Genomic DNA, 57,504 nt, shown 5'->3' with positions numbered 1-57,504 from the left:
TTGGGCGCCACCGGCAGGTCCGAGCCGGTCTGCACGTAGGTGTCGGAGACGTAGTGCCCCGGGCCGATCCGGTTCCAGATGTTGCTGGTGCCGAACTTGCCGGTGACGGTCTCGCCCTCGACGTAGCACTCGATGTTGACCTTCGCGTAGTTCGCCGCGAGGCCCTTGATCGCCGCGGTGGTGCTGGCCGAAGCCCGGACGTTCATCGGGTCGCCCGCGGTGCTGATGACGCCGGTCGGGCCGGAGCCGGTCCACAGGTAGGAGACGTTGACCCAGCCGTTGTCCGTCATCTTCAGGCCGTCCCAGAAGGTGCCGTCCGCGAGGTCGATCCCCGCCGGGTTGGCCACCTTGCGGCCGAACTCGTCCTTGCCGCCGTTGTAGCCGTCCTGGTACGCCGCCTGCGCCTCGGGCTTGCCCTGCGGCAGGTTCTTCCACATCTGGCGGGTGGCCGACGGGTTCCAGTAGTCGTCCTTGGTGTTCCACGGGCCGACGTCCCACACCGGCGCGTACTCGCAGCGGCTGTTGTCGGTGCGGCAGATCCGGACGGTGTAGTTGCCGGTGTTCTTCGGCGCCAGGCCACGGCCAGAGGGGAGGGCGACGAAGTGGTCGCGGGACTTGATCACGTGGCCGTTGGCGGTGGTGCCGCCGACGAGGCCCTCGCGGGTGCCGTAGACCCGGTACGTCAGCGGGGCCGCGGCCGCGCCGATCGCGTTGACCTGCGGGCCGAGCTCACCCTGAAGGGTGACGTCGCTGACCTTCGCGGTCACGCCGTCGGTCACCGTGCGCAGTCCGATGCGGACCTGGACGGTGGAGACGGAGGCGGACAGGTGGGCGGCGCCGCCCTCGGTGGGCGTCCACTCCGTCCAGTCCTGGGAGTTGAGCTGGCCTCGGACGTCGACCTCGACCTCGGTGCCCTTCGGCGCGTCGGCGGTCACCTGGGCGGTGACGCGGTTCACGGGCTTCCCGAGCTTCTGCTCGGCGAGCAACAGGTAACCCTGGCTGCCGACGGAGTCGGGTTTTCTGTGCCAGGCGGCGTTTTCCAGGCTGAGCACGCCGCCGTCGCTGCGCACGTTGACGTCGTCGCCGTCCACAGTGGACAAGTCGGCGCGCCAGCTTCCCTCGGGCGCCGCGTTCGCGGGGCTGGCGGCCAAGGCGGTGACCGCCCCCACGGCCAGCACGGCCGCCATCACCCGGCGGGCCTTAACGGTCCGGACCATTCCGGTCTCCCTTCGAGCACTCTCGGTTGCTACGAAGGGAGCTTCGCCGGGGCGTGTACACGATCGATACAAAAGCAAGTCGGCACCTGATCGCGGTGGGTGAACCCGCAATCAGGTGCCGAAGTGCGAAAAGGTCAGGCGCTCGCGGAGTCGTTGTAGGAGGCTTCGGCCGCTTCCTGCAGGCGCGAAGCGAGTGCGGATTCCTGTGGCCGCGCGGAGAGTTCCCGCCACAACGCCAGCGCGCGCTCCGAGTAGGTCCGCGACCGCTCGGGCTGGCTCAGCGCCTCGTGCAGTTCCCCGAGGAGCTGGGATACCTCGGCCTCGGACCGGCGGTCCCCGTTGCGCCGGTGCACGCTCAGCGAATTGACCAGCAGCAGCTGCGCGTGGGCCAGATCGCCGCTGTGCAGATACAACTCGCCGAGGTTCTGGTTCGCGTAGCCGACGCAGTGGTCGTCGCCGAGTTCGTTGAAGATCGCGATGGCACGGTCGACCCACTCCCGCGCGCCCGCGAGGTTGCCCTGGTGCTGGCGCAGCATGGCGAGCCGTTTCAACGCGTGCGCCTCCCGGTGCCGATCGCCGATCCGGGCGGACTGGTCGAGCGCCTCGGTGAACCAGCGTTCCGCGTCGGCGTACCGGCGCCGCGCCAGCCACACCGCGCCGATCGCGATGCGCGCGACGGCCTCGCCGTGTGGATCGCCTGCCGCCGAGAACTGGTCGAGCGCCGCGTGACAGTGCTCCAGCGCGACGGTGTCCTCGCCCTTGATCCGCAGCACGGTGCCGAGCCCGGCCAGCGCGATCGCCGCGCCTCGCGCGTCGCCGATCTTGTCGAACAGCAGCTGCGACTGCTCGAACGCGATCAGGGCCTCGGCGTAGCTGTCCTGGTACAGCTGGATCTGCCCGAGGTTGCGCTGGATGATCGCCTCGCCGCGGACCTCGCCGGAGCGGCGCGCGGCGGCCAGCGCGACGGCATGGGTGTGCATCCAGTCGTCCTGGTGACCGCGCTGGTCGAAGTACGGGGCCAGCGCGGCGGCGAGACGCCAGGCCAGCGAGTCGAAACCCAGGTCGGCGGCCAGCGAGACGGCGGCGACACAGGTGTGCCGCTCGGCGGCGAACCACGCGGCCGGGTCCTCGATCAGATGCGCGGTACCCGGTGGCAGCGCGGGCTGGACGGCCGTGTCGTCCCGGTAGAGCCCGAAGAAATGGATCGGCATCCGATCCGCGGCCTCGACCGCGAGCGCGAGATAGCCCTCCAGCACCCGTTTCGTGGCGTCGCGCGCCTTCGCCGGGACGTCCTGCGCCCGGAGTTCGAGGGCGTAACACCGCAACAGGTCGTGCAGGCGGTAGCGGGGCTCGCCGGTGGCGTCCGAGCCGCTGAGCTCGACCAGATGAGCGTCCACCAGTACATCGAGGACGTCCTCACCGTGCGTGCGGCCGAGCAGGGCCGCGACCACCCAGCCGGGGAACTGGATCGAGCCGAGCCCGCCGAGGCCGCGGAACGCGGTCGCCGCCGACATCGGCAGGAGGTCGTAGCTGAGGGTGACACTGGCCCGCACGGCGAGATCTCCGACGCGGAGTTCGTCCAATCTTCGTCTTTCGTCGCGCAGCCGGTCGGCCAGCACGCGCAACGTCCAGCCCGGCCGGTGGGTCAGCTTCGCCCCGGCGACCCGGATCGCCAGTGGAAGATATCCGCAGTGGCGGAGGATCGCGGTCGCGCAGTCCGGCTCCGCGGCGACCCTTTCCGCGCCGACGATGCCTTCGAGCAGCTTCGCGGCCTCGGCCTCGGGCAGCAGGTCGACGTCGACCGGGGTGGCCCCGGCCAGATCCGGCATCCGGACCCGGCTGGTGATCAGCACCGCGCAGGAACCGGCGCCGGGCAGCAGCGGGCGGACCTGCGCCGCGCTGCCGGCGTCGTCGAGGACGACGCACATCCGCAGGGTCGCGAGCCGGGAACGCAGCAACGCCGCGCGCTCCGGGAGATCACGCGGCAGTCCCGCGTCGGGGACGCCCAGCGCGCGGAGCAGCTCGGCGAGCACGGTCATCGGAGGGCGGGACGAGGACGACGTCCCGGCGAGGTCGACGTGCAGCTGACCGTCCGGGAAGTCGTCACGGACCGCGTGCGCCACCCGGATCGCGACGGAGGACTTGCCGATCCCCGGCGCCCCCGACAGCACCGCGATCGCGGGTTTTCCCTGCTCCCGGCGGTCGTGGAAGAGACCGACGAGTGCGCTGACCACCTCGTCGCGGCCGGTGAAGTCCGGCAGGTCCAGCGGCAGCTGGCAGACCGGCGTCACCGGCACGGTGAGGGCGGCGGTCACCGCGTCCTGGGTCGCGGACGGTGTGAGGACCAGCGAAGCCCGCAGTTCCCGCAGCCGCGGCCCCGGTTCGGTGCCGAGTTCCTCCGCGAGCACCTTCTCGGCCGTTTCGTAGGCCTCGATCGCGTCGGCCGTGCGGCCGTCGGCCCGCAGCGCGACGATCAGCTGCTGCCAGAGCTCCTCGCGCAGGGGATGTTCGGTGACCAGGCCGCGCAGTTCGGCGACGGCTTCGGCGGTCCGGCCGAGTTCGATCCTCGCGCGCAGGCGCTGTTCCTGGACCGCGAGCCGCAATTCCGTCAGCCGGGCGACGGTCGCGCCCCAGCCGTGGTCGTGGGGGAGACCTTCGAGGACCTCGCCGCGCCACAGCGCTTCGGCTTGATCCAGCAGGCCCAGCGCGGATTCGGCTTCCCCGTGGCCGAGCGCGTCCTGCGCGCGGGCGGCCAATTCGCCGAAGCGGACGTGGTCGATCTCGTCGGGGGTGGCTTTGAGGATGTATCCGGATGCCCGGCTTCCGATGCGCTCCCCGAGCTCGGGGTCGTGGTCGGCGAGGCGTTTGCGGAGTGAATGGACGTAGGTACGGATGTTCGCCGCCGCCGACCGGGGAGCGGACGAAGGCCACAGGACCTCGATCAGCAGTTCGGTGGAGACGACGACGTTGGGCTGGAGCAGGAGAGCGGCCATCAGCAGCCGGGGTTTGGGCCCGCCGAGCGGCACCACCTGCCCGTCCACCGCCACTTCGAGCGGACCGAGAACGCGAAACCCGAGAATAGTCACCTAAACCGCCAATACGGCAGGAGCCCCATATCCGCCGATAATATTGCCGTCCCGCCATGGTTGGCTAGATCCATTCGCATGCATGTGCAGACAGCCGGTCGGCGTTTGTACGTGATGTGTACGACGCCGGTCGACGCTGAAGTCATGAAGCGTTCAAGTGTCCGGCGGCTCGCCGGTTTCTTTCTCGTGCTGGTGACGGCGGGCGCCTTGGGCCTCGCCGGAGCCACTCCCGCACTGGCCGCGGCCACCGGGACCGTGAAGACGGCGGGTGATCCGCTGAACGTCCGCCGCGCCCCGAGCACCTCCTCGACCGCGGTGCGCACGGTGGCCAACGGCGCCACGGTGACCATCGACTGCCAGACGGTCGGGACCTCGGTCACCGGTCCGCTGGGTACCACGACGTTGTGGGACTACGTCCCCGCGCTCGGTGGTTACATCTCGGACGGCTACGTCTACACCGGCTCGGACCAGCGGGTCGCACCCGACTGCGGAGTCGGCTCCGGCAGCGCCGAATGCTCCACCGGCGTCTGCGCGGGTGAGGGGCGGTTCCGCTCGTCGGACGCGCATTTCCTCGTCTACGACAGGAACGCCGACGGCAAGTCCGCCGTGGTCGCGTACTGGCTGAAGGGTGGCGCCGGCCCGTTCTACGTCTGGGCATCCGGCGGTAACGGCACCCACGTCGACAAGGCCGTGCCGGTCGCGAAGGGATCGTGGGTCTATTACAAGGTCTGCGTCGCCGACGCCGCCGCGAATCCGACGCTCGAGGCCTGTAGTGGCGGCATCACCGATTACGCCGCGTGAAATCCCTCCCCGTTCTTTCCCCACTTCGAAAGGTTGAATTTTCATGGGCCAGGTGAATCGGCGTGCGGTACTCCTCGGTGGGGCCGCGGCGGTTTCGGCGGCGGCGTTGTCGTCGACGGTGCCTTCGTGGGCGAACGCGAGAACACTGGCGGCGGCGCCCGCCATCCACGACCCGTTCCAGCTCGGTGTCGCGTCGGGTGACCCGCTGCCGGACAGTGTCGTGCTGTGGACGCGGCTCGCTCCCGCCCCGCTGAACCCCGACGGTTTCGGCGGCATGCCGGACGCTTCATACACAGTGGACTGGGAACTCGCCAACGACCAGGCGTTCTCCTCGGTCGTGCAGAAGGGCACCGTGACCGCGGCGCGTTCCTCCGGACACAGCGTTCACATCGAACCGGTGGGCCTCGAGCCGGGACGGGAATACTTTTACCGGTTCAAGACCAGCGGCCACATTTCGCCCGTCGGCCGGACGCGGACCGCCCCCGCCGCCGGTGCGGCGGTGAACCAGCTGAAGTACTGTTTCTCCTCCTGCCAGCATTGGGAGGAAGGCTGGTACCACTCGTACAAGGGCATGCTCGCGGACAACCCGGATCTGGTGCTGTTCCTCGGCGACTACATGTACGAGCGGAAATCCGGCCGTGCCGCCGCCGACCGGAATCCGCGCAAACTGGCGTTCACCGAGGACGTGAAGACGCTCGCCCAATACCGCGCCCGGCACGCCCAGCACAAGACCGACGCCGACCTCCAGAACGCGCACGCGATGGCGCCGTGGATCGTGGTCTTCGACGACCACGAGGTGATGAACAACTGGAACGGCACCACCAGCCCGGCGACGGACGCGCGCAAGGCCGCCGGTTTCCAGGCGTTCTACGAGAACATGCCGATCCGGTCCACCGCGAAGCCGAGCGGCGCGTCGATCCGCCTGTACCGGCAGTTCGGCTGGGGGAACCTCGCCCGGTTCCACATGCTCGACACCCGCCAGTACCGCAGCGCGCAGGTGCCGGACCCGTCCGGTTCGGCGGGCCCGTCGTGCACCGACATGCGGTCGACGTCGCGCAGCATCCTGGGCACGGCGCAGGAGGCGTGGCTGCTGAAGGCGCTGGAGACGCATCCGGCGAAGTGGGACTTCCTCGGCCAGCAGGTCTTCTTCGCCACCCGTGATGGTGACGGGAACAAGGCGACCTGTGAGAGCCCCGATTCCTGGCAGGGTTACGAGGCTTCCCGCGACCGGATCGCGAAGGGCATCGTGGACCGCAAGGTGCCGAACCCGATCGTGCTGACCGGCGACGTCCACCGGCACTGGGCGGCCGACCTGCGCCGCGACTACTTCAACCACAGCGACCCGGTGTTCGGTTCGGAACTGGTGACGACCTCGGTCACGAGCAACAGCGACACCGCGACCGATCCGTCTTCGACGTGGCTGTCGAACAACCCGCATGTCAAGTACTGCCGGGGAAAGCGGGGTTACGTGCGGGTGACGGCGTCGCAAACGCAGATGCGGGCGGACTTCATGACGGTTTCGGACACCACCGAGTACGACTTCTCGAAGGTCGTCCTGGCCGCGGACCGCAGTTACGTCGTCGAGGCGGGGAAGCCGGGACTCCAGCGGGTGTAGCGGCCTCGTGAGTGGTAAGGACGGTTCTAACCGTCCTTACCACTCACGAGTCAGGAGAGCAGGTCCACCAGCGCGTCACCGCGCGGCGTCCGGACCACGAGCACCACCTGACCCTCGCGATGCCGCTGGATCAACCCAGCCGAGACGAGCTGTTCGCAGTGGTAGGTCGCGGTGCTCGCGGCACAGGACAGCAGATTCGCGATCTCGCCCATCCGGGCGGGCTTTCCCAAGTGCCGCAACAGTTTCGCGCGGTGGGCGCCGACGACAAGGTCGAGTCCGTCGACACCGGGGGCCGGTTCGGGCTTGCCGCCGTCGAGCAGGCCGTCGAGTCCCGGCAGCGGGTAGCCGATCCAGATGGCGTCCTCTTCGTCGAGGTTGGACACCACCGAGCGGCTGCCCGCGAGCATCGGGACGAGGATCAGTTTGCGGCCACGGACGGTGTACTTCGCCGGCTCGGCGTCGGGCAGCAGCAGACAGCCGTTGCTGAACCGGAAATGGGGCCGCAGCAGGCCGAACACCGCGTCGGTCCCGCCGCGGACCGAGGCGACGCCGATCCGCTCGATTTCGCGGTCGAGCAGGGGACGGGCCCTGCTCCAGAGGCTTTCGGTCGCCAGCCTGGTCGCGGTGAAGGCGTCCGCGAGCGAGGCGGCCCAGCGTCTCGGATGGTCGGCGGCCTGCCGCCACTGCGCGGGCACCCGATCGCCGAAGACCTCTTCCAGGCCTTTCAGGACGTCGGATTCCGTCAGCTCGCGCAGCATTTCCGCCTGGGCCGCGGCGGAACAGTCCTCGCCGGGACTGATCGGGACGATGAAGTCCGGCTGCACCGAGGTGCCGCGGCGGGCGAGTGAGCTCGCCGCACGGTATCCCTGCTCGGGGATCGCCGAACCCACCTGGCGGCGCCAGGCGGCGGGCAGGCCGCGGTCGTACCCGCCGACGACCTCGACGAGCATCGAAACCAGCGAGATGTGCGGGGAAACCGTCACACCGACCGGGATCGTGCTGGTGTCACCGAGTTCGAGCCGGGTATAAGAAGCCGGGGGCGGCGTCTCGCGCATCCGGTCGTCCCTCCTGGGAGTGGGCGTCGCAGCACGCGATGTTAGCGCCTCCGGTCAATACCCGGAATCCGGCCGGAAAACGACCGAAGGGCGCTTTCCCCAGGTCGGAAGCGGGGAAAGCGCCCTTCGGCCGGTGCGGCGACTCAGCGGGCGAGTTGCTCATTCATGATGAGGAACGCGCCGAGACCGTGGAAATCGTTGGTGTTGCGTTTACGCGCGTAGTAATACGCCGTGTCGCCGACGTTGGTGCCTTCGGAGATGTTCGAGATATCGGTCAATCCGTCGGATCCGGTCGAAACCTGGGACAAAACCCCGCGGTAGCCCTTCGCGGCCACGGGCCGGTACTCGGCGCCGATGTAGCCGCGTTCCACCGCGCGGGAGAGCAGGAAGGTGTACATCGCCGAAGCCGAGGTCTCCAGCCAGTTGTCCTTGTCGCCGCCCCGGTCGACGACCTGGAACCAGCGGCCCGAAGCCCGGTCCTGCCAGCGGGTGTACCCCGCGGCGAGGAATTTCACGACGTCGACGAGACGACGGCGCCGCGGATGGTCGCGGGGGAGGATTTCGAGGAGGTCGATCGCCGTCATGCCGAGCCAGCCGATCGCGCGGCCCCAGTGGAATTTCGAATGCCGTCCGGGACCCGACGCCCACGGTTCCGAGCCGTCTTCGTCGTAGGCGTGGTACAGCAGGCCCTTCGCGGGCTCCTTGAGCCGGTCGAAGTAGACGCTGACGTTCTTGGCGGCCTCTTCGTAGCAGTAGGCGGCATCGCCGAAGGTCTTGCCGTACAGGGCGAGGAACGGCTGCGCCATGTACACGCCGTCCGCCCACAGCTGCCCGACCCTGCTCGTGGCGTGGAACATCCCGCCGTCGGACGTCCGGGGATAGGACGGGAACCGGGCGCGCAACTGATCCGCCGCGGTCTTGTACTTCGCCTGCCCGGTTTCGGTGTACAGCAAGGGGAACATCTGCCCGGAGCGCATCGCGTCCAGATTGGTGAAAGAATTGGAGATCCCGCTCTCGGTGACGAACCGGTCGTACCAGGCGAGGATGTAGCCGAGGTAGGACTTCTCGCCGGTGCGCCGGTACACCAGGTACTGGCCGTAGAGGTAGAGGCCGCGGGTGTAGCCCCAGCCGCCGAGGGTGGCCGGGGTGTGACGCTTCATGGTCGAGTCGACGACGGCGCGCGACCAATCCACCGGAGCCGCGGAGGCCACGCCAGGCAGGGCGAGCGCGCCGAGGGCGCCCGCGGTTCCCGCCAGCACCGTGCGCCGGGAAAGCCGTGCCACGCGAAGAGGATATGGGGACATTCGAAGCCCTTCCTGCGCCGGGGCAACCGGGGGAGTGAGTGGCCGGGATGCCGATCCGCCGTCCGCCGGCATCCCGACCAGCCTTGGGGCGGAACTTCCTTGTGGGACAACGTGTACCCGGGTGTTCGATGGCGAGTCAAGAGAGATCCGATCTCTTGCGTCATATATCAGATATGCCACTCGAATGGGCGCTCCCGGTCGCCGGGACGGTCCCGGTGGGCGGTACTCACCGGGCGGGCGTCCGCTCGCCTACGATCGGTGCGTGAACGAGCTGACCTTCCGTGGGCGCCGCGTCGCCCGGGACCGCGCCCTGGTCATGGCGATCGTCAACCGTACCCCCGACTCCTTCTACGACAAGGGGGCGACCTTCTCGGATCCGGACGCGCTCGCCGCCGTCGCCAGGGCGGTGGCCGACGGCGCGGACATCGTCGACATCGGCGGAGTCAAGGCCGGCCCCGGCGCGGAGGTCGGCGTCGAGGAAGAGATCCGACGGGTGGTCCCGTTCGTCGAGCGGATCCGCGAACTGCACCCCGGCCTGGTGATCAGCGTCGACACGTGGCGTCACGAAGTGGGCAGGCGCGCGGCCGAGGCGGGCGCGGACTTGATCAACGACACGTGGGCGGGAGCCGATCCGAAACTGGCCGAGGTCGCCGCCGAGTTCGGCACCGGCTACGTCTGCTCGCACACCGGGAACGCCGTCCCGCGGACCCGTCCGTTCCGGGTGCACTACCCGGACGTCGTCGCGGACGTCGTCGCGGAGACCACGGCGCACGCCGAAGCCGTGGTCGCGCTCGGTGTCCCGCGTGAAGGGGTGCTGATCGATCCGACGCACGACTTCGGCAAGAACACGTGGCACAGCCTGGCGCTGCTGCGGCACGCGCGGGAACTGGCGGACACCGGCTGGCCGGTGCTGATGGCACTGTCCAATAAGGACTTCGTCGGCGAGACGCTCGGCGTGGAACTCGCGGAGCGGGTCGACGGCACGCTCGCCGCGACGGCCTGGGCGGTGGCTGAGGGAGCCAAGGTGTTCCGGGTCCATGAGGTACGGCGCACTCGTCAGGTGCTGGAGATGGTCGCGTCGATCCAGGGGACGCGCCCGCCCGCGCGCGCCATCCGAGGGCTGGCCTAGCCGTCCAAGGGGATGACGGCCGAAACCGTGGTGCCCGTGCCGGGTTCGCTCGCGACGGTCAGTTCGCCGCCGAGCGCGCGGACCCGGTCACGGAGGCCGTGCAGCCCGGAGCCGCCGCCGATGTCGGCCGTGCCGGTGCCGTCGTCGTGGACGTCCACCCGCAGGCCGTCGTCCTCGACGCGGATGCACACGCGGACTTCCCCCGCCCGCGCGTGTTTCAAGGCATTGGTGACGGCCTCCGAGACGACGAAATACGCCGTCGCCTCGACGGCACCGCTGAGCCGTGGCACGTCCGCGTCCGCGAGGTCGACGGCGAGCGGGACGCGGTCCAGCAGCGACCGGACCGCGGGGATCAGCCCGGCCTCGGTGAGGATCGCGGGGCGGAGCCCGCGCGCGAGTTCGCGCAGTTCGGTGACGGTGGCCTGCAGTTCGTCGATGGTGCTTCGCAGCAGTGTCGCGACGGCGGGGGTGAGCTCACTCCCGAGCCGGCGCTCCGCCATCCGCAGCAGCAGGACGACGCTGACCAGGCGTTGCTGCGCGCCGTCGTGCAGATCCCGCTCGACCCGTCTCCGCTCGTCGTCGGCGGCGGCCACGATGCGGGCACGGGAGGCCTGGACCTCGACGAGGCGTTCCTCCAGTTCCGCGGCGAGCCGCTGGTTGTCCAGCACCAGCCCGGCGGCCGCGTTGAGCGCGTCGATCGACCGGCTGTCCTTCCACACTTCGTCGTCCTGCACGAGCGCGGCCAGCCCGGTGCCGTCGCGTTCCAGCAGGAGCCGGATCATCTCCGCGTTGCCGACCCGCGCCCGCAGAACCCCGATCAGGAACGTCAGCGGCCACAGGCAGAACGAGATCCGGTAGACGTCCAGCAGCGGTTCGGAGAACGGGTGCCCGGAGCCGAGCGCGCTGCCGACCGTAGTGCTCAACGCGCCGACCACGGCGATCGCGAGGACAGGGGAGAGCAGTCGCCGCTGCGGAAGCCGTCCGGTGAGCCAGCGGTAGAGCAGCACCACCACGACCCCACCGCCGATCAGCGCACCGACGAGCTCCAGCAGCCGTTTGACCAGCTGTTCGGCCTCCGGCGAAGCGGCGACCGCGGCGAGGTTCTTCGGATCGTCGTTGACCAGCAGACCGAGGACGGCCGAGCCGAATACCACGGCGTACGCGGAGAAGGCGAGTACTCGTTCGGACTGTGACCGGAGCTTCCCGTGCGGGAAGGCGAGCACGAGATGCGCGATCACCGGGCTGGACGCCGCGGACAGCGCCAAACCCACCGTGTGCACCAGCGGTTGGTCGGCGAATTGCAGGTCCTCGGCGAACAACGCGAGCCCGGCCAGCGCGATGAGCAGGCCGATGGGGTTCGAGGCGCGGCGTACGTGCGCGATGGCGCCGGCGAGGAGGAAGAGGAACCCCGTCGTCGTGGACAGGGTGGTGTCGAGCACGGTGTGCGTACCGTCGGCGATCTTGAGCGTCGACGCGACGACTCCCATCCCGATCCCGGCGGTCAGTACGCCCGCCATCGCGACGGTACGAGGGTGCGTCACCACTAAGCGTGATTCGCCCGTTCGGCTCGAACCGTTACACCGTTCCTGAAATGTGGAACAGGAGTTCCGTCTGGTGTCAAGGATTCTCAGCATCTTTCCCGTCATTCGGATGGCGATGCAGGCACGTGGGTGAACATGCGACTCTCGCGCCACCACCCGAGCCAAGTCGTACTCTCCGAAAGGCGACCCTTCCGTGCGCACCCACCACAGAACCCGCTTACTGGCCGCGGCCTTCGCCGCCTTGACCTTGGCCAGTGGGATCGCCGGGTGTTCGCGTGCCGATCGGGGCACCGAAGTGGAGCAGAAGAGCCAGGGGGCCGCGGCCGAGGTGCGCGTCGGGTACTTCCCCAACGTGACGCACGCGCCCGCGCTGATCGGGACCAAGAACGGCTTCTTCGCCAAGGAACTCGGCTCGACGAAACTCACCACCCAGACGTTCAACGCCGGCCCCGAAGAGGTCAACGCGCTGCTCGGCGACTCGCTCGACATCGCGTTCATCGGCTCCGGCCCGGCCATCAACGCCTTCACCAAGTCCAAGGGCGCCATCCAGCTGGTCTCCGGCGCGGTCACCGGCGGCGCCCAGCTGGTGGTGAAGCCGGAGATCACCGCGCCGGAGCAGCTCACCGGGAAGAACATCGCGACGCCGTCGCTGGCGAACACCCAGGACGTCGCGCTCAAGAAGTTCGTCGCCGAGAAGAAGCTGCCCGACGTCAAGGTCACGAACCTCGACAACCCGAAGACGTTCGACGCCTTCAAGAAGGGCGAGCTCGACGGCGGCTGGCTGCCGGAGCCGTGGTCCTCGCGGCTCGTGCTCGACGCGGGCGCGAAGGTCCTGCTGGACGAGAAGACGCTGTGGCCGGAAGGCAAGTTCCCGACCACTGTCGTGATCGTCCGCAGGGAGTTCCTTCAGCAGCACCCGGAGACCGTCACCGCCATCCTCAAGGGTGAACTCGCCGCCATCGAGTGGGCGAAGACCAACCCTGCCGAGGCGAAGAAGGTCGTCAACGGCGAGCTCAAGGCGCTCGCGGGCAGCACCCTGAGCGAGACCGTTCTCGATCGCGCGTTCTCCGGCATCGAACTCGGCATCGATCCGGTGGCGTCGACCTTCAGCCAGCTCGCGCAGGACTCGGTGACCGCGGGTGTGGTGAAGTCCGCGGTGGACCTCAAGGGGTTCGCCGATTTCGGCCCGCTCAACGCCGTGCTCTCCGAGCAGGGCGAGCCCGGCGTGAACGCGCCCGGGCTGACGAAGTGACCGGAGGGGATCAGCGATGACGACCACCTTGGAGCCCGGCCTGTCCACCGGTGTCGCCGTGCGCCTCGACGGGGTGCGGAAGGCTTTCGGGCCGACCGGCCGCGCCGTCGTGGCCCTCGACGGGATGGACCTGACGGTCGCCCCCGGCGAGTTCGTCTGCCTCCTCGGCGCCTCCGGCTGCGGCAAGAGCACCCTGCTGAACCTGGTCGCCGGTCTCGACCGGCCGACGTCGGGCTCGATCACCCTGGAGACCTCCCGGCCCGCGGTCATGTTCCAGGAGGCCGCGCTGATGCCGTGGCTGACCGCGGCCCGCAACGTCGAACTGCCGCTGCGGCTCGCCGGTTTCGGCCGGGCCGAGCGCCGGGAAAAGGCGGCCGAACTGCTCGAACTCGTCCGCCTCGGTGGCGCGGGTGACAAGCGGCCGCACGAGCTGTCCGGCGGGATGCGGCAGCGCGTCGCGCTCGCCAGGGCGCTGGCCGCCACCCTGCGTGTCGGCGGTGACCCGGAGCAGTCGCTGCTGCTGATGGACGAGCCGTTCGCCGCGCTCGACGCCATCACCCGCGACGTCCTGCAGGGTGAACTGCTGCGCGTCTACCGCAGCACCGGCACCTCGGTGCTGTTCGTGACCCACGACGTCCGCGAGGCCGTCCGGCTCGGCCAGCGGGTCGTGCTGCTTTCGTCGCGGCCCGGCCGGGTCGTGCGGGAATGGCGCGACGTCCAGGCCTCCGACGCCGAGGAGCTGACGCTGGAGATCACCGGTCACCTCCGGGAGGTGATCAGTACCCATGCCGCGGCTTGACCGCCCCGAAACCGCGGCGGAAGACGCCGACGAGGCCGTCGGCGCGGGGCTCGACTCGCTCGACACCCCCACCGGGGAGCGCCGGGAAAGCCGGGGAAAGCGATTCCTGCGCGGTTTCGTGCCGCCGGTGGTCTTCCTGATCCTGGTGATCGCGCTGTGGCAGGCGCTGTGGGCCGCCGCGTTCTGGCCGGAGGCCATGCTGCCCGCGCCGCTCGCGGTGTGGGACGAACTCGTCGGCATCACCGTCGACGGTGAGATCTTCGAGTTCGTCTGGACGTCGGTGCACCGCGCCGCGCTGGGCTTCCTGATCGGCGTGGTCATCGGGACACCGCTCGGGCTGCTGGTGGCGAAGGTGCGGGTCGTCCGGGCCGCGGTCGGGCCGTTCCTGACCGGGCTGCAGAGCCTTCCGTCGGTGGCCTGGGTGCCGGCGGCGATCCTGTGGTTCGGGCTGAACGACGCGTCGATCTACTTCGTGGTCCTGCTGGGTTCGGTTCCTTCGATCGCCAACGGGCTGGTCGCAGGCATCGACCAGATCCCGCCGATCCTGCCGCGGGTGGGCCAGGTGATGGGCGCGAGCAGGCTGTCGTCCGCGCGGCACATCCTGCTGCCCGCCGCGCTGCCCGGATTCCTCGCCGGGCTCAAGCAGGGCTGGGCGTTCTCGTGGCGTTCGCTGATGGCCGCCGAGCTGATCGCGCTGTCCCCGGCGCTCGGCAAGGGACTCGGCGCGTACCTGCACGAAGGCTCGTCGTTCAACAGCATGGAGGCCGTGATGTCGGCCATCTTCCTGATCCTGCTGGTCGGGGTCGGTATCGAGCTGGTGGTGTTCCGTCCGCTGGAACGCTCGGTCCTGCGTGCGCGTGGTCTCACCGCGTCCCTTTAGGACTTTGGGCAGGCTAGCCTTACCCGCATGTCCGTTACCGGGGTGCGGGTCAAGGCGACCTTGACCGCGCTGATGATGTCGTTGCTGGCAGCCGGTTGTGGTTCTTCGCAATCGGTCGACGAGACCCTGGTGCCGCCGGAGGCCAGGGGCACCTTTCCGGTGACCGTCGAACACAAATACGGGTCGGCGACGGTCGGGAAACAGCCGTCGCGGATCGTCACGCTCGGCCTTTCCGACCACGACGCCGTGCTGGCGCTCGGGATCCGGCCGGTCGGCGCCGTCGACTGGTTCAAGGAGCGGCCGTACGGGAAGTGGCCGTGGACCCAGGCCCTCTGGGGCGACAAGCAGCCGGAGATCGTCGGAGAACGGGACGACTACAACTTCGAGAAGATCGCCGCGCTGAAGCCGGACCTGATCCTCGCCCAGTACAGCGGGATGAAGAAGGAGCAGTACGAGAAGCTCTCGCAGCTCGCTCCGGTCGTCGCGCAGCCGCCGAAGTTCGAGGACTACGCGGCGCCCTGGCAGGAGACGACCCGGATGGTGGGCCGCGCACTGGGCCTTGAGCGAAAGGCCGAGGACCTGATCGCAGGGATCGACCGGCGGTTCGCGCAGGCGCGGGCCCAGCATCCCGGGTTCGCGAAGCTGTCGATGGTCGTCGCCGACACCTTCGAGGCGGGCAAGTTCTCCGCGTTCACCACGACCGACCCGAAGATGATCTTCATGACCGAGCTGGGCTTCCGGCCCTTCGAACCGGTCAAGGCGCTGAGCAAGCCGGAGAACAACGTCGTCGAGGTCTCCTCGGAACGGTTCGATCTGTTCGACGCGGATCGCCTGGTGTGGCTGAACTCCGACGTCGGCGCGGAGGCCAGGATCCGGGCCGATCCGGTGTACCGGAAGCTGAAGGTGTCGGCGGACAAGCGGGATCTGTTCATCACCTACGAGAAACCGCCGGTCGGGGCCGCGATCTCGTTCAACACCGTGCTGAGCATTCCGTACGCGATCGAGCAGCTGGTGCCGAAGCTGGCGGCCGTCGCCGGCTCCTGACAGTTCAAGGTCGACCTCGCGTCTATGAAGGAATTGGGACATTCAACGTCCCAGTTCCTTCATGGACGGCCCCGGTGTGGCGCCTGGCCCGGCCACTCGCCAGACGTTGCGAAGGCCACAGTGATGCCTGACGTCCTGTGGCTTTCGCGACACCCTGTCGCCGGCTCCTGAGCGTTCACCTTCCGGAGGTGGCAAACCTACGACACCGTAAGTTACGGTGTCGTAGGTAGGCGTTTTCCGTACCCTGGAAGGACGAAACGCATGGCGGTCCCCGAAACCACCCGGCTGATGCTCGAACTCGAAGGGACGGTCGAGGAGAACCTCAACCGGCATCTCTCGGTCGCCAAGGAATGGATGCCGCACGAGTTCGTGCCGTGGGACGAGGGCCGCAACTTCGCCGACCTCGGCGGCGAAGCGTGGGATCCCGAGCAGTCGCGGGTGTCGCCGATCGCGCGGACGTCGTTGGAGGTCAACCTCCTCACCGAGGACAACCTGCCGAGCTATCACCGCGAGATCGAGCGCGCCTTCGGCCGCGACGGCGCGTGGGGTACGTGGGTGCATCGCTGGACCGCCGAAGAGGGCCGCCACGGGATCTGCATCCGCGACTACCTGCTGGTGACGCGCGCGGTGGACCCGGTCGAGCTGGAGCGGTCGCGGATGCAGACCATGCAGGCCGGGTACGACAGCGGCGACAAAGAGCTGCTGAACGTCTTCGCGTACGTATCCTTCCAGGAGCTCGCGACGCGGATTTCGCATCGCAACACCGGGAAGTACACGCAGGATCCCTTGTGCGAGAAGCTGCTCGCGCGGGTCGCGATGGACGAGAACCTGCACATGCTCTTCTACCGGAACCTGGTGCAGGCGTCGCTGGAGCTTTCACCCGACGCGATGATGCGCGCCATCACCGACGAGGTCGTCCAGTTCCAGATGCCGGGCGCGGTGATCCCGAGCTTCGTGCGGAAGGCCGCGCTGATCGCGAAGGCGGGGATCTACGACCTGCGCATCCACCACGACGAGGTGATCTGGCCGTTGCTGCGGCAGTGGAAGATCTTCGAGCTCGAAGGGCTCGGCGAGGTGGGGGAGAAGGCGCGGGACGAACTCGACCAGTTCCTGAAGGCCCTCGACACGCAGGCTTCACGCTTCGAGGAGCGCCGCGCGGCCGCTGAAGCCCGCGCCGCCGCCCGACACGCGTGACCCGGCCCCAGTCACGTGAGTTCCGCCTCCAAGCACGCGAGATCCGGCGGCCGTCACGCGTGTCCCGCCGGACGGCTCGCGTGATCAGATGGACGACACGCGTGATCAGATGGCCAACTTGTGTGTCGTCCCTCTGATCACGTGAGCCGGCCGCCGGATCACGTGTGATCGCGGGCGGAACTCGCGTGACGGAAGCCGGATCTCGCGTGTTTGAAGACGGAACTCGCGTGACGGCCGTCGGGGAGGACTAGCGCGAGCGGCGCGAGCCGGCGCGGGTCCCCGAGGAGAACGCGGCGGCACCACCGCGACGGGCCGGAGCGCCGCCGGACTGGTTCCGCGAGGACTGGGACTTCGTGGCACCGGAGCCGCGGCGCGGCTGCGACTCGGCGGCACCGTGACGCCCCTGACGACCCTGGCCGCCGCCCTTGGGCGCGCCTTCGCGACGTCCGGTGCTCTCGGCCGCGCGACGGCCTTGGCCGGCGGGAGCGCCGCGGCGGTCGCCCTCGGTACGGGGCTGACGCGAACGGCCGTCGGAAGAGCCGCCGCGACGGCCGCCACCGGAAGCTCCACGGCCACCGGCGGAAGGACCTCGGCCACGGCCACCGCGGCCGCCACGTCCACCGCTTGCCGGACGGTCTTCGTCGTCGCCCTTGCCCGGGATGGCTTCACCGCTGGCGCTGACGCGCTTCGGCCGCGTGTCCACGATCGGCCGTCGCGGCGAAGCGGTGAACGAACGCTCACCGGGCGCCAGTTCCGACAGCAGCGGGTGGCCGGGGCCGAGCTGCGTCGTGGTCGGCTTGATGCCTGCCTTGCGGGTGAGGTCGCGGACGTCGCCGACCTGCGCGTCGGTCATCAGCGTGACGACGGTGCCGGACGCGCCGGCCCGCGCCGTCCGGCCGGAGCGGTGCAGGTACGCCTTGTGCTCGACGGGCGGGTCCGCGTGGATGACCAGCGTGACGTCGTCGACGTGGATCCCGCGCGCGGCGATGTCGGTCGCGACCAGCGTCTTCGCCGCGCCGGAGGCGAACGCCTCCAGGTTGCGGGTCCGCGCCGTCTGGCCGAGGTTGCCGTGCAGCTCGACCGCCGGCACGCCGGAGGCCATGAGCTTGCGCGTCAGCTGCTTGGCGCGGTGCTTCGTCCGGGTGAACACCAGCGTGCGGCCCGGGGCGGCGGTGAGGTCGATCAGCACCGGCAGCCGGTGGGTCTCCTCCAGGTGCAGCACGTGGTGTTGCATCGTCGAGACCGGCGACTGGGCCGAGTCGACGCTGTGCGTGACCGGGTCGTGCATGAAGCGCTTGACCAGCACGTCGACGCCCGCGTCGAGGGTCGCGGAGAACAGCAGGCGCTGCCCGCGCTCCGGGGTCTCGGCCATGATGCGCCGGACGTCGGGCAGGAAGCCGAGGTCGGCCATATGGTCGGCCTCGTCCAGCACGGTGATCTCGACGTGGTCGAGCTTCGCCTCGCCGGAGCGCATGTGGTCGGCGAGCCTGCCGGGGCACGCGACGACGATGTCGACGCCGTCACGCAGCCTGGTGATCTGCGGGTTGGGGCTGACGCCGCCGAAGATCGTGGTGACCTTGAGACCGAGCGGTTTGGCCAGCGGCAGGAACGAAGCCTCGATCTGGGTCGCCAGTTCGCGCGTCGGCGCCAGGACCAGGGCACGCGGGCGGCCGGGGCGGCGGCGGGTCGGGCCTTCGGCGAGCCGGGCGAGGACGGGCAGCACGAAGCCGTACGTCTTGCCGGAGCCGGTGCGGCCGCGGCCGAGGACGTCCCGGCCCGCCAGCGAATGCGGCAGCGTGGCGGCCTGGATCGGGAACGGGCTGGTGACGCCTTGTTCGGCGAGCGAGTCCACGAGGGGCTTGGGCAGGCCGAGTTCGGTGAAAGTAGGTGTGCTCATAAGCGTGTGGGCGCGAAGCGCGCCCTGGTATCTCCGTAAGGATAGAAACGGTTGTCCTGCCCGGCGCAGACCTCGGGGGCCGCGGCGCGTGGTCTTCGACAACGAAACGCGGCCCGAGGCAGAACTGAGCGGACCGCGTCGTCCAGTGTACTGGGTCGTGATCTCCCGGGCTACGTGATATCGCCCGCACCGGTCCGGTGATGTTCGTCGGTTCGGACGAGCCGGGCGCGGCGTCGCGGTGAAACGCTGACGTGACCGGACGAAAGGGGACACGGGTGTCGAACGTTCAGGATCTGCAAGGGGTGCTCGACGAGGAGGCGCGTCGCGCGAGCGTCCCCGGAGCGGTGGTGGGGGTGACGCACCGCGGTGAGGAGTCGGTGTTCGCCACCGGAGTGTCCAGTGTGGACACCGGGCTTCCGGTCGATCCCGGCACGTTGTTCATGATCGGCTCCACCAGCAAGACCTTCGCCGCGGCCGCCGTGCTGGCCCTGGTCGAAGACGGTGTGCTGGACCTGGACAGGCCGGTCGTCGAGTACCTTCCCGATCTCCCCTTGGCGGATCCGGTGGCGCGGAAGACGGTGACCTCGCGTCATCTGCTCACGCATTCGGCCGGTTTCCTCGGCGACGTCGACTTCACCACCGGGTGGGGTGACGACGCGCTGGCCCTCGCGATCGCGAAGTTCGGCGACCTGCCGCAGAACTTCCCGCCCGGCGAGGTCTTCTCCTACTGCAACGCCGGATTCCAGCTGGCCGGCCGGGTCGTCGAGGTGGTGGCGGGCGAACCCTTCGAGGACGTGGTCCGCGCCCGGCTGCTCGACCCACTCGGTATGACCGAGTCGTATTACCTGCCGTGGGAGGTGCTCACCCGCCGTCACGCCGTCGGACACGTGCTGCGCGACGGTGAAGCGGCGGTCGAGCACACCGTGGGCCTCACCCGTGCGGACAGCGCGAGCGGCGGGCTGTGGTCGACCGCGGGCGACCAGCTGAAATGGGCCCGGTTCTTCCTGACCGGTGAGGCCGAGGGCGAGCCTCCGATCAGCGAAGCCACCCGCGACCTCATGCGCGCGCCGCAGCGCAGGGCCGCGCTGCGGTTCGAAGAGGTCGGGCTCAGCTGGCTGCACACGACCCACGGCGCTGCCCGGCTGGTCCGGCACGGCGGCAACGTGAGCAACCTGCAGCTGTCGGAGTTCGTGACCGTGCCGGAGGAGGAATTCGCCGTCACGGTGCTGACCAATAGCGCGGGCGGGTCCGCACTGGGCGCGAAGGTCGTCGACTGGTGCCTGGAGCACGTGGTCGGGCTGCCTCCGCTCACGAGCCCGCCGCCGGTGCCGCAGCCGGACATCGCCGAGTACCTGGGCCGCTATCAGACCGGTGACCTGGCGTTCGTGGTCAAGGACCGGGACGGCGCCCTCTGGGCCCAGCTGGTCGCCGACGTCGAGGGCTTTCCCTCGCCACCGCCGTTCGAGGCCGTTTTCGTGGGCGGCGACGCGATCGCCCCGGCCGCGGACACCCGCAAGCCCACCGCCCGGTTCCTGCGCGACGAGCGTGGACGGGTGACTTCGGTCGAGTTCGGTGGCCGGACAGCGAAGCGAGGCGCTACGGTTACCGGGTAGTAACTTCGGCTGACCAGGAGTGACCATGAGCGAAAAGGCGACCGCGTTGTTGCTGAACCCGGGTGGGTACGACCCACGGCAGTTCGACCCGGAGACGCGTCGCCTGCTGCGTGCCACCATCGAGTGGTTCGAACAGCGTGGCAAGCGCAAGCTCGTCGAGGACTACCACGACCGGACCTTCTACGCGGACTTCATCGAGTTCGCGGGCAAGGAAGGCCTGTTCTCCACGTTCCTCACTCCTGGCGCCAACGCCGAGGGGAATCCCGACAAACGGTGGGACACCGCGCGGGTCGCGGCCCTGTCGGAAATCCTCGGCTTTTATGGCTTGAACTACTGGTATCCGTGGCAGGTCACCATCCTCGGCCTGGGCCCGGTGTGGCAGAGCGCGAACGAGGCCGCCCGCAAACGCGCGGCGGACTCGCTCGCGGCCGGCGGCGTCGCCGCGTTCGGACTGTCCGAAAAGGAGCATGGGGCCGACATCTACTCGTCGGACCTCGTGCTCACCCCGGACGGCAAGGGCGGCTACCGCGCGAACGGGTCGAAGTACTACATCGGCAACGGCAACTGCGCCCGAACCGTGTCCGTGTTCGGCCGCATCGACGGTGTCGAGGGCCCGGACCAGTACGTGTTCTTCTACGCGGACTCGGAACACCCGAACTACCGCGTGGTGAAGAACGTCGTGCCGTCGCAGATGTACGTCGCCGAGTTCGAGCTGAACGACTACCCGGTGTCCGAAGAGGACATTCTGCACGTCGGCGCCGACGCGTTCTCCGCGGCGCTGAACACGGTCAACATCGGCAAGTTCAACCTGTGCTTCGGCGGCATCGGGATGTCGACGCATTCGCTGTACGAGGCGATCACGCACGCGCACAACCGGGTGCTCTACGGCAAGAAGGTCACCGAATTCCCGCACGTGCGCCGGGAATTCGTCGAGGCGTACGCGCGGCTCGTCGCGATGAAGCTGTTCTCCGACCGTGCCGTGGACTACTTCCGCAGCGCGAACGCGGACGACCGCCGGTACCTGCTGTTCAACCCGATCACCAAGATGAAGGTGACCACCGAGGCGCAGAAGGTCATCGGCCTGGTCGCGGATGTGGTGGCGGCCAAGGGATTCGAGGCCGACACCTACCTCGCGATGGCCAAGAACGACATCGACGGCCTGCCGAAGCTGGAAGGCACGGTGGCGGTGAACCTCGCGCTGATCGCGAAGTTCGTGCCCGCGTACCTGTTCGCGCCGCAGGCCTACGAGCCGGTGCCGACCCGTTCCGACGCGGCCGACGACGAGTTCCTGTTCCGCCAAGGCCCCGCGCGCGGCCTGTCGAAGGTGCGGTTCCACGACTGGCGTGAGGCGTACGCCAAGGCGTCCGCGATCCCGAACGTCGCGCGGTTCACCGAGCAGGCCGACGCGCTGGTGAAGCTGTTCACCGAAGCCGCGCCGGACGAGGCGCAGCAGCAGGACATCGACTTCGGTCTCGCGCTGACCGAGCTGTTCACGCTGGTCGTCTACGGGCAGCTGGTGCTGGAGCAGGCCGAGATCACCGGGATCGAGACCGAGGTCGTCGACCAGATCTTCGCCATCCTGGTACAGGACTTCAGCCTCACCGCGATCGATCTGCACGGGAAGTCGTCCTCGACCGACGCGCAGCAGGCCCTCGCGCTGGCCTCGATCCGGAAGCCGGTCGTCGACGCGGCGCGCTTCGATCACGTGTGGTCGCTGGTGCGGGACCTCTCCGGTGCTTACGCCATGAACCCGTAAAGATCCGTGAAGGCCTCCTTCCCTACTCTCAGGGTAAGGAAGGAGGCCTTCACGGACTTCTGAGCCCTACTTGCCGAAGCCGGCCTTCCGGAGCGCGTCCGCCATGGCGCCGCCGCCACCGGAGTTGCCGCCGCGGTCCCGGCCGCCACCGCGTCCGCCCTGACCGCCACGCTGACCGCCGCCTTGGCGCTGACCGCCCTGGCCGCGGTCACGACCACCGCCACCGCCCTGCTCGCGGGCGGGACGGCCGGGCTCGTCGTCCAGCCGCAGGGTCAGCGAGATCCGCTTGCGCGGCACGTCGACCTCCAGGACCTTCACCTTGACGATGTCGCCGGGCTTGACGACCTCACGCGGGTCCTTGACGAAGTTCTTCGACAGCGCGGAGACGTGCGCGAGCCCGTCCTGGTGCACGCCGACGTCGATGAACGCGCCGAACGCGGCCACGTTCGTCACGACGCCTTCCAGCCGCATGCCCGGCTTGAGGTCGCCGATCTTCTCGACGCCGTCGGCGAAGGTCGCGGTCTTGAACGCCGGTCGCGGGTCGCGGCCCGGCTTTTCGAGTTCGGCGAGGATGTCGGTCACCGTCGGCAGACCGAAGGTGTCGTCGACGAACTCCGTGGGCTTCAGCGCCTGCAGTGTCCGCGAGTTGCCGATGAGCGAGCGGATGTCCGTGCCGGTCGAGGACAGGATCCGCCGCACCACCGGGTAGGCCTCCGGGTGCACCGAGGACGAGTCGAGCGGGTCGTCGCCGTCCGGGATCCGGAGGAAGCCCGCGCACTGCTCGAAGGCCTTGGGGCCGAGCCGTGCGACCTCCTTGAGCCCGCTCCGCGTCTTGAACGGACCGTTCTCGTCGCGGTGCGCGACGATGTTCTCCGCCAGGGTCGTCGTGATGCCCGAGACGCGGGTCAGCAGCGGGGCGGACGCGGTGTTGACGTCGACACCGACGGCGTTCACACAGTCTTCGACCACCGCGTCGAGTGAACGCGACAGCGAGATCTCCGACAGGTCGTGCTGGTACTGCCCGACGCCGATCGACTTCGGGTCGATCTTCACCAGTTCCGCCAGCGGGTCCTGAAGCCGCCGCGCGATGGAGACCGCGCCGCGCAGCGAGACGTCCATGCCCGGCAGTTCCTGTGAAGCGAACGCCGACGCCGAGTAGACCGACGCGCCCGCCTCGGAGACGACGGCCTTCGTCAGCTTCAGTTCCGGGTGCTTCTTGATCAGCTCGCCCGCCAGTTTGTCGGTCTCGCGAGACGCGGTGCCGTTGCCGATCGAGATCAGGTCCACCTTGTGCCGGGCGCACAGCGCGGCGAGTTCGGCGATCGACTGGTCCCATTTGTTCGCGGGCTGGTGCGGGTAGATCACGTGGGTGTCGACGACCTTGCCGGTCGCGTCGACGACGGCGACCTTGACGCCGGTGCGGAAGCCCGGGTCGAGGCCCATCGTGGCGCGCGTGCCCGCCGGGGCGGCGAGCAGCAGGTCCCGCAGGTTCGCGGCGAACACGCGGACGGCGTCGTCCTCGGCCGACTGGCGCAGCCGCATCCGCAGGTCGATGCCCAGGTGCAGCAGGATCTTCGTCCGCCACGCCCAGCGGACGGTGTCGCCGAGCCACTTGTCGGCCGGCCGTCCTTCGTTCGAGATGCCGAACTTGTGGGCGATGCGGTTCTCGTACTCGGTCGGCCCGGTACGCGGTTCCTCGGAGGGCTCCTCCGACTCCATGGTGAGGTCGAGGATCTCCTCCTTCTCACCGCGGAACATCGCGAGGATCCGGTGCGAAGGAAGCTTCGTGTAGGGCTCGGAGAACTCGAAGTAGTCGGAGAACTTCGCGCCCTCTTCGGCCTTGCCGTCACGGACCTTCGAGGCCAGACGGCCTTCCGCCCACATCTTCTCCCGCAGTTCGCCGATCAGGTCGGCGTCCTCGGCGAAGCGTTCGACGAGGATCGCGCGGGCGCCGTCCAGTGCGGCCTGCGCGTCCGCGACACCCTTGTCGGCGTCGACGAACACCGCGGCGGCGGCCTGCGGATCGGTGTTCGGGTCGCTCAGCAGCCCGTCGGCGAGCGGCTCCAGGCCGGCCTCGCGGGCGATCATCGCCTTCGTCCGCCGCTTGGGCTTGTACGGCAGGTAGATGTCCTCGAGGCGGGACTTGGTGTCCGCCGCCATGATCGACGCTTCCAGCGCCTCGTCCAGCTTGCCCTGGCTGCGGATCGACTCCAGCACCGCGACCTTGCGCTCGCCGAGTTCCCGCAGGTAGCGGAGGCGTTCTTCGAGGGTGCGGAGCTGGGTGTCGTCCAGCATCCCGGTGACCTCTTTGCGGTACCGGGCGATGAACGGCACGGTCGATCCGCCGTCCAGCAGGTCGACGGCCGCCTTGACCTGCCCTTCGCGCACACCGAGTTCTTCGGCGATCTTCTGCTCGACTGTCTGCAGGCCCTGCACGCTCACTCCCACGCTCCTGATTCCGCCCTCGGGTGCTCTCGGACCCTGCATTCTGCCGCTCGTGCCGAGCCGACTTTCGTATGGCCTCCTCTAACCGAACCCTTGACAGTTGTATTGGTCTGTACCATTTTGATGTGGCCGACATCACCCGTTCGTGGAGGCCAGTCGTGAAAGTGAAGCCGAAACACGCGTTCCTCGCCCTGCTGTCGTCACTGGCCGTGTGCCTGGGGGTGACTTTCGCGGTCTCGGGCAGCGCCTCGGCCGCCAACATCCTGACCAATCCGGGCTTCGAACTAGGCACCACGAGCGGCTGGACCTGCACCGGCGCGAACGCGGTGGTCACCACGCCGGTCCACTCGGGCACTCGCGCGCTCAGCGCCACCCCGGCGGGGCAGGACAACGCCCGCTGCTCGCAGAGCGTGGCGGTGAAGGCCAACACCGAGTACACGCTTTCGGCGTGGGTGCAGGGCAGCTACACCTACCTGGGTGTCACCGGCACCGGGACGGGTGACAAGAACACCTGGACCCCGGGTGGCGGCAGCTGGTCGCAGCTCTCGCTGAGCTTCACCACCGGCGCGTCCACCACGAGCGTCGAGATCTACCTGCACGGCTGGTACGGCCAGCCCGCGTACTTCGCCGACGACGTGAACCTCGACGGCCCCGGCGGCTCGCCGACGACGACCCCCACCACGCCGACCACGCCCACGACCCCGACGACCACCACGTCGAACCCGCCGACGACCACGACGAGCACCCCGCCGACCGGGAACCTGCCGAAGCACGTGATCACCGGCTACTGGCAGAACTTCTACAACGGCGCGAAGGCGCTCAAGCTCGCCGACGTCCCGACGAAGTACAACATCATCGCGGTGTCCTTCGCCGACGCGACGGCCACGCCGGGCGCGGTCAGCTTCACCCTCGACTCCGGGCTGTCGAGCCAGCTGGGTGGCTACACCGACGCGCAGTTCAAGGCCGACATCAAGACGGCGCAGGCGCGCGGGCAGAAGGTCATCCTGTCCGTCGGCGGCGAGAAGGGCACGATTCGCGTCGATTCCGCGGCCGCGGCCACGAACTTCTCCAACAGCATGAAGTCGCTCATCGCGACCTACGGCTTCGACGGCGTCGACATCGACCTGGAGAACGGCGTCAACGCGACCTACATGGCGCAGGCGCTGCGCAGCATCCACGCGGCGGGCGGCTCGATCATCACCATGGCGCCGCAGACGATCGACATGCAGAGCCCGGCGGCGGAGTACTTCAAGCTGGCGCTGAACGTCAAGGACATCCTGACGATCGTCAACATGCAGTACTACAACAGCGGCACGATGCTCGGCTGCGACCAGAAGGTCTACTCGCAGGGCACGGTCGACTTCCTCACCGCACTGGCCTGCATCCAGCTGCAGAGCGGTCTGCGCGCCGACCAGGTCGGGCTCGGCCTGCCCGCCTCCGGCTCGGCCGCGGGCGGCGGCTACCAGGCGCCCGGCAACACGGTCAACGCGCTGAACTGCCTGGCGAAGGGCACGAACTGCGGTTCGTTCAAGCCTTCGACGACGTACCCGGCGATCCGGGGCGCGATGACCTGGTCGATCAACTGGGACGCCTCGCAGGGCTACGCGTGGTCGAACACGGTGAGCGCGGGCCTGGCAGGCCTCCCGTGACGATCCGCTAGACCGGGGCGGGTGCCGACGTCGCGCGGGCGGCGGCACCCGCCCTTTCCACTTCTTCCCCCTTACGCGTTTAGTCCTCTGGATGCGGTAGTTCGCCCTGCGAACTACCGCATCCAGAGGACTAAACGCGTGAGGTCAGAGCGGGGTGAGGGGGAGCCGGAGGGCGGCCGGGGCCTCCGGAGGGACGACGGGCTTCAGCGGGGCGACAGGGGACAGGCGCCGGTAGGGGGAGCCGAGCGGCGGCCGCGGGTCGGCCTCGCCTTTGTTGGGCCACAACGACATCGCGCGCTCCGCCTGCGCGGTGATGGTGAGCGACGGGTTCACCCCGAGATTCGCCGAGATCGCCGAACCGTCCGCGATATGCAGCCCGGGATGACCGTGCACGCGCTGGTACGGGTCGACGACGCCGGTCTCGGCGCTGTCGCCGATCGCGCAGCCGCCGATGAAATGCCCCGTGATCGGGATGTTCGCCAGATCCGTCCACGCGCCCTGCGCCAGCCCGCCGATCTTGTCCGCCACCCGCCGCGTGACCTCGTGCCCGGCCGGGATCCACTCCGGGTTCGGCTCGCCGATGCCCTGTTTCGTGGTCATCCGGCGGCCGAAGAGCCCGCTTTTCGTATACGTGGTAACGGAATTGTTCAGCGTCTGCATCACCAGCAGCCCGACCATCCGCTCCGACCACCGTCGCGGGTTGTGCAGCCGCAGCAGCTGCCGCCGGTTCCGCCACAGTTCCCGCGCGCCCAGCACCCACCTGCGTTTTCCCGGCTCGGCGTCGACGAGCACCGTCGTCAGCAGGCCCATGAAGTTGCTGCCCTTGCCGTAGCGCACCGGCTCGACGTGCGTGACGGCGTCGGGATGGATCGACGACGTGATCGCGACGCCGCGGGTGAAGTCCGTGTCCTTGCGCAAGGAACGCGCGGCGAGCACGGCCTCGGAGTTCGTCCTGGCGAGCAAGCCGAGACGCGGTGACAGGTTCGGCAGCGTGCCCGAGTCCTTCAGCGAATGCAGAAGTCGTTGCGTGCCCAGGGAAGCGGCGGCGAACACGACTTCGGAGGCGGTGAAGGTCCGCTTGCGCTTGCGTACCCAACGTCCTGTCCGGACGGTGTCGACCGCGTATCCGCCATCGATCGGCCGGACCGACACGGCGGTGGTCAGCGGATGGACCTCCGCGCCCGCCTTCTCCGCCAGGTACAGGTAGTTCTTGACGGTCGTGTTCTTCGCGCCCACCCGGCAGCCGGTCATGCACTCGCCGCAGTGCGTGCACGGCTTTCGCGGCGGGCCCTCACCGCCGAAGAACGGGTCGACGTCGCGCTTGCCGAAATGGACGCCGACCGGCGTCGGCCGGTAGGTGTCCGCGATGCCCATGTCTTCGGCGACCTCGCGCAGCACGCGGTCGGCCGGCGTGACCAGCGGGTTCTCCACCACGCCCAGCATCCGTTTCGCCTGGTCGTAATGCGGGGCGAGCTCGGCCTTCCAGTCGGTGATGTGCGCCCACTGCGGGTCTTCGTAGAAGGTGTCCGGGGGTTCGTAGAGCGTGTTCGCGTAGACGAGCGACCCACCGCCGACGCCCGCGCCGCTCAGTACGAAGGTGTTCTTCAGCAGTGTGAGCCGCTGGATGCCGTAGCAGCCCAGTTTCGGGGCCCACAGGTACTTCCGCAGCCGCCACGAGGTTTTCGCGAACTCGTCGTCGGCGAACCGGCGGCCGGTTTCCAGCACGCCGACGCGGTATCCCTTCTCGGTGAGCCGCAACGCGGTCACGCTGCCGCCGAAACCGGAGCCGATCACCAGCACGTCATAGTTCATCGCGCGCCCGCCGTCCGGTAGTCGCCGAGGTCGAGCTTCCTCGTCCGCCGGTCGTACTCGGTCACCAGACCCGGCCAGTTCGTGCTCACGCGGCCGTTCTCCTGGCGGTACCAGCTGGCGCAGGCCGTCCAGACACTGCGCCCGAGGCGTCGCTGGATCTCCTCGTCGTACTTCCGCTCGACCTCCGGTATGACGTCCATATACGACACTTCCGGTTTGGCGAGGTGCTCGACGGCTTGCCGGATGTAGCGGGCCTGCCGTTCGATCATGTAGATGATGGAGCCCGCGCCGAGGTTCGTGTTGGGCCCGTAGACGCAGAACAGGTTCGGGAACCCGGGCACGGTCATGCCGAGGTACGCCCGCGCCCCGCCTTTCCACGCGTCGGACAGCGCCCGTCCGCCGAGGCCCTCCACCTTCAGTTCGCCGAGGAAGTCGGTCGCCGCGAAACCGGTCCCGTAGACGATGACGTCGGCTTCGTGTTCGACTCCGTCTTCCGTGAGCACGCCGGACGGTGTGATCGCGCTGATCCGCCGTGTCTCGACGGCGACGTTGTGCTGCGCCAGCGCGGGCAGGTACTCGTTGGTGAACAGGATCCGCTTGCAGCCCAGGGGATAGTCCGGGGTGAGTTTCTCGCGCAGCGCCCTGTCCTTGATGTGACGGCGCCGCAGCTGGGCCGTCCGGAGTTCGAAGACCTTGGCCAGCAACGGATATTTGGTCATCGCATAGGTCGCGTACTCGGCGAGGAGGAAGATCCGGAGCCTGCCGAGCAGCTGGGTGGCAGGCAGATGCCGGAACAGCCGCTGCTGCCAGCGCCGGTAGCGGGTGTCCCGTTTGGCCATGATGTAGGGCGCGGTCCGCTGGAACACCGTCAGCTCGCCCGCCTGGCGCTGGACTTCGGGCACGAACTGGATGGCGCTCGCGCCGGTGCCGATCACCGCGACCTTCTTGCCGCGCAGGTCGACGTCGTGATCCCAGTGCGCGGAGTGGAAGCTGGCGCCCTCGAAGGTTCCTTGGCCGGGGATGTCCGGTTGGACGGGCCGCGAGAGCTGGCCGACGGCGGGGACGAAGACGTTCGCTTCGAACGTCTCGCCGCCCGCGGTCTCGACCCGCCAGAGCCCGCGCTCCTCGTCGAAGGCCGCGGCGGTGACGCGAGTGCCGAACCGGATGTGCGGTTCGAGCCCGTAGCGGCGCACCACGCGCTTGAGGTATTCGTGGATGTCCGGTTGCAGCGAGAACCGTTTCGGCCAGTCGGGGTTGGGCTCGTAGGAGAACGAATACAGCGGCGACGGGATGTCACAGCCGGCGCCGGGGTACGTGTTCTCCCGCCAGACGCCGCCGGGTTCGCCGGCGCTTTCCAGGATGGTGAAGTCGTCGAATCCGGCGCGTTTGAGCTCGATCGCCGTCCCGACCCCGCCGAAGCCCGTCCCTACGATCAGCACGCTCGTATCGCCCATGCCGATCGAAGTTACCCAGCGGTCACCCCGCTAGGAAGTACACGACCGGCCACTCAATCGAGATTTCCGGCCACCCCCTGCCCGCGTTTCGTCCTCTGAATGCGGTAGTTGGTAGTGCGAACTAGCGCATTCAGAGGACGAAACGCACCGAGTGGGACTCGGCCTTCGGGTGCGCCCAAGCCAGGAGGCGGTGGGCGGAGCTTTCGAGGGCGTCCAGATCGCGCTTCGGGACTCGCTCGAAGGGCGTGATCACCACCGAAGCCGCCTTCTTCACCGTCTTGATCTCCCAGAAGCCCTTCACGAGCCCGCCGACCAGAATGGTGCCCTTGACCAGGCCGTTCTGCGAGATGACGACCTTGCGGTACTCGTCGCTGATCACCCGCGTGCGGTCGGCGTAGGAGAGGACGGTCTGGTCGAACGGACCCAGCAGCCGGGCGGGCGCGGGGGTGTCCGGGTCCGGGCGGGGTGCGTCTTCGAGGTCGAAGAGTTCGCGGCCGTTCTCGTCGCGGAACGTCCGCAGTTCCGTCCGCAGCCGCTCGGCGACGTCGCCGAGCTTCGTGATCCCGGCCCACGCCTGCGCGTCCTGCACACTGGCCGGCCCGAACGCGGCCAGATAACGCCGGAACATCGCTTCCGGGGACGGCGCCGAGTCCGGCTCGGCGCCCAGCCAGTCCCCGGTGGTCTGATACGTCGGCTGCCCGGACTTGCCCCAGACGCCGCGCGGCGGGATCTGCACCAGCGGCAGCAACGCCCGCGCGACGTGCACCAGCGACGACGGCGCCACGCCCTCCCAATGCTTCGCCAGTTCCGCGCCGAGGGCTGCCGACGAAAGCGGCCGCTCGCCGAGCAGTTTGCGGGCGGTGCGGGCGATCTCCTGGTGGTCGAGGTCCTTGATGTCAGGGCCGAACTGGGTGTTGCCGGTCACCGAACGGTCGTAGAGGGGCTGCACGATCGGCCGCCAGGCCAGCGCGTCCGCCGGTTTCACCAGGTGCACCGTGCCGCGCATGAGCGCGATCCGCACGACGCTCTTGGTCAGCAAGAGGTTCGCCAGCTCTTCCTGGCGGAACCCGTGCAGCCGGGTCCACAGCGCGAAGTACGGCGGGTTCGGGGCCTGCGCCTGCAACCCGGCCAGATGCTCGACCGCTTCGAGCGCGGTCATCTTCGAACGCCGGAGCAGCAGCTGCCGGTCCAGCATGGCGCGGTTCAGCGCGCGCCTGCTCAACGTGTCGGACATGCCGCTCACCCTAATCGGGATCAAGGACAGTTACGGTCCTCAATGCGCCGAGCGTTGCCGGGATCCATAATCCCGGCCATGGAACTACCGCCGCCGGTGATCCGGGACTGGGACTACCCGCGCGGCACGGCGAGCATCGTGCTCATGGCCCGCTTCGCCGCCGAGAACGGTGTCACGGGGCTGGAGTCCTACGAGCAGGCCCCCGTGGACGGCCAGGTCGACGCGCGACAGGAGCTCGCGGTGGTCCGGGCCCTGGTCCGCGGGCTCGGCGCCGGGGACGACGTCGCGCTGCGGCTGAGCAGGCGGTACCGCGTCAGCGCGTTCGGCATCTTCGGCTTCGCGTGCATCAGCAGCCCGACGCTGGGGGACGCGATGCGCTTCGCCCTGCGCTACCTCGACCTGAGTTTCACCTTCTGCATCCCGCATGTGACCGTCGAGGCCGGACGGCTCGCGCTGGCCATGGACGACAGCCGCGTGCCGGGCGATGTCGCCCGGTTCCTGGTGCTGCGCGACCTCGGCGCCATCCACACCGTCATGCGCGACATCCTGCCGGACATCTCCCTGCGCTCCTTGGCCTTCCGGCACGAGCGTCCGTCCACAGTGTACGAGTACGTGCGGACGTTCGGCCTGGCGCCGTCGTTCTCCGCCCCGGCGCATCTCGCCACCCTGGATCCGCTCTTCCTCGACAAGCCGTTGCCGCAGGCCAACGACCAGACGGTCGCGGTCTGCGCCGCGCAATGCGATCTGCTGGTCTCCCGGAGACGGGAACGCTCCGGGATCGCGCAGCAGGTCCGGGAACGGCTGGTGCGACTCGGTGGCGTCGACGCGGGGATGGACGAGGTTGCGCGGCAGCTCGCGCTCAGCCCGCGCACGCTGCGAAGACGGCTGTTCGAAGCCGGGACCGGCTACCGCACGCTGCTCGACGAGGTCCGTCAGGCCTTGGCGGAGGAAATGCTCGACACCGGCGCGCTCAGCGTGGAGGACGTCGCGCTGCGGCTGGGCTACGCCGAAGCGTCGAGTTTCATCTACGCCTTCAAACGCTGGAAGGGGATGACGCCGGCGGCTTATGCCCGGCGGAACGCGTTGCGAGCACGGCCGGGTAGGTGACCCGAAGCAGGTGCAGGATCGAGTCGGTGAGGAAGACCCGCAGCTCGTCGCGGCCGAGCGTGCCACGGATCAGCCATTCGCGTGACGCCGCGCGCAGCATCCCGCCGTACGAACGGATCATCGCGCGGAGTTCTTCGCGACCTTCGGTGACGTCGCTCATCAACGCGGCCGCGAGCACACGATCGGCGGCGATCTCGTCGGCCTCCAGCATGATCCGCTCGATCTCCGGGTCGCGGCCCACCGCCTCCGGGCCGATCGCCGTCAGCCACGCCTGCTCGTTGCGCTCGACGACCTCGATCCAGTGCTGGACGCTGATCGCGAGCCGCTCTTCGGCGCTCGTGTCGGGCAGGTTCTCGATCACCGGCGCCGGGACGATCATCATCTGCCGGACGACTTCCAGATACAGCTCCCGTTTGCCGCCGAAGTAGTGGTTGATCAGCGGCCGGGCCACCCCGGCGGCCTTCGCGATGTCCGAGGTCGAAACCGAGGCGTACGTGCCCGCGCCGAACAGCCGCCGGGCCGCGGTCAGGATCTCGGCGCGCCGGGCGGCCGGCTCGAGGCGGCGCCGCCGGATCTCCGGATCGGTGCTCATGGGCCGAGCGTAACCCGTTTCACGCGACCGCCTGTCGTTACTCATTCGGAACAACCCGCCGGTAACCCCCGGGGCCTTCGAGGCGACGTTCGGGGCGGGGGGACCGGGCGTCATGAGTAGGGACGAATGGCCAGTGCCGAACGCGAGCCGGTTCGCCGTACCGGACGGTGGGTCAGTGTGCGGCTGCAGCATCGTGACGTCCGGATCCAAGGTGACATCGGGGAGGAATCCGTCTCCTACGCGGGGATCGTGATCACCAGTTTCGAGAACGGTGCCGAGGTCGGCGAACGCTGGATCCCGCTCGGGGTCGATCCGTCGGAGGCCGACGACGAACAGCTCATCCAGCAGTTGCGCGACGCGCTGATCTGGCAGGCGCGCCGGCCGCCCAAGGCCGCGGGGGAGTAGCCGAAGGCGGAACACGCGAGTTACGCCTACTGGGTCCGGAGGCCGTCGAAGGCGATCTTGCACACCGCGTCCGCCAGTTCGGTCCCGGCCGAACCCCGTCGCGGCCGGTACCACTCGATCAACGAGTTCACCATGCCGTACAGCAGCCGCGCGGTGACCGCGGGATCGATGTCGGGCCGCACGTCGCCCTCGGTCTCGGCCTGTTTCACCAGTTCCGTGACGAGCCGGTCGAATTCCCGCCGCCGCGCCAGCGCCGCCCGTTCGATCTTGGTGTTGCCGCGCACCCGCAGCAGCAGCGTCACGAACGGCAGCTGCTCGACCAGTACGAGGACACTGCCCCGCACGAGGTGCTCCAGCTTCTCGATCGCCTTGCCCTCGAAGGATTCCGTCTCGGCGGCGACGGCGAACAGGCCGTTCAGCGCGCGGTCGACGGCGAGCCGCAGTAGCTCCTCCTTGCTCGGCACGTGGTGGTAGATCGCGGATTTCGTGATGCCGAGTTTGCGGGAGAGGTCCTCCATGCTGGTGCCGTCGTAGCCGCGTTCGTTGAACAGTTTGACCGCGACCTGCAGCAGCGACTCGAGGTCGTAGCCGGGACGTCCCCGGCGGGCGGGGGTGCTCAACCGCGGTCCCGTTCGTCGAGGACGCGGCGCATCTTGCCCAGCGACCGTTCCAGCGTGTCCGGGTCGACGACCTCGACGCCGACGCTCACGCCGACCCCGTCCTTGACGCCGGCGATCAGCCGGGCGGCGGCGTCGGCGCGCTGCTCGGCCGTCGCGTCCGGGCGCGCTTCGACGCGCACCGTCAGGTGGTCCATCCGGCCCTTCGTCGATCGGACCAGCTGGAAATGCGGCGCGAGCGCGGGGGTCACCAGCACGACTTCCTCGATCTGCGTGGGGAAGACGTTGACGCCACGCAGGATGATCATGTCATCGCTGCGCCCGGTCACCTTCTCCATCCGCCGGTATGCCGGCCGCGCGGTGCCCGGCAGCAGCCTGGTCAGGTCGCGCGTGCGGTACCGGATGATCGGCAATGCCTGCTTGGTGAGCGAGGTGAACAGCAGTTCGCCCTCGGCGTCGGTCGGTTTCTCGGTGAACGGGTCGATCACCTCGGGGAAGAAGTGATCCTCCCAGATGTGCAGTCCGTCCTTGGTTTCGACGCATTCCTGCGCGACACCGGGGCCCATCACCTCGGACAGGCCGTAGATGTCGACCGCGTCGATGCCGACGCGGTCCTCGATCTCTGTGCGCATCTGCTCGGTCCACGGCTCGGCGCCGAAGATGCCGACCTTGAGCGAACTCGTCTGCGGGTCGATGCCCTGCCGCTCGAACTCGTCGAGCAGCGTCAGCATGTACGACGGGGTGACCATGATGATCTCGGGTTTGAAGTCGGTGATGATCTGCACCTGCCGCGCGGTCATGCCGCCCGACGCCGGGATCACCGTGCAGCCGAGCTTTTCGGCGCCGTAGTGCGCGCCGAGGCCGCCGGTGAACAGGCCGTATCCGTAGGCCACGTGGACCTTGTCGCCTGGACGCCCGCCCGCCGCGCGGATCGAGCGTGCCATCACCGTCGCCCAGGTGTCGATGTCTTCGGCGGTGTAGCCGACGACGGTCGGTTTCCCGGTGGTCCCGCTGGACGCGTGGATGCGGCTGACCTGCGCTTCCGGCACGGCGAACATGCCGAACGGATAGTTGTCGCGCAGATCCTGTTTGGTGGTGAAGGGGAACTTCGCCAGGTCTTCCAGCGCCTTGCAGTCGTCCGGGTGAACGCCCGCCTCGTCGAACTTCCTGGTGTAGAACGGCACGTTGTCGTAGGCGTGCCGCAGCGTCCACCGGAGACGCTTCAGTTGCAGCGCCTGGAGTTCGTCGATGGTCAGGTTCTCGGCGTCGTCGCTGAAAGTCATCGTTGGGGTGCCTTCTCGATGGTGCGGCTGCGGCCGCGGAATTCGGCGACGACCTCCGGCCCGTCGGGGGTCTCCCGGTGCACGGTGACGTCGTAGATGCCGTTGCGGCCGTAGCGGGTCCGCTCCGTGGCGGTGGCGATGAGGTGGTCGCCGAGTTTGCCGGCGGTGACGAAGGAGATCTCCGCGCCGGAAGCGACGGTCACCGGGCCGTGGCTGTTGCAGGCGCAGGCGAAGGTCGTGTCGGCCAGCAGGAAGACGTAGCCGCCATGGGCGATGTCGTGGCCGTTGACCATCGCTTCGGTGATCCGCATGGTGGCGACGGCGCGCCCTTCGGCGGCCTCGACCAGCTCGATGCCCAGCGCGTTCGACGCCTGGTCGTCGGCGAACATCGTGTGCGCGGCGTTGCCAGTCATGCGAGACCACCTGGTTACTGACCGAATGGACGGTTGTTAAAGGGTGCCGCAAGTAAAGGCGCGCCTTCCCGCGGATGTCAAGGGTCCACCGCCATCGGGGGGTTTGCAAGACCCCGGTCACGAGCTAGAGTGAATTACTGAACGGACGGTCTGTAAATCCCACCATGGTGAAGGGTCGACTCATGGCATTGCTGCGCAGCTACGTCTCCGGCGGGTGGCACACGGCGGAAGGTGACGGAGTACCGCTGCACGACGCCTCGACCGGCGAAGAGGTCGCCCGGGTTTCGTCCGAGGGCATCGACTTCGCCGCCGCACTGGAGTACGGACGCCGCGTCGGCGGCCCCGCGCTGCGCGAGCTGACCTTCCACCAGCGTGCCGCGCTGCTGAAGGCACTGGCCTCTCATCTGCGCGAGCACCGCGAGGAGCTGTACGCGCTCTCGGCGCGGACGGGCGCGACCAAGGGCGACTCGATGGTCGACATCGACGGCGGCATCGGCGTGCTGTTCGCCTACTCCAGCAAGGGCAAGCGCGAACTGCCGAACGACACCGTCCACGTCGACGGCAACGTCGAGCCGTTGAGCAAGGGCGGCACCTTCGTCGCCCAGCACATCGCCGTCCCGCTGCGCGGTGTCGCCGTCCAGATCAACGCGTTCAACTTCCCCGTCTGGGGCCCGCTGGAGAAGTTCGCGCCCGCGTTCCTCGCCGGGGTGCCGAGCCTGATCAAGCCCGCCAGCCAGACCGCGTACCTCACCGCGCGGCTGGTCGAGATCATCATCGAGTCCGGCATCCTGCCCGAGGGCACGCTGCAGTTCGTCGCGGGCAGCGTCGGCGACCTGCTCGACCACGTCACCGCGCAGGACCTCGTCTCCTTCACCGGCTCCGCGTCGACGGCGCAGAAGCTGCGCGCGCATCCGGCGATCGTGCGCAACTCCGTCCGCTTCAACGCCGAGGCCGACTCGCTGAACCTGTCGATCCTCGGCCCGGACGCCAAACCCGGCACCACCGAGTTCGATCTCTTCGTCAAGCAGCTGACCACCGAGATGACGGTCAAGGCGGGCCAGAAGTGCACCGCCATCCGCCGCGCGTTCGTTCCCGCGGACCTGGTGGACGACGTCGCCGAGGCCGCGAGCGCGCGGCTGGCGAAGGTCACCATCGGCAACCCCGCCACCGAAGGTGTGCGGATGGGTGCCCTGGCCAGTCTGGAGCAGCGCGAGGAGGTCCGGCGGTCGCTCAAGGCGCTGCTGGACGTCGGCACGGTCGTCTTCGGTGACCCGGATCAGGTCGAGGTCGTCGGCGCGGACGCCGAACGCGGAGCGTTCATCTCGCCGGTGCTGCTGAAGGCCGACCCGGAGCGCTCCGAGCCGCACGAGGTCGAGGCGTTCGGCCCGGTGTCGACGCTGCTGCCCTACACGTCCACCGAACAGGTCATCGAGCTCGCCGCACGCGGTGGCGGCAGCCTCGTGGGTTCCGTCGTCTCCGCGGACCAGGAGTTCGTGCGCGAGGTCGTCCTCGGTGTCGCGCCGTACCACGGCCGTCTGCTGGTGCTCGACGCCGAAGACGCCAAGGAGTCCACCGGCCACGGCTCGCCGATGCCGCAGCTGGTGCACGGCGGCCCCGGCCGCGCCGGCGGCGGCGAGGAGATGGGCGGCGTCCGCGGCGTGCTGCACCACATGCAGCGCACGGCGGTCCAGGGTTCGCCCGCCGTCCTGAGCACGGTCACCGGCCGCTGGGTTACGGGCGCACCGAGGACAGAGGGCGACGTCCACCCCTTCCGGAAGTCGTTGGCGGAGCTGAAGATCGGTGACTCCGTCGTCGCCGGCCCACGCACCGTCACCCAGGAAGACGTCGACCACTTCGCCGAGTTCACCGGCGACACCTTCTACGCCCACACCGATCCCGAGGCCGCCGCGGCGAACCCGCTGTTCGGCGGGATCGTGGCGCACGGGTACCTCGTGGTCTCGTTCGCGGCCGGCCTGTTCGTCTCGCCGGAGCCCGGCCCGGTGCTGGCCAACTACGGCCTGGAGAACCTGCGGTTCCTCACCCCGGTCAAGGTCGGCGACTCGTTGACCGTGACCTTGACCGCGAAGCAGATCACCCCGCGGATCGACCAGGAGTACGGGGAGGTCCGCTGGGACGCCGACGTGACCAACGCCGACGGCGACTCGGTCGCCAAGTACGACGTGCTGACGCTCGTCGCCAAGGAGCAGTCATGACGGCCACGCTGCCTGAGGAAGATCTCGAACGGCACTTCGAGGCGACCATCGAGCGCGATCAGCGCATCGAGCCGCGTGACTGGGTGCCCGAGGGCTACCGCAAGACGATGATCCGGCAGATCGCGCAGCACGCGCATTCGGAGATCATCGGCATGCAGCCCGAAGGCAACTGGATCACCCGCGCGCCTTCGTTGCGGCGCAAGGCGATCCTGCTCGCGAAGGTGCAGGACGAGGCCGGGCACGGGTTGTATCTGTACTCGGCGGCGGCCACGCTCGGTGCCGACCGCGCGGATCTGACCGACAAGCTGATCAACGGCAGGCAGAAGTATTCGTCGATCTTCAACTACCCGACGCTGACCTTCGCCGACGTCGGCGTGATCGGCTGGCTGGTCGACGGCGCGGCGATCTGCAACCAGGTTCCCCTGTGCCGCAGCTCGTACGGGCCGTACGCGCGCGCCATGATCCGCATCTGCAAGGAGGAGTCCTTCCATCAGCGGCAGGGTTTCGAGCTGCTGATGACGATGATGCGCGGCACGGAGAAGCAGCGGGAGATGGTGCAGGAGGCGGTGAACCGCTGGTGGTGGCCGTCGCTGATGATGTTCGGCCCGCCGGACGCGGATTCGCCGAACACCGCGCAGTCGATGGCGTGGAAGGTCAAACGGCACACCAACGACGAGCTGCGCCAGCGCTTTGTCGACATGTCCATTCCGCAGGCCGAGGCGCTGGGCGTCACCTTCCCGGACCCGGACCTGAAGTGGAACCCCGAACGCGGGCACTACGACTTCGGCGCCGTCGACTGGGACGAGTTCAAGAACGTGTTGAAGGGCAATGGCCCCTGCAACGCCCAGCGCATCGCGCATCGGCGGCGGGCCCAGGAAGACGGCGCGTGGGTGCGGGAAGCCGCCTCGGCGCACGCAGCGAAGAAGGGTTCGTGATGAAGCACGACTGGCCGTTGTACGAGGTGTTCGTCCGGGGCAAGCGCGGCCTGAACCACGTGCACGTGGGATCGCTGCACGCTGCGGACGACGACATGGCGTTGCACCACGCGCGGGATCTCTACACCCGCCGCAACGAGGGCGTGTCGATCTGGGTCGTGCGCGCGTCGGACATCACGGCGTCCTCGCCGGACGAGAAGGATCCGTTCTTCGCGCCCAGCGGCGACAAGGTGTACCGGCACCCGACGTTCTACGACATCCCCGACAACGTTCCGCATATCTGACATGAGCTTCGACAACGCCTACGAGGCGATCACCGAGGAGAACGACTCCCGCTGGGCCTTCGGCACCGGGTTCGAGGATCCGCTGTCCGGTGTGGACACGACGATCCCGTCCGGTGTGGACGGTGACCGGCTCGCGGCCTACTGCCTGATGCTCGGCGACGACGCGCTGATCTTCTCGCACCGGCTGCAGGAGTGGTGCACGAACGCGCCCGAACTCGAGGACGAGGTCGCGATCGCGAACATCGCGCTCGATCTGCTGGGGCAGGCGCGGCTGCTGCTCGCCCGTGCTGGCAAGGCCGACGGCAGCGACCGCACGGAGGACTCGTACGCCTTCTTCCGGAGCGAGCAGGAATACCGCAACGTCCGCCTGGCCGAACTCGACGGTGGGCACTTCGGGCATCTGATCGCGCGGCTGCTGGTGTTCTCGATCTGGCGGCTCGCCTTGTTGCAGCGGTTGCAGACCAGTGTCGATCCGGTCCTGGCGGCCATCGCGGACAAGGGTGTCAAGGAAGTCGCGTACCACCGCGACTACGCCGCCCAGTGGGCCGTGCGGCTCGGGGACGGCACCGAGCTGTCGCATGAGCGGATGCAGGAGGGCCTGGACGCGGTCTGGCCGTACGTCGACGAGTTGTTCGTGGCGCACGAGGCCGAGTTCGTCGAGTCGCCGTCGCTGCGGTCCGAGTTCGACGCGATCCTGGACCAGGTGCTGGCCGTCGCGAAGCTGACGCGGCCCGAAATCGGCGCCCTCGCCGGGGTTTCCGGCCGGATGGGCCGCGACGGCGTGCACACCGAGCGGATGGGCTACCTGCTGGCGACCCTGCAGAGTGTCGCCAGGGAACATCCGGACGCGACATGGTGACCGCGTACGCCGTGGCGGCCACGGTCACCGATCCGGAACTGCCGATGCTCACCCTCGCCGACCTCGGCGTCCTGCGTGAAGTGTCCGAAGAGGACGGACGGGTGGTCGTAGCGATCACCCCGACCTACACCGGCTGCCCGGCGATGGACACCATGCGCGACGACCTCGTGCACGCGCTGACCGGCGCGGGGTACGGCGAGGTCGAGGTCCGGACGGTGCTGCAGCCCGCATGGTCCACCGACTGGATCACCGAGGACGGCAAACGGAAACTGGCCGAAGCGGGCATCGCTCCGCCGGGGGCCGCGCCGCGGCGGACCGGACCGATCCCGCTCACGCTGAGCCCGCCGGTGTCGTCCGTGCGCTGCCCGCATTGCGGTTCCGCGGACACCGAGGAGCAGTCCCGGTTCAGCGCGACGGCGTGCAAGGCCCTGCGCCGCTGCCGGTTCTGCCTCGAACCGTTCGAACACGTCAAGGAGATCTAGTGACAGCGACCCTGCGCCGCACGGGTTTCCACACCCTCAAGGTGTCCGACGTCCAGCGCCTGTGCGACGACGCCGTCGCGGTGACCTTCGACGTTCCCGAAGGTCTCGCGGACACCTTTCGCTTCAAGCCGGGCCAGTCGCTGACCCTGCGCCGTGAGATCGACGGCCGCGACGAGCGCCGTTCGTACTCGATCTGCGCGCCCGCCGGCGCGGCGCCGCGGGTCGGCGTCCGGGAGGTGCCGGGTGGGCTGTTCTCGTCGTGGCTCGTGCGCGACGTGAAGCCCGGCGACGAGATCGAGGTCGCGCCGCCGACCGGCGGCTTCACCCCGGACCTGAACGTTCCTGGGCATCACGTGCTGATCGCTGCCGGATCCGGGATCACGCCGGTGTTGTCGATCGCGTCTTCGCTGCTCAGCGACTCCGACGCGACGGTGACCGTGCTCTACGGCAACCGCCGCACGGACACCGTCATGTTCGCCGACGACCTCGCGGATCTGAAGGACCGCTATCCAGCGCGGCTCGAACTCGTCCACGTGCTCTCCCGCGAGCCGCGCGAGGCGGAACTGTTCACCGGGCGGCTCGACGCGGAGAAGCTGCGGCGCCTGTGCACCGTGCTGATCCCGGTCGAGGACGTCGCGCACTGGTGGCTGTGCGGGCCGTTCGAGATGGTGACCGGCGCGCAGGAACTGCTGCGCTCGCTGGACGTCGCCGACGATCGCGTCCATCAGGAGCTGTTCTATGTGGACACTCCGCCGGAGCCGGTGCACCACATCGATCCGGCCGTCGTCGGGGCGTCCAGCGAGGTCACGCTGGTCCTCGACGGCCGGTCGACGACGATGACGCTGCCGCGCAGCTCCTCGCTGCTCGACGGCGCGCAGAAGTTCCGTCCGGATCTGCCGTTCGCCTGCAAGGGCGGGGTGTGCGGCACCTGCCGGGCGAAGATCTGCGACGGCAAGGTGGACATGCGGCGCAACTTCGCGCTGGAGAAGGCCGAAGTCGACGCCGGTTTCGTGCTCACCTGCCAGTCGGTGCCGATCTCCGACGCCGTCACCGTGGACTTCGACGCCTGACCCACCCCCGCATTTAGTCCTCTGAATGCGGTAGTTGCACACGCAAGTACCGCATTCAGAGGACTAATTGCGGAGAGGTAGGCCAGTAGCGCCTCGGTGAGACGTCGCACGCTCGCCAGGTCGAGCTCCGCCGGACAGCGACGCCACCTCGCGGTCGGCCGCCTTGCCCCGGAACAGGAACCGGGCGAGCCTCGCGCGGATCTCGTTGTCCGTGAGCGACGGCGCGACCAGCCACACGTTATCGACAATGGACAGCGACTCATCGAGGACGTCGAGCCGCTGAGGGAGCAGCTTGGCGGGCACGAACAGCCCCACCTCGTCCGACTCCGAGGTGCCGTCGGGCCAGGTGAAGGTGACGTCGGAAAGCGTCAAGGAAGAAGACATGAGACTCCCTGCGAAGGAGGTGGAAGGACGGGCGCAGGTTCGTCTCAGAAGATCATCGCGACAGGCTAGCCGACCGTCGGCTTCGGTGCGACCGATTTCTCCGGGGCGCGAACACGGTCCGCGCGGTTTCGTGCCGGTCGCCGTTTCGCGGCAACGGAGCGGTCAGGAATGGTGGCCCGGCGCGGCTTCACCGCCGCCGCGCAAGGAAAGCTGTCCCGTTGCTCACCTGAACAAGGCGCCGCCGTTTCGCGGCAACAGGGTCAGAACGGTGGTTCCTCGGTACGGGGTGTGTGCAGAGGCGGCGGTGTGCTGTCGTAGGTCTGGCCGGTCGGTGTGGTGATCGTCAGGGTTCCTTCCGGTGCCAGCCGGTAGATCCACCCGGGTTCGTCCTTGAGCCGATGGTCGCGGCGGCAGAAGTCGATAAGGTCGCCGGCGTCGGTGTTCCCCTGGAACTGCCACGGGGTGGAATGGTCGAGATCGCAGGCCTGAGCGGGCCGGTGGCACCCTGGTCTGCGACATTCGCGGTCGCGGACCCGGACGAACTCGTCAAGACCGGCCGTCGGGCGATACCGGTCCCGGCCGAGATCCGCGACCTGACCTGACAGCGGGTCGGTGATGATCCGCCGCAGCACCGTGTTGGGTCCGCTCGCGATATGCCGCGCCAGCGACGCCGGGATGTGGCCGTGTCCGGCCATTTCCGCCGGGTCTTCGTTGAGGTCGAGGTAGGTGAAGAGGTCCATATAAAGGAATACTTCGGCGCGTTCACTTTTGCCGCCGCTGCCGCCCAACAGGAGGTCGAGAGCGACGTCGGCGCGAAGCTGGTCCAGAGTGCGGGTCTCGTCGCCGGTCTTGAGCGCGCGGGCCTCCCGGTTGATCCGGTTGTAGGCGGCGGTGACCTTCTCCACCGGGCCATCCTCGATCCCCAGCGAGGCCACGCCCGCCTCACCCTGGCTTACCACGAGCCGGCGGCCTTCGCGGGCCTGCTCGCAGCGCTTGTCCGCGCCCTCACGATCGACAGTCGCCGCCGCGTGGTTCGCCGCCTTGCGGATCTGTTCGGCGTTCTTACCGGGCAATCGGTCTTCCAGCAAGGCGTCGGCGGCGAGCGCGTGCTCGTCGGACAGCCACGCTGTGGCCGTCACGACTTTCATCGCGCCGAACCCGTCCACCTGGCCGTTGTCCATCAGGCCAAGAGTGCGGGGCAGCCTGGTGGTCAACGCGTCGGCGGCGGCGACCGGCCCGGCCGCGTACTTGTCGCCGACCGACAGGGCGAACGCGACTTCCTGAGTGACGCTACGCGCGCCTTCGCGATGCCGGTTCAGCTGGGACAGGGCACGGTAACGGATCGCTTCCAGCCGGGCGATCCCCGCTGACGCCGCTTTCGCGAGGGCGACGGATTCGTTGTCTTCCAACGAATCCACGGCGGTGTTGATGGCCTTCAGGTTGTCGAGGCCGGTGATTTCCTCGAGGAGTGCCACAGCGGTGGCTCGGTAAGTGTCCACCCAACGAACCTACAACCCCCCACCGACAGTTCCGGATCAATGCGACTGCCGCACCGTCGTCGATATTCGGTAATGCTGGTCGTGGCAAGGGAAATCTGAGATGTGCGCGCTTGGCGATGTTCGCCCGGTAGTGGTAATCAGCGCGCAGGCAGGATTTCTTGAGTGCTGTCCTTGGAATGAGGGCGTCTCGTATTGCCGGATTTCGGTAATGGCTCCGGTGCGCCGACTTCGATCACCGGAGGCCCGGATCCCACGCCCAGCCGTCGCCGAATTCCGGCAACGGCGGACCTGGCACAAGCCCCACCGCCCCGAGACACGGTCTGTCGCCTCAGCGACCCGCGACCGGCCGGGGCATACTGGCGGCGTGACCGAACGCCCCCATGTCCTGCTGTCCGCCGCGGTCTCGCTCGACGGCTACCTCGACGACGCGAGCGACACCCGGCTGGTGCTGTCCAACGAGGAGGACTGGGCCAGGGTGGACGGTCTGCGCGCCGCGTCGGACGCGATCCTCGTCGGCGCGAACACGGTCCGCGCGGACGATCCCCGGTTGCTGGTCCGCTCACCGGAGCTGGTCGCCGGGCGGGTCGCGGAGGGACGTCCGGGGCAGCCGGTCAAGGTCACCCTCACGCGGAGCGGGTCACTCGATCCGGCGGCTCAGTTCTTCACCGTCGGCGACACCGAGAAGCTCGTCTACGCGCCACCCGGCGTCGTCACGGGCGTGAAGGCGACCGTCGTCGAGCTGGTGGATCTGCGCGCGATGCTGGCCGATCTCCACGCGCGCGGCGTCCGGCGGCTGATGGTCGAAGGTGGCGGCGCGATCCACACCCAGTTCCTCACCGAAGGCCTGGTCGACGAACTCCACCTGGCGATCGCGCCGTTCTTCGTCGGCGACCGGCGCGCGCCGCGGTTCGTCGGCCCGGGCGCTTTCCCACGCGGGCTGACCCTGGTCGAAAGCACTCGGCTGGGTGACATCGCCGTACTGGAGTACCACGCGACTCCGGAACCGTCCGAAGTGGACATTCTGCGGCTGCGCGAGGCCATCGCCCTGGCCGAGAACTGCCCGTCGCGCACGTTCCGCGTCGGCGCGGTCATCGCCGCGGCAGACGGTGAAGTGATCTCCACCGGTTATTCGGGTGACGGGGATCCCGCCAACCACGCGGAAGAAGCCGCCCTCGCCAAACTCGAACCGGGAGATCCGAGGCTGGCGGAGGCGACTATGTACACATCGCTGGAGCCGTGCAGCTCGCGGACGTCTCATCCGCGAAGCTGCACCCAGCTCATCCTCGACGCCGGCATCCCGCGCGTCGTCTTCGCCTGGCGCGAGCCGTCGGTGTTCGTCGACTGCGTCGGCGCCGAAACGCTGGAGGAGGCCGGACGCCGGGTGATCGAGGTACCCGCCCTCGCCGCCGACGTCCGCCGCGCGAACACCCACATCCCGGGTGTCCGCCCCTGAACTCCTACTTGCAGGCGTCGCAGCAGCCGCAGCCCAGACCGGTGCACGCCGAGCAGCAACCGTGGCGAAGCACGACCTTCAACAGACGCTTGATCATCGCTGTCCTCCCGATCCTTGACGTCCCACCGCACTTGTCACGCTAAGTTCTGCGCATACGACAGTGGTACCGCCGGGAGTGCCATGGCGCTGCTCCGGCGGGTGAAGTCAGGATTCGAGGTCGCCCTCCAAAGAGAGGTAGACCTCGCGCAGCTGAGCCAAAAGGTCGGCGTCCGGTTCCGCCCAGAGCCCCCGATCGGCCGCCTCGTTCAGCCGCTCGATGATGCCGCGCAGCGCCCACGGGTTGGCCTGGCGCAGGAACTCCTGGTTGACCTCGTCGAGCACGTAGGACTCGGTGAGCTTTTCGTACATCCAGTCGCCGACCACCCCGGCGGTGGCGTCGAAACCGAAGAGGTAGTCGACGGTCGCCGCCAGCTCGAAAGCTCCCTTGTAGCCGTGCTTGCGCATCGCCGCCAGCCAGCGCGGGTTGACCACGCGGGCCCGGAAGACACGGGCGGTCTCCTCGCCGAGGGTGCGCGTGCGGACCGCGTCCGGGGTGGTGCTGTCGCCGACGTAGGACGCGGGCGCGGTCCCGGTCAGCGCGCGGACCGTCGCGATCATCCCGCCGTGGTACTGGAAATAGTCGTCGGAATCGGCGATGTCATGCTCACGGGTGTCGGTGTTCTTGGCCGCGACCACGATCCGCTTGTACGAGTTCTCCATGTCCTCGCGCGCGGGCCTGCCGTCGAGGTCGCGGCCGTAGGCGAAGCCGCCCCAGACCGCGTAGACCTCGGCGAGATCCTTGTCGTCGCGCCAGTTCCCGGAATCCATCAGCGGCAGCAGGCCCGCGCCGTACGCGCCGGGCTTGGAGCCGAAGATCCTCGTGGTGGCCCGGCGTTCGTCCCCGTGCGCGGCCAGATCCGCGCGGGTGTGGGCGCGCACGAAGTTCTCCTCGTCCGGCTCGTCGAGATTGGCCACCAGGCGGACGGCGTCGTCCAGCAGGGTGAGCACGTGCGGGAAGGCGTCGCGGAAGAACCCGCTGATCCGCACTGTGACGTCGATACGCGGGCGGCCGAGTTCGGCGAGCGGGATGGCCTCGATGCCGGTGACCCGTCGCGACGCCTCGTCCCAGATCGGCTGGACACCCAGCAGCGCAAGGACTTCCGCCGCGTCGTCACCCGACGTGCGCATGGCCGACGTGCCCCACACCGAGAGACCGACCGAACGCGGCCAGTCGCCCGTGTCCTCCTTGTATCGGCGGAGAAGCGAGTCCGCGAGCGCCTGCCCGGTCTCCCAGGCGAGACGGCTCGGGATGGCCTTCGGGTCCACGGTGTAGAAGTTGCGGCCGGTCGGCAGGACGTTGATCAGGCCGCGCAGGGGAGAACCGCTGGGCCCGGCCGGGATGTAGCCGCCGTCGAGCGCGTGGAGCACGGCGTCGATCTCGGCGCCGGTGCCCGCCAGCCGCGGCACGATCTCGGTGGCGGCGAAGGTCAGCACGCGGGCGACCTCCTGGTGTTCCGGCACGTCGGCGACGACCTCGGCGACCGCGTCGGGGGACCAGTCCCTGGCCTCCATCGCCTCGACGAGCGACCGCGCCTTCTGCTCGATGGCGTCCACTTCGGACAGCGGGGCGTCGCTGTTCTCCTTGAGCCCCAAGGCGGAACGCAGACCGGGGACCGCGCCCTGTTTGCCGCCCCACATCTGCTGGGCGCGCAGCATCGCGAGCACGAGGTTGATCCGTGCCTCGCCTTCCGGTGCGGCGCCGAGGATGTGCAGGCCGTCGCGGATCTGCGCGTCCTTGACCTCGCACAGCCAGCCGTCGATGTGCAGCAGGAAGTCGTCGAACTCGGCGTCGTGCGGGCGTTCCTCGACACCGAGGTCGTGGTCGAGTTTCGCCGCCTGGATCAGCGTCCAGATCTGCGCGCGGACCGCGGGCAGCTTGGCCGGGTCCATCGCGGCGATGTTGGCGTGCTCGTCGAGAAGCTGCTCCAGGCGGGCCATGTCGCCGTAGCTCTCGGCGCGGGCCATCGGCGGGATCAGGTGGTCGACGATCGTGGCGTGCGCACGCCGTTTCGCCTGCGCGCCCTCACCCGGGTCGTTGATCAGGAACGGGTAGATCAGCGGCAGGTTGCCCAGGACGGCGTCCGGCGCGCAGGAGTCGGAGAGACCGGCGGTCTTGCCGGGAAGCCATTCCAGCGAACCGTGTTTGCCGAGGTGGACGACTGCGTGCGCGCCGAACTCCTCCTCCAGCCAGCGGTACGCGGCCAGGTAGTGATGGCTCGGCGGGAGGTCCGGGTTGTGGTAGATCGCCACCGGGTTCTCGCCGAATCCGCGCGGCGGCTGGATCATCAGGATGACGTTGCCGGACTGCAGCGACGCCAGGACGATGTCCCCGTTGTCCACATAGAGCTCGCCGGGAGCGGGGCCCCAGTGCTCCTCCATGCCCTCGCGCAGTTCCGCGGGCAGCTCGGCGAACCACTCGCGGTACTTGTCGGCCGGGACGCGGATCGGGTTGCCGGACAGTTGTTCCTCGGTGAGCCACTCCGGATCCTGGCCGCCCGCGGCGATGAGCGCGTGGATCAGCGCGTCCCCGTCCGGCTGGTCGGTGCCGGTGGGCTCGACACCGGGGAACGGGTTCTCGCCGAGGTCGTAGCCCTGATCGCGCATGCGGCGCAGCAGTTCGATCGCGGACGCGGGCGTGTCGAGACCGACGGCGTTGCCGACGCGGGAATGCTTCGTCGGGTACGCGGACAGCATCAGCGCGATACGGCGTTCCGGCGGGGGAGTGTGGCGCAACCGGGCGTGGGCCAGCGCGATCTTCGCGACCCGCGACGCGCGTTCGGCGTCCGGCACGTACTTGGGCAGGCCGTCGTCGTCGATCTCCTTGAACGAGAACGGGACGGTGATGAGACGGCCGTCGAACTCGGGGACGGCCATCTGGTTGCCGGCGTCGAGCGGGGAGAGGCCGTCGTCGTTCGCGGACCAGGTCTCGCGGTCGCTGGTCAGGCACAGGGCCTGGAGGATCGGGATGTCGAGCGCGGCCATCTCGGCGACGTCCCACGCCTCGTCGTCGCCGCCCGCGCCGACCTCGGACGGCCGGGTGCCGCCGGCGGCCAGCACGGTGACCAGGAGCGCGTCGGCCTTGGCCAGCTCGGCCATCATCTCCGGCTCGCGGGTGCGCAGGGACGCGCAGTGGATCGGGAGCGCGCGGCCCCCGGCGTCCTCGACGGCGCCGGAGAGGGCATGGACGAACTCGGTGTTGCCGGACAGGTGATGCGCCCGGTAGTAGAGGATCGCGATGACCGGACCCTCGGTGGTCTTGGGCGCGCGCTCGAGTACACCCCAGAGCGGCTGCATCGCGGGCGGCTCGAAGCCGTCACCCGTCAGAAGGAGCGTGTCGCTCAGGAAGCGGTGCAGCTGGGTGAGGTTTTCCGGCCCGCCCTGCGCGAGGTACGCGTGCGCCTCCGCCGCCGTACCCGCCGGGACCGTGGACAGCTTCATGAGCTGCGCGTCCGGCGTCTGCTCACCACCGAGGACCACCACGTGCGCGCCGCTCGCGCGGACCGTGTCGAGCCCTTCCTGCCAGCTGCGTTCGGAGCCGAGGATCCGGACGACGACGATCGGGGCGCCGTCGAGCAGGGCGGGCAGCTCGGCCAGATCGAGCCGGGCGGGGTTCGCCAGCCGGTACTCGGCCTCGCTGGACCGGGCGCTGAGCAGGTCGGTGTCCGAAGTGGACAGAAGCAGGATCACAGCATTCCTCACTCGGGGTGTCCGCGCCCCGGGTCGTGCGGTCGCGCCGGCCGGAGTTCCTGGCTTCCCCTCCTCGCCGAGGAGGGGTGACAGTGGCGGGACCGCCCCGGACTCTCACCGGGTTCCTCCACCTGCCGACGCGTGGGTTCTTCGGTTCACTCTCCGGTGCGGTCCGGCGGGAGTCAAGGTGATGTGCGGCCGGGGGCGGAGTCGTAACCCCACACGTGGGTGAGCACCTGGCCCTGGTGGCGGCTGACCAGCTCCACGCCGGTGCCTTCGACGTCCGCGTGCGGCACGGCCAGGACGGCGACCGCCGCCAGGCCGTTGGCGGGGCACTGGGTGGATTTTGGGACATTGGATGACCCGAAATCCACACAGTCGCGCGTGATCGGTCCGGTCACCCTGACAAGGTGCCCGGGGCAAGACTCACGCCGACCGCTCCGACGAAGTGTCACCGATCCGCGGGAAAGGGGCGGTGGAGAAGATGATCTCCACCGCCACCTCGAAGAACTCCGCGATCCGCAGGGCGAGGTAGAGGCTCGGGCTGTACTCGCCGCGCTCGAGGTAGCCGATGGTCTGGTAGTGCACGCCCAGCGCATCGGCGAGTTCGCGGCGGGAAATGCCCCGTTCCGCCCGCAACATCGCGATCCGGTTGTAAACGACCTCGCTCATGAGCTAGCCAATTCGCTGCATCGCCTTTTCCCGTCGTGCCGCCACCGAGGACCCGGACTCGCGCCGCGCCATGCGCCGCAGGACGACCGGAGCCAGCGTCAATCCGATCACGGACCACACCGACAGCACGCCGAGGGTCTCCCAAGGCCGCCACGACTGTCCGATCTCGACCATCACCGTCGAGTCCGGCAGCAGCGCCGACCGCATGCCGAGTCCGAGCCAGTACATCGGGAACACCTGCCCGAGGTACTGCAGCCATTCCGGCAGCGCGGTGATCGGGTAGAAGATCCCCGAGATCGCGCCGATCCCCAGTGTCGGCAGCATGATCAGCCCGATGCTGCGCGCGTTCGAGGTCAGCGAGCCGAAGATCGCGCCGATCGGCATGGTGGCCAGCAGGCCGAGCACCAGCACCCACAGCAGGCCCAGCCACGACGTCAGCCCGCCTGGCGCGATGCCGTCGAACAGGATCAGGCTGGGGATCAGCACGAGCAGCATTCCGATGACGGTGTTCAACGACACCGTGACGACCTTGCCGACGAGGTAGCCGATCATGCCGTTCGGGGTGGCCTTGGCGCGCAGGAGCGTGCCGTCTTCACGTTCGACGGCGAGGACTCCCGCCATCCCGAGCATGCCGCTGAACACGATCGACGCGCCCAGCACGCTCGGCACGGTGGCGGCGCCGAGCGAGAACTCCATGCCCGGCAGTTTCGCGCCGCGCATGAAGAACATGACGATCACGAAGATCGCCGGGAAGAGGAAGGTGTTGAAGAGGTCTTCCCGGTTGGTCATCATCTGGCGGGCTTCGAGCCAGCCGCGCCGGATGCCCAGCCGGACACTGTGCTGAATCGTGTTCATCGCGCGCCCACCGCCTCCAGGGACTCGGCCTTGCGGACCAGGGTCATGTACGTGTCTTCGAGTGACGCCCGCCGGACCTCGAGATCGCCGATGGCGTCCCCGTGCTGCTTGAACAGTTCGTGCACGTACTTCGTCGATTCGGTCGTGGAGTGCACGAACCGCTGGCCGTGCAGCGTCCAGCGCACCTCGGCCTCGCCGGCGATCTGCCTGCTCAGCGCGTCGGCCGAACCGTCGGCCACGATGCGGCCGTGGTTCAGGATCAGGATCCGGTCGGCCAGTTTCTCGGCCTCGTCGAGGTCGTGCGTGGTCAGCAGGATCGTCGTGTCGTCGTCATCGGTCAGCCGGTGCACGAGTTCGTGGAACTCGCGCCGCGCCTCCGGGTCCAGTCCGGCGGTCGGCTCGTCGAGGAACAGCAGTTCCGGACGGCCGACGATGCCGATCGCGACGTCGAGACGGCGCCGCTGCCCACCCGAGAGCATCCGGACCTTCTTGTCCGCGTGCTCGGTCAGGCCGACCGCGGCGACCAGTTCGTCCGGATCCCACGGCCGCTTGATGCGGTCCGTGGAGTACGGCGCGTAGTAGCCGCCCAGGTGCTCCAATAGCTCACGCACCCGCCATTTCGCGTGGTCGCGCCAGGCCTGGAGGACGACCCCCAGCCGCGCCCTCCAGTTCTCGTCCGCGTGCGCCGGGTCGGTGCCCAGCACGCTGACCTCGCCCTCCGACCGCATCCGGAAGCCTTCGAGGATCTCGATCGTCGTGGTCTTGCCCGCGCCGTTCGGACCCAGCAGGCAGATCACCTCGCCGCGATGCGCGGTGAAGTCGACGCCGTGGAGGACGTCGTTCGTCCCGTACCGCATCCGGAGATCTTTGACGGAGATCATCACGTCGTGTGGATCTCTCATTTGGTCACCCCCATCTCAGTGCTGCGACCGAATGTAGCACACCTACTACATTTGGTCTGAGAGATACTCTCGCAGACGGTGCATATTCAAAAGATGGGCCATCTACAGTGAGCGCATGTCCACGAGCGCACGTGTCCGAGCCGACGCGTGCCCTGGTGTTTTCGCCACGCACGACGCCGCCGACGGTCCGCTCGCCCGGATCCGGCTGCCCGGCGGCGCCATCACCTCGGCCCAGCTCGGCGCGCTCGCGGATGCCGCCGACGACCTCGGGGACGGCGCCCTCCACCTGACCTCCCGCGGCAACGTGCAGCTGCGCGGCGTCACCCGGCCCGGTCTCGCGGGCAGGCTCACCGCGGCCGGGCTGCTGCCTTCGCCGTCGCACGAACGCGTCCGCAACATCCTCGCGTCGCCGTTGAGCGATACCGCGCAAAAGCTGGCCTCGGCCCTCGACAAGGCGCTGTGCGCCGTTCCTGAGCTCGCCGAACTCCCGGGACGCTTCCTCTTCGCCCTCGACGGCGGCCAAGGCGACGTCGCGGGCGAAGGCGCCGACGTCTGCTGGCGCGACGGAGCCGTGCTGCTCGCCGGTGAGGACACCGGCCTGCGGGTCGCCGCGGAGCACGCCGTCGAGACGCTGATTTCGGTCGCGCGCGCGTTCCTTCGCACGAGGGGAACGGCCTGGCGGATCAGCGAACTCGCCGATACTGAGCCGCTGCTCAAGGGCATATCGGGGGAAACGGCGGAACCGCGAAAGTTCGAGGTGGACCCGGGCCTCCCGATCGGGCCGATCGGCGACGCGATCGGGGTCGCCCCGGTCTTCGGCAGGCTCACCTCGGCCCAGGCGCGTGAGATCGCGAAGGCCGGAAACGCCGTGGTCACCCCGTGGCGATCGATCCTGGTCCTCGGCCGCTTGGCGGCGAACACGGGGCTGATCACCGATCCGGACGCGCCGTCGCTCGGGATCAGTGCCTGCATCGGGCATCCGGGCTGTGCCAAGTCGCTCGCCGACGTGCGGGCCGACGCGGCGCGGGTCGGGCGGACCCCGAGAGCCCATTTCGCCGGTTGTGAACGGCGCTGCGGCAAACCCGCGCGCGAGCACGTCGACGTGCTCGCGACGGAAGACGGTTATCTGGTCGACGGGGCCTTCGTCCCGGTCGGCGAGCTGGCGAAGGCGTTGGCGGAGAAGGGAACACAGTGATCGACTACATCCGGGACGGGGCCGAGATCTACCGGCATTCGTTCGCCACCATCCGTGAGGAGGCGGATCTCGCGATCCTGCCCGACGACATCGCGGTGCTGGCCGTGCGGATGATCCACGCCTGCGGGATGGTCGACCTGGTCGACGATCTCCGCTACAGCCTGGACGTGGTGGAATCCGGCCGCGCCGCGCTCGAAGCGGGCGCGCCGATCCTGTGCGACGCCAACATGATCGCCTCCGGGGTGACCCGCAAACGTTTGCCTGCCGCCAACGAGGTGTTGTGCACGCTGTCCGATCCGAAGGTGCCCGGCCTCGCCGAGCGGATGGGCACCACCCGGTCCGCGGCCGCGCTGGAGCTGTGGCGCGACAAGCTGCCCGGTTCGGTGGTGGCGATCGGCAACGCGCCCACCGCGTTGTTCCGCCTGCTGGAACTGCTAGAAGAGGGCGTCGGCGCCCCGGCGGCGATCATCGGGGTCCCGGTGGGCTTCATCGGCGCAGCCGAGTCCAAAGTGGAGCTCGCGAAGCGGGCACCCGCCCCGTACCTGGTGGTGCACGGACGCCGTGGCGGCAGCGCGATGGCCGTCGCCGCGATCAACGCGATGGCGAGTGAGGTCGAATGAGCGGGCTCGGAAAACTCTGGGGTGTCGGGCTCGGACCCGGTGACCCCGAGCTGATGACGGTCAAGGCCGCCCGGTTGATCGGCGAGGCCGACGTCATCGCCTATCACAGCGCGCGGCACGGCCGGAGCATCGCGCGTTCGGTCGCCGAGCCGTATCTGCGGGACGGCCAGATCGAGGAGAAGCTGGTCTACCCGGTCACCACCGAGACCACCGACCATCCCGGCGGCTACGAAGGCGCCATCGCCGATTTCTACGAGCTGAGCGCGAAACGGCTCGCCGAGCACCTCGACGCCGGACGTGACGTGGTCGTGCTCTGCGAAGGCGACCCGTTCTTCTACGGCTCCTACATGTACATGCACGAACGCCTCGCCGACCGCTATGAGGCGACCGTGGTGCCGGGCGTGACGTCGGTCAGCGCGGCGTCCTCGGTGCTGGGCCGCCCGCTGGTGCAGCGCGACGAGGTCCTCACCATCCTGCCCGGCACGCTGCCCGCGCCGGAGCTCGCGCGACGCCTGGCCGACACGCAGGCCGCGGCGGTGCTCAAACTCGGGCGCACGTTCGGCAACGTCCGCGAGGCGCTGGCCGAAGCCGGGAAGCTGGACGACGCCTTCTACGTCGAACGCGCGACCTGGCAGGCGCAGCGCGTCGAGCCGTTCGCGGACGTCGATCCGGATTCGGTGCCGTACTTCTCACTGGCGCTGCTGCCCAGCCCGGCCTACGCCTCCCGGCTCGCCGACGAACCCGAAGCCGCCAGGAAGCAGGAAACGCACACCGGTGGGGAAGTCGTGGTCGTCGGCCTCGGGCCGGCCGGTCCCGGCTGGCTGACCCCCGAAGCGACCGAGGAACTGGCCGCGGCGGAGCACGTCGTCGGCTACGGCCCGTACGTCGCGCGAGTGCCGCAGCGCGCGGGCCAGCAGCGGCACGCGTCGGGCAACCGCGTCGAGGCCGAACGCGCCGTCGAAGCACTCGAACTGGCCGCGAACGGCGCCAAGGTCGCCGTCGTCTCTTCAGGTGATCCCGGCGTGTTCGCGATGGCGTCGGCGGTGCTGGAGCAGGTCGCCGCCGGTCACGGCGCGGGAGCCCGCGTGCGGATCGTGCCCGGCGTGACCGCCGCGCAGGCGGCCGCGTCCAGGGTCGGCGCGCCGCTGGGCCACGACTACTGCGTGCTTTCGCTGTCCGATCGGCTCAAACCATGGGAGATCATCGAACGACGGCTGGACGCGGCGGGCGCGGCGGATCTCGTGCTCGCGCTGTACAACCCGGCGTCCCGCACGCGGACCACGCAACTCGCGCAGGCCCGCGACGTCCTGCTCCGGCACCGCGCGCCGGAGACACCGGTGGTCGTCGCCCGCGACGTCGGCGGCCCCGAGGAGGACGTCCGCGTGGTCACCCTCGGCACGCTGGAGCCGTCGGAAGTGGACATGCGCTGCCTGCTGATCATCGGCTCGTCGAAGACCAGGGCCGAGAACGGTGTGGTCTGGACGCCGCGCACCTACGAGTGATCGCGCGTCTTCGCCGCATTTGACCACTCGGCGTGGTTGGTGGGACGGGTGAGTGTCACCGCGGGTGAGAGGTGTCCGTCGTGACCGGACCGGTCAGGCGGGCACTGTGTGGATTTCTGGTCATCCAACGCCCCAAAATCCACACAGTCGCGTCCTTGGGCGGACGCCGCGCACCTACGAGTGATGCCCGAGGCCCGCGTTGCGGGCTTGGGCGAGCAGCACCTCCCGGTCGTCCGTGCCGGCCTTGGCGTGGATCGACGAGACGACGTTGCGCACGGTCTTGGGCGCGAGCCCAGCCGCCGCGCGACGGCCGGGATCTCCAGCCCGCCCGCCAGGAGGTCGAGCATCTCGTGCTCGCGTGAGGTCAGCCGCGGGAACGCCCGCATCGGCTGCGAAGCGGCCAGCAAGCCGTAAAGCCGGTCCGCGGCGCGCTCGCCGAACACGACGGCGCCCGCCGTCACCCCCCGGATGAACCGGACCAGGTCGTCGTGACCCGCGCTCCGGGACAGGACGCCGCGGGCGCCCGCGAGCATCGCGGCGACCACGAGTTCGCCGTCGCCCGGCGGGGTCAGGACCAGGATGGCGGTTTCCAGTACGCGGGAAGCCACTTCGCGTGTCACCGCGAGCCCGTCGAGCCCGGGCGGGTGAACCGGCAGGACGAGGACGTCCGGACGAAGGAGATCTGCCGTCTGGCGACGCCGAGGATCACGAGGGAAGAGTGGGAGAGGTATTTCCCGGGGCTCGCGCTCCACGCCTCCGCTGACGTTGCTGTGGCTTTCGCAACCCGCCACCTTTTGCCTTACGGCTCGATAGAACGCCAACGACCCTGGGCATGAGGTGACCTGTGGACAAAGGGCCCGACGGGCCGAGAAGTGAACGAAGGTAACTCCCTCCGTAATAAACATATAGCGCATGGGGGGACTTGCCACAAGACCCCGGTCATGCCTCAAACTCACTCGCCGTAGCCGAAACCTGGTGAAATGGGAGTCTGTGTCAACTCAGGGTCATGAAGAAGAGTTGCGGTCCGAACGCGAATACGTCGCCGGGCTCTACACGCGCCTGGACACCGAACGCGCGCGGGTGAAGGGGGAGTTCCAGGCGGCGTTGGGCGGAACCGGCGGGACGGCCATGGAACGCGACGTCGAGGTGCGGGCGCTGGCCAGGGAGTCGCGGCGGCTGGACGTCGTCGACAACGGGCTGTGCTTCGGCAGGCTGGACAGTCTCGCGGGGGAGACCTCGTACATCGGCCGTATCGGGCTCTTCGACGAGGAGAACGACTACGAGCCGGTGCTGCTCGACTGGCGGGCACCCGCCGCCCGCCCGTTCTACACCGCGACCGCGGCGACGCCGGAGAAGATGCGCCGTCGCCGTCAGTTCCACACGCACGGACGTGAGCTGCTCGGGTTCACCGACGAGGTGTTCGGCCGTCCCGGCGGCGACGCGGAGGGTGACGCGGCGCTGCTCGCGGCCGTCAACGCGCCGCGCGGCGAGGGGATGCGTGACATCGTCGCGACGATCCAGGCCGAACAGGACGAGATCATCCGGCACGAGCACCCCGGGGTGCTGGTGATCGAAGGCGGGCCGGGCACCGGGAAGACCGTGGTGGCGCTGCACCGCGTCGCGTACCTGCTCTACACCCAGCGCGAGCGGATGGAACGCCACGGCGTGCTCGTGGTCGGGCCGAATCCGGCGTTCCTGCACCATATCGGCCGGGTCCTGCCGTCCTTGGGCGAGACCGATGTGGTGTTCATGACCACCGGCGATTTCGTCCCCGGCAAGCACGTCACCGCTGAGGACGGCCCGGAAGCCACCCGGCTCAAGGGTTCGCTGAAGATGCTGGACGTCCTCAAGGCCGCCGTCGCCGATCGCCAGCGGCTTCCGGAGGAGCCGGTGCTGATCGACCTCGCCGACGTCACCGTGCGGATCGACGCCGAGACCGCGGAATGGGCCAGGGACGAGGCGCGCAAGAGCGGTCTGCCGCACAACGAGGCGCGGGGGACGTTCACCGACATCGTCACGTACGTCCTGACGGAGCGGGCGATCGCGCGGATCGGCCGCGGTTGGCTCAGCCGGGACGACCGCGACGAATGGGAGCGGCTGCGGAAGGATTTGCTGAAGGAACTGGCGGAGAGCGAGACGTTCACCACCGCGCTCGACGCGCTCTGGCCGATACTGACGCCCGAAAGTCTGCTGGGCTCGCTTCTCTCGTCCCCGGAGCGGCTTCGCGCCGCGGGCGCCGACCAGGCGTTGCTGCGTGCCGACGGCGAAGCCTGGACGGTGTCGGACATGCCGCTGCTCGACGAACTCGTCGACCTGCTCGGCCGCGACAAGGCGGCGGACGAGGCGGCGGAAAAGGCGCTCGCTCGGGAGAAGAAGGCCGAGGCCGAGTACGCCGAAGGTGTGCTCGACACGATGAAGCTCGACCGCGAGGAGATGGACGAGGACGTCATGCTGTCGGCGGAGAACCTGCTCTTCGCCGACGAACTCGCCGACCGGTTCGTGGAGCACGACACGCGCAGCCTCGTCGAACGCGCCTCCGCCGATCGGGACTGGACGTACCGGCACGTCGTGGTCGACGAGGCGCAGGAACTGTCCGAAATGGACTGGCGGGTGCTGATGCGGCGCTGTCCCAACCGGTCGTTCACCGTCGTCGGCGATCTGGCGCAGCGCCGGTCCGAGGCCGGGGCGCGATCGTGGGACGCGATGCTGAAGCCGTACGTGCCGGGCCGCTGGGTCTACCGGTCGCTGACGGTGAACTACCGCACCCCGGCGGAGATCATGGCCGTCGCCGCGTCGGTGCTCGCCGAGTTCGCGCCCGACGTCCGGGCGCCGGAATCGGTGCGATCCAACGGGATCCGGCCGTGGGCGCGGCAGGTCGACGCGGATTCGCTGGCGGGCGCCATCGAGGAGTTCGTCAAGGACGAAGCCGGACGTGAAGGCACCAGCGTCGTGATCGGCCCGCCCGGGGTGCCGGGCACAGTGCCCGCCTCGGAGACGAAGGGGCTCGAGTTCGACGCCGTCCTCGTCGTGGACCCGAAGCGGATCCTGGCCGACGGCCCGCGCGGTGCCGCTGAGCTGTACGTCGCGCTTACGCGCGCTACGCAGCGGCTCGGCGTCCTGCACGAAGGCCCCCTGCCGCCCGCGTTGGCGGGCCTGAACCCGTAACTCGCGTGATCAGAGACCGCACTCGCGTGCTTGGAGCCGGAACTCACGAGTTCCGCCTCCAAGCACGCGAGTCACGGGTTCAAGCACGCGAGTGACGCCTAGCGTGTCGGGTCCTTGCCGTTCGGCTGCCGCGGCCCCGGACCCGGCGACCACCAGCCGGGGACGACCTTCTCGCCGTGGACGATGGTCGGCGCGATCCCCTCGGTGAACGGCTCCACCTGCAGCAGCTGGCCCCAGGACTGGCTCGGCTGGCCGATCAGGTAGCTGGGCACCTCGGGTTCGGCCGCGACCTCTTCGAGCCAGCCGATCGGGCCGCCGTTGGTGCTGGACGCCCAGTTCGCCTCGTCGGCGACGGCGCCGGCGGTGATCCGGTAGTCGGGCATCTTCGAGATGCCGTCGTGCGAGGTCACCGGCTGCACGCACGGGTAGACGAA

Annotated in this window: 47 protein-coding genes and 1 riboswitch (2 of these 48 cut by a window edge); of the genes, 24 read left to right on the top strand and 23 right to left on the bottom strand. The window is 69.0% G+C overall.

Annotated features, from left to right (window positions below):
- Positions 1 to 1,217: the 5' portion of a hypothetical protein gene (locus AC069H_RS34345; RefSeq protein ID WP_478235105.1), read on the bottom strand. The gene continues 10 nt to the left of window position 1, outside the view; the window shows 1,217 of its 1,227 coding nt (coding positions 1–1,217); its start codon is at positions 1,215 to 1,217; its stop codon lies beyond the left edge, outside the window.
- 134 nt (positions 1,218 to 1,351) lie between these two features.
- Complete coding sequence (locus AC069H_RS34340) at positions 1,352 to 4,303, bottom strand: AfsR/SARP family transcriptional regulator (protein WP_478235104.1); 2,952 nt, start codon at positions 4,301 to 4,303, stop codon at positions 1,352 to 1,354.
- A gap of 144 nt (positions 4,304 to 4,447) precedes the next feature.
- Here AC069H_RS34340 and AC069H_RS34335 point away from each other — a divergent pair, with 144 nt between their 5' ends.
- Together AC069H_RS34335 and AC069H_RS34330 are read left to right on the top strand one after the other, a co-directional pair.
- Positions 4,448 to 5,104: an SH3 domain-containing protein gene (locus AC069H_RS34335; protein WP_478235103.1), complete on the top strand. Its 657-nt coding sequence runs from the start codon at positions 4,448 to 4,450 to the stop codon at positions 5,102 to 5,104.
- A gap of 43 nt (positions 5,105 to 5,147) precedes the next feature.
- A complete protein-coding gene (locus AC069H_RS34330; RefSeq protein ID WP_478226657.1) occupies positions 5,148 to 6,719 on the top strand; it encodes an alkaline phosphatase D family protein in 1,572 nt (523 codons plus the stop codon).
- Positions 6,720 to 6,769: 50 nt separating this feature from the next.
- On the opposite strand, the gene AC069H_RS34325 is transcribed toward AC069H_RS34330, so the two are convergent.
- Positions 6,770 to 7,774: a winged helix-turn-helix domain-containing protein gene (locus tag AC069H_RS34325; protein ID WP_478235102.1), complete on the bottom strand. Its 1,005-nt coding sequence runs from the start codon at positions 7,772 to 7,774 to the stop codon at positions 6,770 to 6,772.
- A gap of 143 nt (positions 7,775 to 7,917) precedes the next feature.
- Positions 7,918 to 9,078, bottom strand: a complete 1,161-nt coding sequence (locus AC069H_RS34320; RefSeq protein WP_478235101.1) for a glycoside hydrolase family 88/105 protein — start codon at positions 9,076 to 9,078, stop codon at positions 7,918 to 7,920.
- A 262-nt stretch (positions 9,079 to 9,340) separates the two neighbouring features.
- Here AC069H_RS34320 and folP point away from each other — a divergent pair, with 262 nt between their 5' ends.
- On the top strand, positions 9,341 to 10,207 hold the full coding sequence (gene folP, locus AC069H_RS34315; protein WP_478235100.1) for a dihydropteroate synthase: 867 nt from the start codon (positions 9,341 to 9,343) through the stop codon (positions 10,205 to 10,207).
- Here the strand turns inward: folP and AC069H_RS34310 are convergent.
- A complete protein-coding gene (locus AC069H_RS34310) occupies positions 10,204 to 11,724 on the bottom strand; it encodes a sensor histidine kinase (RefSeq protein WP_478235150.1) in 1,521 nt (506 codons plus the stop codon). The genes folP and AC069H_RS34310 overlap by 4 nt on opposite strands.
- A 217-nt stretch (positions 11,725 to 11,941) precedes the next feature.
- On the opposite strand from AC069H_RS34310, the gene AC069H_RS34305 reads away from it, so the two are divergent.
- From AC069H_RS34305 to AC069H_RS34285, 5 genes are all read left to right on the top strand, one after another.
- A complete protein-coding gene (locus tag AC069H_RS34305; protein ID WP_478235099.1) occupies positions 11,942 to 13,000 on the top strand; it encodes an ABC transporter substrate-binding protein in 1,059 nt (352 codons plus the stop codon).
- 16 nt (positions 13,001 to 13,016) lie between these two features.
- On the top strand, positions 13,017 to 13,799 hold the full coding sequence (locus tag AC069H_RS34300; protein WP_340685061.1) for an ABC transporter ATP-binding protein: 783 nt from the start codon (positions 13,017 to 13,019) through the stop codon (positions 13,797 to 13,799).
- Complete coding sequence (locus AC069H_RS34295; RefSeq protein WP_478226567.1) at positions 13,786 to 14,679, top strand: ABC transporter permease; 894 nt, start codon at positions 13,786 to 13,788, stop codon at positions 14,677 to 14,679. The genes AC069H_RS34300 and AC069H_RS34295 overlap by 14 nt, the downstream gene beginning before the upstream one ends.
- 27 nt (positions 14,680 to 14,706) lie before the next feature.
- Positions 14,707 to 15,723, top strand: coding sequence for an iron-siderophore ABC transporter substrate-binding protein (locus AC069H_RS34290; protein ID WP_478235098.1), 1,017 nt, complete (start codon positions 14,707 to 14,709; stop codon positions 15,721 to 15,723).
- A 261-nt stretch (positions 15,724 to 15,984) separates the two neighbouring features.
- Positions 15,985 to 16,917, top strand: coding sequence for an acyl-ACP desaturase (locus AC069H_RS34285; RefSeq protein WP_478226566.1), 933 nt, complete (start codon positions 15,985 to 15,987; stop codon positions 16,915 to 16,917).
- Between the two features lie 247 nt (positions 16,918 to 17,164).
- On the opposite strand, the gene AC069H_RS34280 is transcribed toward AC069H_RS34285, so the two are convergent.
- Positions 17,165 to 18,814 carry a DEAD/DEAH box helicase gene (locus tag AC069H_RS34280; protein WP_478235097.1) on the bottom strand — a complete coding sequence of 550 codons (1,650 nt, stop codon included), beginning with the start codon at positions 18,812 to 18,814 and terminating at the stop codon, positions 17,165 to 17,167.
- Positions 18,815 to 19,089: 275 nt separating this feature from the next.
- On the opposite strand from AC069H_RS34280, the gene AC069H_RS34275 reads away from it, so the two are divergent.
- On the top strand, positions 19,090 to 20,427 hold the full coding sequence (locus AC069H_RS34275; RefSeq protein WP_478235096.1) for a serine hydrolase domain-containing protein: 1,338 nt from the start codon (positions 19,090 to 19,092) through the stop codon (positions 20,425 to 20,427).
- A 25-nt stretch (positions 20,428 to 20,452) separates the two neighbouring features.
- The gene (locus AC069H_RS34270) at positions 20,453 to 22,183 is read left to right on the top strand and encodes an acyl-CoA dehydrogenase (protein ID WP_478235095.1); all 1,731 of its coding nucleotides are present in this window, start codon (positions 20,453 to 20,455) and stop codon (positions 22,181 to 22,183) included.
- Between the two features lie 66 nt (positions 22,184 to 22,249).
- Here the strand turns inward: AC069H_RS34270 and AC069H_RS34265 are convergent, their stop codons facing one another.
- Positions 22,250 to 24,625 carry a Tex family protein gene (locus tag AC069H_RS34265; protein ID WP_478235094.1) on the bottom strand — a complete coding sequence of 792 codons (2,376 nt, stop codon included), beginning with the start codon at positions 24,623 to 24,625 and terminating at the stop codon, positions 22,250 to 22,252.
- 161 nt (positions 24,626 to 24,786) lie between these two features.
- Here AC069H_RS34265 and AC069H_RS34260 point away from each other — a divergent pair, with 161 nt between their 5' ends.
- Positions 24,787 to 26,277, top strand: a complete 1,491-nt coding sequence (locus tag AC069H_RS34260; protein WP_478235093.1) for a chitinase — start codon at positions 24,787 to 24,789, stop codon at positions 26,275 to 26,277.
- A 144-nt stretch (positions 26,278 to 26,421) separates the two neighbouring features.
- Here the strand turns inward: AC069H_RS34260 and AC069H_RS34255 are convergent, their stop codons facing one another.
- The 3 genes from AC069H_RS34255 to AC069H_RS34245 all read right to left on the bottom strand — a co-directional run bounded on the left by AC069H_RS34255 (position 26,422) and on the right by AC069H_RS34245 (position 30,777).
- A complete protein-coding gene (locus AC069H_RS34255) occupies positions 26,422 to 28,089 on the bottom strand; it encodes a GMC oxidoreductase (RefSeq protein WP_478235092.1) in 1,668 nt (555 codons plus the stop codon).
- Positions 28,086 to 29,543 carry a flavin-containing monooxygenase gene (locus AC069H_RS34250; RefSeq protein ID WP_478235091.1) on the bottom strand — a complete coding sequence of 486 codons (1,458 nt, stop codon included), beginning with the start codon at positions 29,541 to 29,543 and terminating at the stop codon, positions 28,086 to 28,088. Before AC069H_RS34250 ends, AC069H_RS34255 begins: the two co-directional genes overlap by 4 nt.
- A 130-nt stretch (positions 29,544 to 29,673) precedes the next feature.
- The gene (locus tag AC069H_RS34245; protein ID WP_478235090.1) at positions 29,674 to 30,777 is read right to left on the bottom strand and encodes a winged helix DNA-binding domain-containing protein; all 1,104 of its coding nucleotides are present in this window, start codon (positions 30,775 to 30,777) and stop codon (positions 29,674 to 29,676) included.
- A gap of 78 nt (positions 30,778 to 30,855) precedes the next feature.
- On the opposite strand from AC069H_RS34245, the gene AC069H_RS34240 reads away from it, so the two are divergent.
- The gene (locus AC069H_RS34240; RefSeq protein ID WP_478226557.1) at positions 30,856 to 31,884 is read left to right on the top strand and encodes an AraC family transcriptional regulator; all 1,029 of its coding nucleotides are present in this window, start codon (positions 30,856 to 30,858) and stop codon (positions 31,882 to 31,884) included.
- On the opposite strand, the gene AC069H_RS34235 is transcribed toward AC069H_RS34240, so the two are convergent.
- Entirely contained in the window at positions 31,811 to 32,476 is a 666-nt protein-coding gene (locus AC069H_RS34235) for a TetR/AcrR family transcriptional regulator (RefSeq protein ID WP_478235089.1), read from the bottom strand. The two genes, AC069H_RS34240 and AC069H_RS34235, sit on opposite strands and share 74 nt — an antisense overlap.
- A gap of 126 nt (positions 32,477 to 32,602) precedes the next feature.
- Between AC069H_RS34235 and AC069H_RS34230 the strand changes: the two genes are divergently transcribed.
- Complete coding sequence (locus AC069H_RS34230; RefSeq protein ID WP_340685074.1) at positions 32,603 to 32,881, top strand: hypothetical protein; 279 nt, start codon at positions 32,603 to 32,605, stop codon at positions 32,879 to 32,881.
- A 26-nt stretch (positions 32,882 to 32,907) separates the two neighbouring features.
- On the opposite strand, the gene AC069H_RS34225 is transcribed toward AC069H_RS34230, so the two are convergent.
- From AC069H_RS34225 to paaI, 3 genes are read right to left on the bottom strand one after another with little or no spacing between them, the layout of a single operon-like run.
- Positions 32,908 to 33,501 (bottom strand): TetR/AcrR family transcriptional regulator, encoded by a 594-nt coding sequence (locus AC069H_RS34225; RefSeq protein WP_126737382.1) that lies wholly within the window; start codon positions 33,499 to 33,501, stop codon positions 32,908 to 32,910.
- Complete coding sequence (gene paaK, locus AC069H_RS34220) at positions 33,498 to 34,781, bottom strand: phenylacetate--CoA ligase PaaK (RefSeq protein ID WP_478235088.1); 1,284 nt, start codon at positions 34,779 to 34,781, stop codon at positions 33,498 to 33,500. The genes AC069H_RS34225 and paaK overlap by 4 nt, the downstream gene beginning before the upstream one ends.
- Complete coding sequence (gene paaI / locus AC069H_RS34215) at positions 34,778 to 35,170, bottom strand: hydroxyphenylacetyl-CoA thioesterase PaaI (RefSeq protein WP_478235148.1); 393 nt, start codon at positions 35,168 to 35,170, stop codon at positions 34,778 to 34,780. The genes paaK and paaI overlap by 4 nt, the downstream gene beginning before the upstream one ends.
- Positions 35,171 to 35,376: 206 nt before the next feature.
- Here paaI and paaZ point away from each other — a divergent pair, with 206 nt between their 5' ends.
- The 6 genes from paaZ to paaE are packed head-to-tail and all read left to right on the top strand — an operon-like array spanning position 35,377 to position 41,037.
- On the top strand, positions 35,377 to 37,407 hold the full coding sequence (gene paaZ, locus AC069H_RS34210; RefSeq protein ID WP_478235087.1) for a phenylacetic acid degradation bifunctional protein PaaZ: 2,031 nt from the start codon (positions 35,377 to 35,379) through the stop codon (positions 37,405 to 37,407).
- Positions 37,404 to 38,342 carry a 1,2-phenylacetyl-CoA epoxidase subunit PaaA gene (gene paaA / locus AC069H_RS34205; RefSeq protein ID WP_478226554.1) on the top strand — a complete coding sequence of 313 codons (939 nt, stop codon included), beginning with the start codon at positions 37,404 to 37,406 and terminating at the stop codon, positions 38,340 to 38,342. The genes paaZ and paaA overlap by 4 nt, the downstream gene beginning before the upstream one ends.
- Positions 38,342 to 38,626, top strand: coding sequence for a 1,2-phenylacetyl-CoA epoxidase subunit PaaB (paaB, locus tag AC069H_RS34200; protein ID WP_005168080.1), 285 nt, complete (start codon positions 38,342 to 38,344; stop codon positions 38,624 to 38,626). The genes paaA and paaB overlap by 1 nt, the downstream gene beginning before the upstream one ends.
- A 1-nt stretch (position 38,627) precedes the next feature.
- Positions 38,628 to 39,485, top strand: a complete 858-nt coding sequence (gene paaC, locus AC069H_RS34195; RefSeq protein WP_478226553.1) for a 1,2-phenylacetyl-CoA epoxidase subunit PaaC — start codon at positions 38,628 to 38,630, stop codon at positions 39,483 to 39,485.
- Entirely contained in the window at positions 39,479 to 39,967 is a 489-nt protein-coding gene (gene paaD, locus AC069H_RS34190) for a 1,2-phenylacetyl-CoA epoxidase subunit PaaD (RefSeq protein ID WP_034323161.1), read from the top strand. The genes paaC and paaD overlap by 7 nt, the downstream gene beginning before the upstream one ends.
- Positions 39,967 to 41,037 (top strand): 1,2-phenylacetyl-CoA epoxidase subunit PaaE, encoded by a 1,071-nt coding sequence (paaE, locus tag AC069H_RS34185; RefSeq protein ID WP_478235086.1) that lies wholly within the window; start codon positions 39,967 to 39,969, stop codon positions 41,035 to 41,037. The genes paaD and paaE overlap by 1 nt, the downstream gene beginning before the upstream one ends.
- Before the next feature lie 63 nt (positions 41,038 to 41,100).
- On the opposite strand, the gene AC069H_RS34180 is transcribed toward paaE, so the two are convergent.
- The gene (locus AC069H_RS34180) at positions 41,101 to 41,421 is read right to left on the bottom strand and encodes a hypothetical protein (protein WP_478235085.1); all 321 of its coding nucleotides are present in this window, start codon (positions 41,419 to 41,421) and stop codon (positions 41,101 to 41,103) included.
- 260 nt (positions 41,422 to 41,681) lie between these two features.
- A complete protein-coding gene (locus AC069H_RS34175; RefSeq protein ID WP_478235147.1) occupies positions 41,682 to 42,860 on the bottom strand; it encodes an HNH endonuclease signature motif containing protein in 1,179 nt (392 codons plus the stop codon).
- A 424-nt stretch (positions 42,861 to 43,284) separates the two neighbouring features.
- On the opposite strand from AC069H_RS34175, the gene AC069H_RS34170 reads away from it, so the two are divergent.
- Positions 43,285 to 44,373: a dihydrofolate reductase family protein gene (locus AC069H_RS34170; protein WP_478235084.1), complete on the top strand. Its 1,089-nt coding sequence runs from the start codon at positions 43,285 to 43,287 to the stop codon at positions 44,371 to 44,373.
- Between the two features lie 204 nt (positions 44,374 to 44,577).
- On the opposite strand, the gene cobN is transcribed toward AC069H_RS34170, so the two are convergent.
- The 5 genes from cobN to AC069H_RS34145 form a co-directional block, all read right to left on the bottom strand.
- The gene (cobN, locus tag AC069H_RS34165) at positions 44,578 to 48,159 is read right to left on the bottom strand and encodes a cobaltochelatase subunit CobN (RefSeq protein WP_478235083.1); all 3,582 of its coding nucleotides are present in this window, start codon (positions 48,157 to 48,159) and stop codon (positions 44,578 to 44,580) included.
- A gap of 53 nt (positions 48,160 to 48,212) precedes the next feature.
- Positions 48,213 to 48,287, bottom strand: a riboswitch (cobalamin riboswitch).
- A 54-nt stretch (positions 48,288 to 48,341) separates the two neighbouring features.
- On the bottom strand, positions 48,342 to 48,560 hold the full coding sequence (locus AC069H_RS34160) for a hypothetical protein (RefSeq protein WP_478235082.1): 219 nt from the start codon (positions 48,558 to 48,560) through the stop codon (positions 48,342 to 48,344).
- A gap of 25 nt (positions 48,561 to 48,585) precedes the next feature.
- The gene (locus tag AC069H_RS34155; protein WP_478226547.1) at positions 48,586 to 48,831 is read right to left on the bottom strand and encodes a helix-turn-helix transcriptional regulator; all 246 of its coding nucleotides are present in this window, start codon (positions 48,829 to 48,831) and stop codon (positions 48,586 to 48,588) included.
- 3 nt (positions 48,832 to 48,834) lie between these two features.
- Entirely contained in the window at positions 48,835 to 49,686 is an 852-nt protein-coding gene (locus tag AC069H_RS34150; protein ID WP_478226546.1) for an ABC transporter permease, read from the bottom strand.
- Positions 49,683 to 50,588 carry an ABC transporter ATP-binding protein gene (locus AC069H_RS34145; RefSeq protein ID WP_478235081.1) on the bottom strand — a complete coding sequence of 302 codons (906 nt, stop codon included), beginning with the start codon at positions 50,586 to 50,588 and terminating at the stop codon, positions 49,683 to 49,685. The genes AC069H_RS34150 and AC069H_RS34145 overlap by 4 nt, the downstream gene beginning before the upstream one ends.
- A 115-nt stretch (positions 50,589 to 50,703) precedes the next feature.
- Between AC069H_RS34145 and AC069H_RS34140 the strand changes: the two genes are divergently transcribed.
- The 3 genes from AC069H_RS34140 to AC069H_RS34130 are packed head-to-tail and all read left to right on the top strand — an operon-like array spanning position 50,704 to position 53,905.
- Complete coding sequence (locus AC069H_RS34140) at positions 50,704 to 51,783, top strand: precorrin-3B synthase (protein ID WP_478235080.1); 1,080 nt, start codon at positions 50,704 to 50,706, stop codon at positions 51,781 to 51,783.
- A complete protein-coding gene (locus AC069H_RS34135) occupies positions 51,780 to 52,403 on the top strand; it encodes a precorrin-8X methylmutase (protein WP_478235079.1) in 624 nt (207 codons plus the stop codon). Before AC069H_RS34140 ends, AC069H_RS34135 begins: the two co-directional genes overlap by 4 nt.
- On the top strand, positions 52,400 to 53,905 hold the full coding sequence (locus AC069H_RS34130) for a precorrin-2 C(20)-methyltransferase (protein WP_478235078.1): 1,506 nt from the start codon (positions 52,400 to 52,402) through the stop codon (positions 53,903 to 53,905). Before AC069H_RS34135 ends, AC069H_RS34130 begins: the two co-directional genes overlap by 4 nt.
- On the opposite strand, the gene AC069H_RS34125 is transcribed toward AC069H_RS34130, so the two are convergent.
- Entirely contained in the window at positions 53,896 to 54,513 is a 618-nt protein-coding gene (locus AC069H_RS34125) for a transcriptional regulator (protein WP_478235077.1), read from the bottom strand. The two genes, AC069H_RS34130 and AC069H_RS34125, sit on opposite strands and share 10 nt — an antisense overlap.
- A 382-nt stretch (positions 54,514 to 54,895) precedes the next feature.
- Here AC069H_RS34125 and helR point away from each other — a divergent pair, with 382 nt between their 5' ends.
- Complete coding sequence (helR, locus tag AC069H_RS34120) at positions 54,896 to 57,070, top strand: RNA polymerase recycling motor ATPase HelR (RefSeq protein ID WP_478235076.1); 2,175 nt, start codon at positions 54,896 to 54,898, stop codon at positions 57,068 to 57,070.
- Between the two features lie 98 nt (positions 57,071 to 57,168).
- Here helR and AC069H_RS34115 read toward each other — a convergent pair whose 3' ends face one another.
- Positions 57,169 to 57,504, bottom strand: partial view of an arabinosyltransferase domain-containing protein gene (locus AC069H_RS34115; RefSeq protein WP_478235075.1) — the end only. It continues 2,769 nt past the right edge of the window; only the last 336 of its 3,105 coding nucleotides appear in the window; the start codon falls outside the window, past its right edge; it ends in the stop codon at positions 57,169 to 57,171.

It is taken from the genome of Amycolatopsis sp. NPDC043887, assembly GCF_056435665.1.
The sequence above is the reverse complement of the archived record's forward strand: the minus strand, read 5'-3'. Positions and strand labels throughout refer to the sequence as shown.

What these genes read in the sequence shown, in the direction of transcription:
- AC069H_RS34250 (WP_478235091.1), bottom strand. Translation starts at nt 29,543, where the DNA reads ATGGGCGATACGAGCGTGCTGATCGTAGGGACGGGCTTCGGCGGGGTC.
- AC069H_RS34155 (WP_478226547.1), bottom strand. Translation starts at nt 48,831, where the DNA reads ATGAGCGAGGTCGTTTACAACCGGATCGCGATGTTGCGGGCGGAACGG.
- AC069H_RS34330 (WP_478226657.1), top strand. Translation starts at nt 5,148, where the DNA reads ATGGGCCAGGTGAATCGGCGTGCGGTACTCCTCGGTGGGGCCGCGGCG.
- AC069H_RS34295 (WP_478226567.1), top strand. Translation starts at nt 13,786, where the DNA reads ATGCCGCGGCTTGACCGCCCCGAAACCGCGGCGGAAGACGCCGACGAG.
- AC069H_RS34235 (WP_478235089.1), bottom strand. Translation starts at nt 32,476, where the DNA reads ATGAGCACCGATCCGGAGATCCGGCGGCGCCGCCTCGAGCCGGCCGCC.
- AC069H_RS34310 (WP_478235150.1), bottom strand. Translation starts at nt 11,724, where the DNA reads ATGGCGGGCGTACTGACCGCCGGGATCGGGATGGGAGTCGTCGCGTCG.
- paaA (WP_478226554.1), top strand. Translation starts at nt 37,404, where the DNA reads ATGACGGCCACGCTGCCTGAGGAAGATCTCGAACGGCACTTCGAGGCG.
- AC069H_RS34150 (WP_478226546.1), bottom strand. Translation starts at nt 49,686, where the DNA reads ATGAACACGATTCAGCACAGTGTCCGGCTGGGCATCCGGCGCGGCTGG.
- AC069H_RS34290 (WP_478235098.1), top strand. Translation starts at nt 14,707, where the DNA reads ATGTCCGTTACCGGGGTGCGGGTCAAGGCGACCTTGACCGCGCTGATG.
- AC069H_RS34335 (WP_478235103.1), top strand. Translation starts at nt 4,448, where the DNA reads ATGAAGCGTTCAAGTGTCCGGCGGCTCGCCGGTTTCTTTCTCGTGCTG.
- paaD (WP_034323161.1), top strand. Translation starts at nt 39,479, where the DNA reads ATGGTGACCGCGTACGCCGTGGCGGCCACGGTCACCGATCCGGAACTG.
- paaZ (WP_478235087.1), top strand. Translation starts at nt 35,377, where the DNA reads ATGGCATTGCTGCGCAGCTACGTCTCCGGCGGGTGGCACACGGCGGAA.
- AC069H_RS34230 (WP_340685074.1), top strand. Translation starts at nt 32,603, where the DNA reads ATGGCCAGTGCCGAACGCGAGCCGGTTCGCCGTACCGGACGGTGGGTC.
- AC069H_RS34140 (WP_478235080.1), top strand. Translation starts at nt 50,704, where the DNA reads ATGTCCACGAGCGCACGTGTCCGAGCCGACGCGTGCCCTGGTGTTTTC.
- AC069H_RS34320 (WP_478235101.1), bottom strand. Translation starts at nt 9,078, where the DNA reads ATGTCCCCATATCCTCTTCGCGTGGCACGGCTTTCCCGGCGCACGGTG.
- AC069H_RS34255 (WP_478235092.1), bottom strand. Translation starts at nt 28,089, where the DNA reads ATGAACTATGACGTGCTGGTGATCGGCTCCGGTTTCGGCGGCAGCGTG.
- paaB (WP_005168080.1), top strand. Translation starts at nt 38,342, where the DNA reads ATGAAGCACGACTGGCCGTTGTACGAGGTGTTCGTCCGGGGCAAGCGC.
- AC069H_RS34130 (WP_478235078.1), top strand. Translation starts at nt 52,400, where the DNA reads ATGAGCGGGCTCGGAAAACTCTGGGGTGTCGGGCTCGGACCCGGTGAC.
- AC069H_RS34285 (WP_478226566.1), top strand. Translation starts at nt 15,985, where the DNA reads ATGGCGGTCCCCGAAACCACCCGGCTGATGCTCGAACTCGAAGGGACG.
- AC069H_RS34245 (WP_478235090.1), bottom strand. Translation starts at nt 30,777, where the DNA reads ATGTCCGACACGTTGAGCAGGCGCGCGCTGAACCGCGCCATGCTGGAC.
- AC069H_RS34325 (WP_478235102.1), bottom strand. Translation starts at nt 7,774, where the DNA reads ATGCGCGAGACGCCGCCCCCGGCTTCTTATACCCGGCTCGAACTCGGT.
- AC069H_RS34145 (WP_478235081.1), bottom strand. Translation starts at nt 50,588, where the DNA reads ATGAGAGATCCACACGACGTGATGATCTCCGTCAAAGATCTCCGGATG.
- paaK (WP_478235088.1), bottom strand. Translation starts at nt 34,781, where the DNA reads ATGACTTTCAGCGACGACGCCGAGAACCTGACCATCGACGAACTCCAG.
- AC069H_RS34280 (WP_478235097.1), bottom strand. Translation starts at nt 18,814, where the DNA reads ATGAGCACACCTACTTTCACCGAACTCGGCCTGCCCAAGCCCCTCGTG.
- AC069H_RS34270 (WP_478235095.1), top strand. Translation starts at nt 20,453, where the DNA reads ATGAGCGAAAAGGCGACCGCGTTGTTGCTGAACCCGGGTGGGTACGAC.
- paaC (WP_478226553.1), top strand. Translation starts at nt 38,628, where the DNA reads ATGAGCTTCGACAACGCCTACGAGGCGATCACCGAGGAGAACGACTCC.
- AC069H_RS34300 (WP_340685061.1), top strand. Translation starts at nt 13,017, where the DNA reads ATGACGACCACCTTGGAGCCCGGCCTGTCCACCGGTGTCGCCGTGCGC.
- AC069H_RS34240 (WP_478226557.1), top strand. Translation starts at nt 30,856, where the DNA reads ATGGAACTACCGCCGCCGGTGATCCGGGACTGGGACTACCCGCGCGGC.
- AC069H_RS34180 (WP_478235085.1), bottom strand. Translation starts at nt 41,421, where the DNA reads ATGTCTTCTTCCTTGACGCTTTCCGACGTCACCTTCACCTGGCCCGAC.
- paaI (WP_478235148.1), bottom strand. Translation starts at nt 35,170, where the DNA reads ATGTTCGCCGACGACCAGGCGTCGAACGCGCTGGGCATCGAGCTGGTC.